The organism is Rhodoblastus acidophilus (assembly GCF_025961575.1).
GTDB classification, from domain to species: domain Bacteria; phylum Pseudomonadota; class Alphaproteobacteria; order Rhizobiales; family Beijerinckiaceae; genus Rhodoblastus; species Rhodoblastus acidophilus_C.
Genome location: NZ_JAOQNX010000004.1, coordinates 1 through 55,044, shown reverse-complemented (window position 1 = coordinate 55,044; position 55,044 = coordinate 1). Strand labels below are relative to the sequence as shown.

Genomic DNA, 55,044 nt, shown 5'->3' with positions numbered 1-55,044 from the left:
CGAAACAGAGGCAACGCGGCCTCATGGTCGCCGCGCTCGCGGGCGATCAGGCCGAGCGCGCGATTGACATGGGCGAGCTCCGGATCGAGGGCGGCGGCGGCGCGATAGGCCGCTTCCGCGTCATCGACCCGACCCTGCTCGCGCAATTCCGCGGCGAGATGGAAGTGCGACCAGGGATTTTGCGGCTCCAGCCGCGCCACGGCGGCCAGGCTCTCGCGCAGCGCAACGCGATCGCCCTGCGCGCGGGCCACCGGAATGCGCGCGCGCCAGCCGGGCGCGAAATCCGGGGCGCGCGCGACCAGAGCGCGGCAGGCCGCCGAGGCCTCGTCCAGAAGGCCGAGATCGTTCAGCAGCACGGCCGCGTCATAGGCGCTCCAAAGATCCTTGGCGTCGCACTCGGCCGCGCGGCGAAAGGAGTCGAGCGCCGCCTCGCGGTCGCCGCGCGTCCGCGCGACCAGCGCAAGCCCCCGCCAGGCCGGGGCGAAACCGGCGTCGAGCGCCAAAACCTGGCGGAAGGCGGCGGCGGCTTCGTCGAACCGTCCGAGCTCGCGGAACTCCGTGGCGGCGTCCTGCGCCGTCCAGATGTCGGAGGGGTTGAAGATGGCGGCGACGCGAAAACACTCGAGGGCCTCAGCGCGGTCGCCGCGCAGGCGGGCGATTTGCGCCAGCCCGCGCCAAGCGTGAAACGCTTTGGGATCGCGGCCGAGCATTTTTTTATACGCGTCCGCCGCCTCGTCCAGCCGCCCCAATTCGCGCAAGTCGCTCGCCAGATCGAACCACAGCCAGATGTTTTCCGGGGTGCGCGCCGCCGCCTCGCGGAAACGCTCCACCGCCGCCGCGCGGTCGCCGCGCTGGCGCGCGATCAGCCCGAGCCCGCGTAACCCCTGCGCCAAGGCGGGGTCCTTGCTCACCGCCTCAAGATAGACCGCCTCGGCCTCGTCGAGGCGCTCGAGCCGCCGCAACTGATCGGCGACATCGAGCAGAATCCAGGGCCTGTCGGGCGCGGCGGCGGCGGCCTGCCGAAACAGCGCCAGCGCGCCGGAATGATCGTCGCGGTCGCGCGCGCAAACAGCTTCGCTGCGCAGAAGCGTCCAGTCCGGGGTCGGATGGCCTGGCTGTTCAGACGCGTCCATTCCGCGCGATCACCCCCGTTAAAATGATTTGAAAACGCCATGATTGACAACAGGCTTGACCAACAGCTGAGCAAGACCAGCCGAAGCCAAACCAGAACGCCACTATAGGTGGCCAGGACCGGACCATCAATCGGGGACGCCTTTGAATCTGTCGGCATCCGGAAAAGGATATCGCGCGCAACGCAGGGGAAGCGGCGCTTGAATTTCGCCGCCGACATAGGCACAGTCTTTCCCAGCATTTCGAGCAGCAAGAAGACACAGATGGGAATGATTAAGGTCGACGCCATTCACCCCAATTGGCGGGGGCGACTGCTTGTTTCCTACGAAGATGGAACGGTAGTGCATGAAGCGCATGGCAGCCGAGGCCGATTGAGCCAATCGGGAAACAGGCTGACGGTGCATTGGGACAAATATCCCGAGGAGGTTTTCATCGTCACCGCATCCGGGACGCTCATCCACGAATCCATTCAGCCTCTGCACATCACCACGCTGCAACAACTGACCTCCAAGGGCCTCACCTTCCCGATCCGGCGGATGACGCTCGCCGTGTTCGACGGCGCGCATGAGGTCATCGTGCGTCCCGCATCCATGGATGTTTCGACCTTCGAGCAGATTTTCGTCAATCGGGACTATGACAGCGCCAACCTCCCGGACGAGGCCACAACGATCATCGATCTCGGCGCCAATGTCGGCTACGCCACCGTCGACTTCGCCCACAGGTACAGCCGCGCGAAAATTGTCGCGGTGGAGCCGGACGCCGGCAATTTCGAGCTGTTGCAGGAAAATGTGCGCGCGCTCGACAGCCGCGTCGTCGCCTTGCAAGGCGCCGTGTGGACGCATGACGGCGAAATCAACCTGTGCGCGACGACCGAGAGCGGCGCGGCTCTCGGCTCGGACGCCTTCCGGGTGTCCTCGCAGCAGAATCCGGGCGGCAAGCCGGTTCCCTGCTGGAAACTCTCGACCCTTGTTGAAAAGGCCGGCTTCGATCACATCGACATTTTGAAGATCGACATCGAGGGCGCGGAACTCGAATTGTTTTCCGAAAATCCGGAACCGTGGCTGTCCAAAACCGGATTGCTGATCATCGAAACGCACGAACGCTTCCGCCCGGGATCGGACCAGGCGGTGCGGCAGGCTTTGGCCGCGCATTTCGAGGAATTGCCGGCGAAGGGCGAAAACCTGTTCTTCCGCAACACCGCCCTCGCATGACGAACAAATGCGTTAAAACAGAGAACTAGTCTTCTCCGACCGTTGCGGTCGGACGGGGCCGGTCAAAGCGGGCGCCAGGCGTGGACGCGCTTGAGGAATTCGCCGGCCGGCTCCCAGCGCAGCAACTTGTCGCAGTAGAGCTGCGGCCAGAGCGCGCGGATGTCGGCGTTGACGCCGTTCTCGGCGAGGAGCGCATTGACGTAAGCCTGGAAGCGCGCCGTTTCGGCCTGTTGCTGAGCGATCGTTCGCTCCCGGATCGCCCAGGGGTCCAGGCGTCGCGCGATGAGGTCGCCACAGGCGCGCGCGACATCCGCCGGATCGGGCGGGACCGACAACCAATAATCGGCATGCATGAACTGATCGCGCCCGCCCCGGTTATGGGTCGACACCACCGGGAGCCCTGCGAGCAGATATTCGATGCTGGCGTACATGGCGCCCTCGGCTTCGGACAGGCAGAGCCCGACGCGCGAGCGATTGAGCAGAGCGCGGATGGTCGAGCGCGGAAGATTGCCGCCCGGCGGATTGGCGAGCTCATGATTGGCGAAATAGGTGTGCGGCGCGTCCTGAAGCAGGCCCTGCCGATAGGCTTCCTGCTCGGGGCTGTAGGAATGATAGAGGAGCGCGACGGAGGGAATCTCCCGCGCCAGTCCATGGCGCTTCCACGGCGTCAACTGGGCGTTGTAGACGGCGTCGAATTGCTTTTCCGCCTCAGGGTCCGGGCTGATGATGTTGGGATCGACAAAGATGTTGTGATTGAACCACTCGGCCCGGCAGCCGCAGGCGCGCAAGGCGTCGACCTCGGCCTGCGTGTTGCACATGTGGATGATCTTGTGCCGGGGATGGCGGGCCTCGTAGTCGGAAATCCACCGGATGAACTGGTTGTCCGGTTTGACCCCCTCAAGCGTCCAGGCGACCTGGGTGAGCAGGATGGCGTCCCGATCGTGGCACAAGTCGCAAGCGCTGTTGATGAACGACGCCCGCGCCGTCATCTGGCTGGTATAGAAGATCAGCGGATCCCCCCAGATGATCTGTCCCTGGACGGGCCGGGACAGATCAACCCCCTCTGCGGGAGATGATTCGATGGGCTTCATGCGTTCGTTCCGTGATTTCCGTCTTGCGCGCCTTGTGACGACGTTTCGTCACCCACTCGTCCCGTCGCTTATTCCGCCGCTTTGGGAGTCAGATAGGCCGCGGCCAGCCAATTGGGGCCGTGATGACTCGCCATGAACGGGGCGGCGTCCCAGACGGCGAGGACGCAGTCTTTCCACTGCGCGAAGGTCGGCCGGCTGGCGTGTTCCCGCCAGAAGAATTCGATGACCTTGAGCAGGAAAAGGTTGCGCTCCGGCGTCTCGCGCGGCACGGCGATGAACTCGAAGGCGATGTTCTTGTCTTTCCAGGTATCGCGGTTGAGCGACCGGCCATGCAGGTCATAGACGTCGTAGGACACTTCGTCGAAGAAATTGAAGTAATCCTCCGAGGTATAGCCTCGGCACTGCGCGGTCCAATCGCGGCCGTTCTCGAAAATGATCGGCGGCCGATCTCTCAGGATCAGCTGTTTTCCGCCCCGAATGGCGAGAAAGTCGTTGCCTTCGAGATCGAGCTTGATGAACGAGATCTTCCTCGGCCCGATGACCTGATCCAGCGTCACGCAATCGACGGTGATGAAGCGTTGGCGTTCGCCAACCTTGTCATAGGGATGGGTGATGTGGCTCATGGCGAGATTGTTCTCGTCAACCAGGAATTTCGCCTGTCCCGCGACGTCGCTCAAAGCGAGCCGGCGCAGTTCGACCGAACGCCCCGCGGTGTTTTTCTGCAGACCTTCAAAAACCTCCGGAATCGGCTCGAAGGCGATCAACAGGCCGTCCGGCCCGGCGAGCTTGGCGAGGGGCACGGCGTGCAAGCCGGAATTGGCGCCGCCGTCGACGACGGTGTCGCCGGGCTTCACGATCTGGTTGTAGAGAACTGCGACAAGAAGTTCGAACTGAGGCCCATAATCGGTGCGGGCGGCTTGCATGTCAGCAAATGATGTAGCCGGATTGGACATAATATAACCCTTGCAATGCCTTTCAGGCAGCCGCTGCCCGCGACCTTTGTTCGCTTATCGCGCCTCGGAATAAAAATGTCACCCCCAAAGTTCCGCGGCCGCGCCTAGCGACTCCACGGATTTGGCGGTCAGCAATCGCCACAGCGCCGTCCAGCCGGCGTCGTTGGCGAACCGCACCTTGGATTGGCGCGCACTGGCGCCGCGCAACGCCTGAAGGGCGTCGGGGTCCTGGGCGCATGTGGCGACCGCGGTGAACAGCCGCGCCAGGCTGGTCGGACGCAAGGGCGTCTCGAAACCGCGCCAGGCGTAGGCGAGCGCGCCGCGCTGGAACGACAGAACGGGAACGTCGGACCGCAGCGCCGCCTCGCCGATCACCAGGGCGAGCGCATCCTGTTCCGTCATGTCGACCACCAGGCTCGCCTCGCGCAGGCCCGCCAGCGCGTCGTTGGGGCCGCCCCGCAGCAGCGCCGGGCGAATCGCCGGGTCGGAGACATCGACCAGCCGCGCCGGAAACGAGAGCTTTTCCGCCAGCGCCGCGAGCTCCAGCGCCACGGGGTCGTCGCCGCGCGCGAAAATGACGAGCTTGGCGGCCGTTGCGGGCTTGTCGCGATGCCGAAACGCCTCGAACGCGCCGCTGCGGCGGAACGGCGCCTCGACCACCGCCAGCACGCCCTTTTGTCCCTGCCAGTGCTGGAGCCCCCAGGGCGCGGCGCCGGCGACGATCACATCGGCTTCGCCGCGCAGCAGCTCGACCAGCGCCGCCGGGTCGCCGCCGGACAGTTCGATGGCGTCGCAGCGCACCACCGCCCGGCGCAAGGCGCCGATCGCGCCGGCGGCCTCGTCGAACGCAGGCTGCTCCACGCGAAGCTGGGCGCTGGCGTCGGCGAGGAAATAGGCGCGCCGATAGGCCCGCGTCTCCAGCAGCGCCGGCAGTGGAATCGGCGTCCAGAAATCCGGCGCGTCATCGCCGAGCGCCGCCACCAGGGCGGGGTCGGCAAAAATCTGCCGGCGCAGTTCGAATCGCGCGAGAAAGTCGAATTTCATCCCCTTGACCGGCGCGCCGGAGACATGAAGCGCGATGGGCGCGATGAAGCGCAGATAATCCAGCGCCTCCAGCAGATGGTCATGCAGCAGGCAAGCGGGATTGAGCGCCTCGGCGGGCGCGACGACGCAAATGGTCTCCGCGGTCTTGGCGACCAGACGCGCGCGGGTCGCTTCGACCGAGGCCAGCACGGAGGCCTGAATGGTCGCGCAGACCGTGCGCGAGCGCGCCGCCAGCTTTTTCAGCGGCGCGGGATCGAAGGCGAGTTTCACCAGCTCGATCGCCATTTCCTCGAAATCGTGGAGCTGGTGCAGCGGCTCGCGGGTCGGATAGCCCTCCATGGCGTGGGCATGGGCGAGCAGCGGCGCGCCCGAGGCCAGCGCCTCCGAAACCTTGATCTTCAAGCCGGTGCTGAATTTCATCGGCGCGAGCACGACATCGACGGCGCGATAGAAATCGGCGACGTCGGGGACGCGGCCGACCACTTCGAGATTGGGATGGCGCCAATCCAAAAAGTCCGCCGAACAGCCGCCGGCGATGACGATCTTGACCGGCGCCATGTAGCGCTCGATCGCCGGCAGCGCCAGATTGAGGAATTCCTCGAGATTGCGGCGATTGACATTGTTGCGCGCGCCGATGACGCCGGCGCGCAGCCAGCCGTCGGTCGAGGGGGGAGCGCTCCACCAGCCGCGCTCCGGCTCGGCGTGCAGCATGGTCAGGCAATTGGGCAGGCCGAGGTCCCGCTCGAAATAGTCCTGTTCCCCCTTCTTGATCGCCCAGACCAGATCGGCGCGCGCCAGGCCCCTGGCCTCCTCATCGCGGGTGGTGTGGAAGAATTCGGGGGCGATGCCATGGGCCTGCAGCAGGCGGCGGCGGTCGGCGAACACGTCATGGGTGTCGCAGACCTTGAACACGCTCGCCGGAATGGCGTCCAGGCAGAAGCTCAGCCAGGTGTAATTGACGATCACCATGTCATAGGCGCGCACGCGGCAGGCCCAGGCGAGGTAATGGGCGAGGCCGGGATCGGCCCATTCGTCGATTTCGTGGTCCTCGCCGATCGAGTCGCAATGCAGCTCGCGGCCGGGCGCGACCAGCTGGTAGCTGTCCCAGGCCGCGCGCATGTCCGCCTCATGCCGCAGCGGCCACTGGTCGCGCCAGTCGTGCTCGGCGGGATAATGGACGAAGTGGATGCGCGCGCCCTGGCGCTTCAGTTCCGCGCAGATTTCGTAGATGCGCTTGCGATTGCCGTGATCCTGCGGATGGGTCGGCGTCGGCGACACCACCAGGACATCGAAGCCGAACCAGGCCGGGACGGGATCAGTCAAGCTCCACCCCCTCGAAACCGGCGAGCAGCAGCGTCGTCATCATATAGACGGCGCCGGTCTGCCAATGGAACAGGTCGGGATCGTCGGTCGGGTGGAGGAGGCCGCGAATGGTGCGCTCATGCGGCGGCAGGGCGTTGAAATATTTGATGAGTTCGGGCCAATGGCCGCGCGCTTCCGCCGCCTGCCCGTCCGGGTTCATCATGAAATCGGACAAGGCCTGCCAGGCCGCGCGCTTGCGGAACCAGTCGCGCCGCAGACGCCGCACATCGACCAGATGGTTGACGACCGCCCGGGGCGCGTAGATCAGCTGGCCGCCGCTCTCGCGGATGCGCTCGACCAGCTTGATCTCCTCATTGCTGAGCAGGGCCGAGCCCGAACCGATCCGCCCCAGATTGAGGGGAAAGCCGCCATTGTCGCGGATGGCGGAGGTGCGGAAGCTGATATTGGTGCCGGCGACCCATTCGTCGGGTCCGGCGACCCGGGCCTCGCCGCCCCAATTGACGATCGACAGGCTGCCGAGCATGGATTCGTGCACCCAATCCGGGCGCGGCGACGCCCAGATCGGATCGACGCGGCCGCCGACGATCATCGCGCCCTCCCCGAACGATTCGTAAGCGCGCAACAATTCGGCCGCCCATTCGGGATCGGCGAGGGCGTCGTCGTCCATGAAGGCGATCACCGGGGCCCGCGCCTGGGACGCCGCGACATTGCGGGCGTTGGACAGGCCCGGCGTCTTCTCGTGGATGTAGCGCAGGTTCGGCGCGGTCGCGAATTTTTCGGCGAAGGCCGCCGCCCGGTTCCGGTCGGGCGAATTGTCGATGACGAGGATTTCGTAGCGATCCGCCGGCAGGGATTGTTCGACGGCGCTGCGGATGGCGCCGGGCAGCAGATCGTAGCGGTTGTAGGTGCAGATGCACAGCGCGATGTCGGGCGTGCTCATCGCGCCTGCCCCTTGAACGAGATTTCCTGGAATGCGTTGTCCTGGAATGCGGCGACGGGCTGCGCCGCGGGCGCGGCGCGCTCAGGCGCCGAGCGTTCCGGAGCGACCGGCGCCGCAACCTGCGCCGCAGCCGGACGCGGCGCGACCGCGTCGGAGGGGCCGGCGGCCGGCGCGAGCGCCGGCTGCTCGGGCATGGACTCGACGGTCAGACGCCGGAACAGCAGGCCGAGCATCCGCGCATCATTGTGGCCCTGCGAGGCCGGCGAGGCCATTTGCGGACAGACGAAGCTGAGGACGGAGCCGCCGGCGTCGCGGCGCGGCGGCAGCACGCCGACCGCCTCGAAACAGGTCGTCGCCGCCTGAAGTTTCACCGGCGCCGGTTCGCCGTCGACGAAACACAGCAGGCCGAGGGGCGAGCCCCCGGAGAACAGCGGCCCGAAGCGGAGCACGAACCGCGCCGGCGTCGTGCGGTTGATGAAGAATTCGAAGGAAAATCTGGGGTCCGGCCCCGTCCAGCGAAACGGCTGCCCCTCCGGGTCGTGCTCGAGTTCGTAGAACCCCATCGAACCGTTGAACGATTGCGCGGCGTCGATCACCACGCGCGAGGGATGCGAGGCCCCGCGCGCATCCGATTCCGCGGCGACGATCCGGTCTGCGGCGGCCTGAAGCGAAGCGAACACTTCCATCTTCACGGCGAATTCGGCCTGCGCGCGCCGCAGATTGACGATCTCCCGGGCGATGGACTTGAGCAAAGCCTCCGGCGAGCTGCGGTCGAACCGGCGCAGCACCGCGGATTCATCAAGGTCGAAGTTCAGCTTGTCCATCTGTCGTCCATCCGGCTCGCACGCCTATTCGCCCCCGCCGGCGAATGGGCGCTGTCCCCAAAGATCTCGCGGGATTTTCGCCGAAAACGGCGTCGGCGCTGCGAAACGCCTGGGCTCGGCGCCCCGGGCGCCAGGTTTTTAGAGCGCGCAGAGAAACGGCCGCCAGCCATAAGCGCGCCCCTCCTCGGCGAGATATGCGCCGACGATCTTCGCGCCCCGGGTTTCGATCCGGTCGTAACCCTCGATGGATTCGCCCCTGTGAAGTCCCGAGCACACGCACATCGTCAACGAACTCGTCTTGTCGCAATGCGAAGACGTTAACGACTGTTCATGGAGAGTTCAAGCCACGGACAAGCTTTCGCCCCGCGCCTGGGCGCGGTCGTTACGTTAATATGAACATAGATGGTTAATTCGCGACGGCTTTCCTTACGTCGCTCAATTCGGGTGAGCGGCGCGCCATTGCCGCACGGCGGCGAGGGTTTTCTCCACATGCGGCCCGGCCGACATGTCCTGATAGGCCAGGAGGATCTTGCCGTCCGGCGCGATGACGTAAGAAATGCGCGCCGCCGTCGCCATGTCGCCAAGCGTGATGAGCTGCGCCTTGAAAGCCTTGATCACCTTGCCGTCGGGATCGGCGCCGACCGGAAACTTGTCCCGGCATTCCTTGGAGGAAAATTCTTTTTGCGTGTCGATGGTGTCCGCGGACATGCCGATCACGCTCGCGCCGGCCTTGGCGAAATTGTCGATGTTTTCGGCGAAATCATGCGCCTCCGCCGTACAGCCGGGCGTAAAACTCTTGGGATAGAAATACAGCACCACCGGCCCCTTCTTCAGGGCGTCGGCGAGGCTGAAGTTAAAAACCTTGCCGCCCACGGCGGCTTGCGTGGAAAAATCCGGCGCCGTTTCGCCGGGCTGCATGGCCGCCCGCGCCGCGCCGTTCAAAAAGATCACGCCGGCGATGATCGCGGCGCCGCCGATGCCGGCGATCATGGCTTTCCAAAGTCGCATCGTTCCGCTCCCTGTTTTTCGGGAGTATAACGCACGAGCGCGGCTTTGGGATCGCCTGAACAGGGCGCCGCCTTGCTCCCCTTGCGCACGGCTGTCCGGGGAAACAATCTTGGTTGGTTTCCCAGCGCGATTTCAACCCAAGAACGTCTTGCCCGGGCTTGTCCCGGGCACCCACGCCGGCCCGCCGGGGAAAACCTCCGGCAGTTCGCATTGCGGCGCCGCGTGGATGGCCGGGACGACGCCCGGCCATGACGACATAAAGTTGCATCGTAACGCGGACATTCGCGTATCTGTAGAACCGACAATTTCCCCGGACAGCCGTGCCGCTTGCGGGAGAAGGTCGATCGGCGGCCTCAGGCCGCCGAGACGGATGAGGGGCAGCCCCAATCCAGTTACCCGTTGGCGAAGCGCTGGCCGTGGCCGCGCCGCCGCGCGCCGCCAAAGACCTGGTGACAGGCGGGGCTCAAATGCGACTTCTGTCGCGCCAGGCAGGCGGTGATCTGGCCGGAATCCGGAATGAACTGGCTGCACAGGCGAAAAACGTCCGGCGTGCAGGCCTGCTGCGCCTCGGCGGTTCCACGATAGTCAGCAAAGGCGGGCGTCGTCAGCGCAAGCGCGGCCGACGTCCAAGCCGCAAGGGCCAGGGCTTTCATCTTTCCTCCGACGAATCATTCATTTATGGGATTCCGAGGCCAAGGATGGCGGCATTCCCCCCGCCAGGCAATCGCCCGCAAGCGCGCCTCCTTCGATATCCCCGTCCTGTTGCGCGCGCGCCGCAGTCCCGAAGCGTCACATACAGCGCGGCTATTTTGCCGGCGTTGACGATTTTCCCTTTTTGTCGCGCCCGCCCGCCCCTATGTTGACGGCGTGAAGCAACCTGCGCCTTTTCCCAGCCGAGACGAGATTCTCGCCTTCATCGCCCGCGAACACGCCGCCGCCGAGGGCGGGCCGCGAAAAATCGAAAAGCGCGAGATCGCGCGCGCCTTCGGCATCAAGGGCGGCGAAGCGAAGATCAAGCTGAAAGCGCTGCTGAAGGAGCTGGAAATCGAGGGCGCGGTGACGAAATCCCGCGCCGGCCTTTCGAAAAAGGGCGAACTGCCCGCCGTCGTCCTGTGCGACATCCTTTCGCGAGACCGCGACGGCGAGCTGATCGCCACGCCCGCCGAATGGGACGAAGAACTGGGCGTCGCGCCCAAAATTCTGGTCACCCTGCCCCGCCGCTCGACCAAAAACCCTGCCCCCGCCCCGGGCGTCGGCGACCGGGCGCTGGTGAAAGTGGCCCCGCATCGCGAGACCGGCGGCCCCGCCTATATCGGACGCGTCATAAAACTGCTGTCGCGCGCGCAAAAACGCATTTTGGGCGTCTTCCGCGAGGACCCGCGCTCCCGCGGCGGCCGCATCGTCCCGGTGGACAAGAAGCAGCGCGACCGCGAATTGTTCGTCACCGAAGCCGACCGCGGCGAGGCCCGCGACGGCGACCTGGTCTCCGTCGAGACGCTTTCGCGCGCGCGCCTGGGTCTGCCGCAGGCGCGGGTGCGCGAGCGCCTGGGCTCGATGAACAGCGAAAAGGCGATCAGCCTGATCGCCATCAACACCCACGGCATCCCAGATCTGTTTCGCCCGGAGACGCTGGAAGCCGCAGAACAAGCAAAACCCGCCCGCATGCAGGCCGAAGGTTTTGCCCGAGAAGACTGGCGCTCGCTGCCGCTCCTCACCATCGATCCGCCCGACGCCAAGGACCACGACGACGCGGTGTTCGCGCAACCCGACGACGCCCCCGACAACCCAGAAGGTTTTGTCGTCACGGTCGCCATCGCGGATGTGAGTTATTACGTGCGCCCCGGCGCTCCGCTCGACCGCGAGGCGCTCGATCGCGGCAACAGCGTCTATTTCCCCGACCGCGTCGTGCCGATGCTGCCGGAGCGAATCTCCAACGACCTGTGCAGCCTGCGCCAGGGCGAGGACCGGCCGGCGCTCGCCTGCCGCATGCGCCTCGGCAAGGACGGCCACAAGCTCGACCACACCTTTCATCGCGTGATGATGCGTTCGGCGGCCAAACTGTCGTACCAACAGGCGCAAGACGCCATAGACGGGCGCCCCGACGACGCCACCCGCCCGCTGCTCGAAAGCGCACTGAAACCGCTCTGGCGCGCCTATGCCGCGGCAAAATTGTCGCGGGAAAAACGCTCGCCGCTCGATCTCGACCTGCCCGAGCGCAAAATCCTGCTCAACCCCGACGGAACGGTGGACCGCGTCTTCGTGCCGCCCCGCCTCGACGCGCACAAGCTGATCGAGGAATTCATGATCCTCGCCAATGTCGCCGCCGCCGAGACGCTGGAAGCGCAAAAATCCCACCTGATCTACCGCGCCCATGACGAGCCCTCGGTCGAAAAACTGAGCGCTTTGTCAGAATTCCTGGCGACGATCGGCATCAAGCTCGCCAAGGGTCAGGTGCTCAAACCCAAACAGTTCAACGACATTCTTTCGCGGGTGCGCGGCACAGAGCACGAGAACGTCGTCAACGAAATCGTGCTGCGCACCCAGGCGCAAGCCGAATATGTCGCGGAAAACTACGGGCATTTCGGCCTGCACCTGCGCCGCTACGCCCATTTCACCTCGCCGATCCGCCGCTACGCCGACCTGATCGTCCATCGCGCCCTGGTGCGCGCCCTCGACCTCGGACCGGGCGGCCTGCCGGAAATGGGCCGCGAACATCTGGCGGAAATCGCCGCCAAAATCTCGGCGAGCGAACGCCGCGCCATGGCGGCGGAACGCGAAACCACCGACCGCCTGATCGCCACCTATCTGGCCGAGCAGATCGGCGCGAGTTTTGCCGGCCGAATCGCCGGCGTCACGCGCGCCGGCCTTTTTGTGAAGCTGGACGACACCGGCGCCGACGGTTTTGTGCCCGCCGCCACGCTCGGCAATGACTATTTCCATTTCGAGGAGGCGGCCCACGCGCTGGTGGGCTCGCGCACCGGCGAAACGTTTCAATTGGGCGATGCGGTCGAAGTCAAACTGGTCGAAGCCGCGCCCTTCGCCGGCGCCTTGCGCTTCGAAATGCTCAGCCACGGCAAGGGCCAGAAAGGCCGCGCCCTCTCGGTGAAAAAGGGCAAGCGGCCACCAGCGCCCAAAAGCCGGCGACGCAAATAGTTAGGTTTTGTCGCAACCCGCAGGCGTGCTGTCCTTCTCCCCTTGCGGGAGAAGGTGGCGCGCGCAAGCGCGCCGGATGAGGGGTTCGTTCCGCCTTACGTGACCGAAAACACAAGCTCGACCTGGGCGACCGACAGCACGGACCATTCGCCGGGGGCCAAATCCGCCGGCAAGCTCAACCCGCCGATTCGCAGGCGACACAAACCCTCGACGTGATTGCCGACCGCCGCGAACATGCGGCGCACCTGATGGTAGCGCCCTTCGACAATGGTGACCAAAACCTCGCGCGGCCCCAAAACCTCGAGCTTCGCCGGCAGCAGCGGCTTGTCCTCGCTCTCCAGCATCAAGGCGCCCGATTCGAAAATCGTCGCCTCGTCGCCGCGCAGGTCGCGGGCGAGCGTGACGCGATAGGTTTTGGCGATCTCCGCCTTCGGCGAGATGATTTTGTGCAGCAGCGCGCCATTATCGGTCAGTAGCAGCAGCCCCGACGTTTCCTTGTCGAGCCGGCCGACGGTCGAAACCGCGGGGTCGCGGCGCCGCCAGCGCTCCGGCAGCAGCGAGAACACCAGCGGCCCCGCCTCCTTGTGCGAACAGGTGACGCCGACCGGCTTGTGCATCATCACGACAAAACCGGGCAGCGGGTCGATGGGTTCGCGGTCGACCAACAGCGCGGTGGCCTCCTCCAGGCCGATCTTGGCGTCCGCTTCGCGCAAAATTTTGTCGCCAAGCCGGATTCGGCCCTGGCGCGCGAGAATCGCGATCTCGCGCCGCGAGCCATAGCCGAGATTGCCCAGGAAGCGGTCGAGCCGGACCGGCTTCACTTCACCGCCTCGATCACCTTGAACCCGGAGGCTTCGGCGACCGGCGCGATCGAGCGGAATTTTTCCTCCAGCGCCGCCTCATAGGGCAGATGCCGGTTGGCGACCAGCCAGCACACGCCGCCCGGCCGCAAGAATTCGGCGGCGCGCTGGATGAAGGCGATGCCGAGCCCCTTGTTTTCGCGGCCCGCGTCATGGAACGGCGGATTCATGACGACAAAATCGAGCGGCTCCGGTTTGGGCGCCCGCCGCACATCCTCCCACACCAGTTTCACCCGCGAATCCGAAACATTGCGGGCGCACAGATCGACGGCGCGCCGGTCGACATCGACCATCAGCAGCGATTTCACCCGCGCCGAGCCCAGGATTCGATGCGCCAGCATGCCGAGCCCGCAGCCCAAATCCGCGCCGCGCCCGGAAAAATCCGGCAGATGTTCGGCCAGCAGCGCCGTTCCGGGATCGATTCGGTCCCAGGAAAAAACGCCGGGTTGGGTCCACAACCCCAAAGATTCGGACAGGCGCGGCGCCCCCGCTTGAATCGCGGCCTCGATCGCCTGCGGATCGCCGCCCCCCTGCGTGAGACAGATTCGGTGATGGCGCTTGGCGGATTCGGAACAGGCGCAGCCGAGATCGGACAAATCCTTGGCCAGCCGTCCGCCGCCCTTGTCCTTGGGCGCGAGCGCCAGCAGCGGCGCGCCGGGTTTCAGCGCTCGCAAGGCGAGCGCAAGCGCGGCGCGGCGCTCGATGGCGCCGGGCGGCGCGAGCATGGCGAGATTGTCGAGGCCCGACGCCTCTTCCAACCGCCCAGCGCCGGGCGAGAGCGGCGAGAACTGTCGAGCATTGTCGGAGAGGGGCGCGAGTTCCGGCGGCGGCGCGCCGAAAACATTTTCGAAGGTCATGGAATTCCCTGAACGGACGCCCAGAAATTAGCAAGATGCGCGCCATCGCGGGGCGGCGTCGGATCGATCTATTGTGTGAAGGTGGCTCCCTGAGCAGGACTCGAACCTGCGACCCAGCGATTAACAGTCGCTTGCTCTACCGGCTGAGCTATCAGGGATCACGTTGCGCGGTGAGGGGCGTATAGCAGCGCGATATCGGATTGAAAACCCCCAAAACAAATTTTTGACGACCGGGAGGAGAAAGTTTTGCGAATGCGCGACGCCTCTTGCGGCCGGGGTGGGAGTGCTGTTATAGGCGTTGCAACGTCCGGCGCGAACGCGCCCGGCGGCCTCGTGGCGGAGTGGCTACGCAGAGGACTGCAAATCCTTGTACGGGGGTTCGATTCCCTCCGAGGCCTCCATCTTTCAACGGCTTAGCCTCGTTGAAACGACGAAAAATCCTTTCCAGCGATGTCGTGACGACATTAGCGCCTTAAACCAGCGCACATCAACGCAACCGCTTGGTCATCGCAGTTCAAGAGCGCAGCGCAGGGTTGGCGGATCGCCGCATGTTGAACGCAAGGCCCCGCCAGCCGACGCATTGGCCCGTGTCAGGGTTGCGGTAGCCTGGGCCGCCTTTGCAGCCGCATCCCCGGCATTCCGGCGAGCTCGCGTTCGGTGAACTCCCGTTCACCGAACACGATCTAACGCTTCGGTTTGACGCATTTTCTTCACACGAACCGGCATCCACTTCGCTCGAAAATGCTCTGGACCTTCGGCGCGGCTTCCCTGACACACCTTGTCTCGGGAGGATCGCCGCACACACGCGCCATATTGGCGAAGCCGACGCACCGCCCGTCCGGCCCGCGATATCCGGGACCGCCTCGGCAGCCGCAACCGGAACAGGCGAGCGCCGCCGTGGCGAAAAGGCACAAAAAGACGGACACGAATCGAAGGGGCGATGAAACCGGCGCCATGGCCTTCCCCCATGACCAAAGGACAGCCCATTGTGCCGAAGCTTTGCCTGTCCTGCAATTCAACGGTTGTGACGGCGCCGGCGTCACGGCCGGCCTCCGCACGGGTTAACGCCCGTACACTTTTCAAGGGCCCAAAAGACTGGCGCGTCTAAAAAATTCCAGTTGACGACTCCAAAAAACGTGGCAGTATTCATGTATTGCAGCATCGATTGAAAGACGTGCGAAGCCGCTTTCAAGACGAAGCCACCGCCCAGGGCTACGAACCCGCGAGGCGCGCAATAAACTGATCTTTTCCCTGCAAGTATAGGTTCCAGGCTCACACCGCCACAAAACCTTACAGAATACACGCCTTCTGACCCAAAACTCTGGGCCGCAGCGAGCGCCCGGAAAATACGGACGAGGAGCATGACTCCACCGCAGCAGTGACGACTTCCGCCGACGTGCGCAAATCTTCCGCGCGTCTTGGATGTGCCGCTAACCGAAGGAGAAGCAGATCAGTTATCCCATCTCCGTCAAATCGCGGGTGCATACCGCATGACATTCTGATTTTTATCGGAAAGCGCCAAAGTGCGACTTTTGAGGCCCCGATCGCCCCAGGCGACGGGGCCATAACATTTGTGGACCCCTGCCATCCCGGCCCCTCCGGGCGCCGCGTGAAAAATTCCGCGCGTTGACAGGGGCTGCTCTCCCCCTTAGCCTTGGCGCATGATCACGATCCGCGAAACGCTGCGACTTATCTGACCGGTCTCTACGGAGGCCGGTGCGCAGCCATTTCTTTTCGCGATCGGAAACCCCATGACTTCTGAAGTTGCAGACGCGCACGACCGCGCGATCCAGGACCAATTCACCCGCCAGGCCACCGGATTCGCTCGGGCCCAGGAACTCCACGCCGACGACGTGGTCGCCCTCGTGGTCGAGGCCGCCCGCCCCCAACCCGGCGACCGCGCCATCGACCTCGCCTGCGGCCCCGGCTCCGTGGCCTGCGCCCTGGCCAAGCGCGCGCGTCACGTCACCGGGCTCGACGCCACCGCGGCCATGCTGGAGAAGGCGCGCGACCTCGCCGCCCGCGAAGGCCTCGCCAATGTGGACTGGCGCGCCGGCGACATCTATCGGACCCCGTTCGCCGACAATTGCTTCGATGTGGTGACCTGCCGGTTCGCCTTCCACCATCTGGAGACGCCGGCCGCCGCCTTCGCCGAAATGGTCCGGATCGCCGCGCCCGGCGCCCGCATCGTCCTGTGCGACGCCTTCGCCTCCGACGATCCGCAAAAGGCCGCGGCGCTGAACGCCATGGATCGCATCCGCGATCCCTCGACCGTCGGCTACTGGACTCTGCCCTATCTGCGCGGCCTGTTCGAAGCCTCCGGCCTCGGCGCGCCCCTGGTGCAGCGTTTCGACGTCTCCTATCTGGCGACGGATTTCGTCGCCAAATCCTTCCCGCTCAATGACGATCGCGCGGGGCTGCTGGCGATCATCGAAGCCAGCGTCGACGGCGACACGATGGACAGCGGCGCCCATTGGACGCCCGAAGGCGTCCGGTTCTCGTTCCGCTCGGCGGCGCTCAGCGCCGTAAAGCCCGGATAACCGGACGCGCGGCCGGCGCTTTAACGCTCTTCAGAGGTCAAAAGCTTGTGGAGGGCGCCGAGCGCCCGGCCGAGGCAGAACGAGCCGAACACCGCCCCGAGGATCTGTTGGGGCGGCAACGAGGTGGCCTGATCGACGATCAGGCTCAGAGATTGAAAATCGGGCATGGGCTCTCGCAGGCGCTGACGCAGCGCGGTTCGGATCGGTGAACCCGGCTTCACGTAATCGTGAACCCGGGCAAAACCAAGGCGTTAGCCATCGCCGCCGCCGACGCCAAACCGCCGCCCGACCCCGGCGCGCCGGCAAAAACTTGCGCCTGCGAAAACTTTGTCCTAACCCCTGCGCCAGACTCCGCCGGAACCATCATGAACATTTTCGCCGATTTTCACGCCCGCATCTCCGATCTGCTCAAGAGCATGGGCGAGCAGGGCCGCCTGCCGCAGAACCTGGACTTCAGCCGTTTTGTCGTCGAACCGCCCCGCGACGCCAGCATGGGCGACCTCGCCTGCAATGTCGCCATGGTGTTCGCCAAGGACGTCAAGGCGTTCTTCCCCAATCCGCGCCAATTCGCGGTCGAACTCGCCGCCGCTTTGGTCGATGATTTCGACGATGTCGAACAGGCGGAAACCGCCGGCCCCGGATTTTTGAACATCCGCCTCGCCCCCGGCGTCTACGCTGACGTGCTCGCCGCCATCCTCACGCAGGGTCAGGATTTTGGTCGCGGCGCCGCCGGGCGGGCGCAGGCGCGCAACGTCAATGTCGAATATGTCTCCGCCAATCCCACGGGACCCATGCATGTCGGCCACGGACGCGGCGCCGTGTTCGGCGACGCCCTGGCGAGCCTGATCGATTTCGCGGGATCCCGGGTGACGCGCGAATATTACATCAACGACGCCGGCGCCCAGGTCGACGTGCTCGCCCGCTCCGCCTTCCTGCGCTACCGCGAGGCGCTCGGCGAAACCGTGACGATTCCCGAAGGCCTTTACCCCGGCGATTACCTCAAGCCGGTCGGCGCGGCGCTGGCCGCGCAGCACGGCGGCGCGCTCAAAAACAAGCCGGAGGCCGAATGGCTGCCGCTGGTGCGCAACGCCGCCATCGACGCGATGATGGACATGATCCGCGACGACCTCGCCGCGCTCAACATCACCCACGAAATCTTCTTCTCCGAGCGCAGCCTGCACGAGAAGCGCAACGGCGTGTCCGATGTTGAAGCCTCACTTGAGGAACTGCGCGCCAAGGGCTTGATCTACGAGGGAAGACTTCCTCCGCCAAAGGGGCAGCTTCCCGAGGATTGGGAGGATCGCGAACAGACCCTGTTCCGCTCCACCCAGTTCGGCGACGACGTCGATCGCGCGCTGAAAAAGTCCGACGGAACCTTTACCTATTTCGCCTCGGACATCGCCTATCATCGCAAAAAGATCGAGGCGGGCTATGACGTGCTCGTCGACGTCTGGGGCGCCGACCATGGCGGCTATGTCAAGCGCATGAGCGCGGCGGTCAATGCTTTGTCCGACGGCAAATGCGCGCTCGACGTCAAGCTCTGCCAGATGGTCAAGCTGATGCGCGACGGCGAGCCCGTCAAAATGTCGAAGCGCTCGGGCGATTTCGTCACGCTGCGTGAGGTCGTCGACGAAGTCGGCGTCGACGCCGTGCGCTTCATCATGCTGATGCGCAAGAATGACGCCCCGCTCGACTTCGACCTCGCCAAGGTGATCGAGCAGAGCAAGGACAATCCGGTCTTCTATGTGCAATATGCGCATGCCCGCGCCCATTCGGTACAGCGTCAGGCGCTGGTCGCCTTCCCCGATCTCGACCTGTCGCCCGGCGCTCTCGCAAAGGCCGACCTCGCCTTGCTGGAGGACGAGGGCGAGCGCGCGCTGATCAAACTATTGGCGCAATATCCTCGCGTTATCGAAGCCGCCGCCAACGCCCACGAGCCCCATCGACTCGCGTTTTACCTTCACGACGTCGCGTCATTGTTCCATTCCCATTGGAATCGCGGCAAAGATCAGCCACAATTACGCTTTGTTAATCAAGATCGCCGAGAGTTGAGCTGCGCCAGGCTTGCTCTTGTGACAGGGTTAATGAAGGTTCTGGCGTCTGGATTGTCTATTCTCGGTGTGAACGCGCCGGACGAGATGCGCTGAGCGCAACGTCCCGTGCGCCTGCCGCGAGTTTCGCGAGGGTTGGTCATGGGTGAGTCCGCCGCCAAATATCGTCCTGAACTCAATCTCGACGAGTTCGAACGCCGCCTGCGCGCCGCCGCGCCGGCCCAGCCGCGTCAGGCCGCAAGCGCGCCGGACCCGCTGGCCGAACTGGCGCGTCTGGTCGGCGGCGCCGACGGCCGTCCGGACCCGTTCGAGGCCTTGTTCCGCGCGCAAAAAGCCGTCGCCCAGGGACAGGCGCAACGCGAGGAGCCCGGCCAATTCCCGCCGCCGCCGCCCTTCCCCACGCAGCGCCAGCAGGTTCCGCCGCTGCCCTCGCCGCGCGATCCTTTCTTCGAAAGCCAGCCGCCGCATCACGGCAATCCGCATTATGCCGCCGAAACCGACCCGCATTGGGTGGAGGAGCCGGCGCGCGTCGACGCCCCCTGGGCCGGACAAGCCCCTGAATTCGCGCCGGAGCCCCAGGCTTTCGCGCCGCAGGCCGAGCGCAGCGGCGGCCGCCGCAAGGTGGTCTACGCCATGGCGGCGGTGCTGTTCGGCGGCATCGGCCTGTTCGTCGGCGGCCTCGCCCTGAAGAAGGGCGGCGGCGGCGACGCCCCGCTGATCCTGGCCGACAAGGAGCCGGCGAAAATCAAGCCGACCACCCAGGATGGCGCCGCGACCGGCGTCGGCCAGGCTTTGTTCGACCGCAAGGACGACAATGCCCCGGCCAAGGCGGTGAGCAAGGCCGAGCAGCCCGCCGATCTCGTGGTCGCCGCCAAGCAGGCGGCCGCCTCGGTGGCGACGCCGACCCCGCCCGAACCGACCTCCGACGCCGCCGCCAAGCCGGCCGCGCAGAACGGCGACGGCCTGATGGCGCCGCGCAAGGTCAAGACGGTCTCGATCCGCGCCGACGGCAGCCTGCTCAACGCGCCCGACGCCGCCAAGCCGAAGAGCGCTCTGCCGACCATGGCCGCCGGCATGCCCGGCGTGACGCCGCTTGCGCCCACCGCCCGCCCGGCCCCGCCGCGCGCGCCTTCCACGACCGAAGCGGCGCTGCAAGCGCCGAAGCCCAAGGCCAAGCCGGAAGCGACGCCCGCCGCCGCCGAGCCGGCCCCGACCGGAGACTGGGCGGTCCAGCTCGCCGGCGAGCCGACCGAAGCCGAGGCCCGCGCCGCCGTGACCAAATTCGCCGACAAATACGGCGCCGCGCTGCAGGGCCATCGTCCGAGCTTCGTCTCGGCCGAGAAGGACGGCAAGGCGATCTACCGCGTCCGCGTCGGACGCCTCAGCAAGGACGCCGCCAACAGCATGTGCACCGCGATCAAGGGCAAGGGCGGAAACTGCTTCGTCGTCAAGAACTGAGTCTTTCAGCCCTCACCCTGAGCCAAAGGCCGGGGTGAGGGCGGATCACGGGATCGCCATGCATAAAGCCTTCATCGCCGGCTGCGCCGGTCTGGCCCTTTCCGATGAGGAAAGGGCTTTTTTCGCGGATCAGCGGCCCTGGGGCCTCATCCTGTTCCGCCGCAATGTCGACAGCCCCGCACAAGTGGCGGCGCTGACCGAATCCTTTCGTGCGATTGTCGGCGCCGACGCGGCGGTGCTGGTCGACCAGGAAGGCGGCCGGGTCCAGCGCCTGCGCGAACCGCATTGGCCCGCCTATCCCGCCGCCGCCCGTTTTCTTTCGGCGCCGGACGGCGAACATTTGGCGGCGCTCACCGCCCGTCTCATCGCCGAAGACCTTTTGGCTCTGGGCATTGACGTCGATTGCCTGCCGGTGCTCGACACGCCGGTCGAGGGCGCCCATGACGTCATCGGCGACCGCGCCTATGCCCGCGACCCCGAAAATGTCGCGCGCCTCGGCGCGGCGGCGGCGCTGGGCCTGATGCGCGGCGGGGTGATGCCGGTGATGAAGCACATTCCCGGCCACGGCCGCGCTTTCGCCGATTCGCATCTGGAGCTGCCGGTGGTTTCGGCCGACAGGGCCGAGCTGGAGCGCGATTTCGCGCCGTTCAAGGCCAATGTCGATCTGCCCGCGGCGATGACGGCGCATGTGGTCTATGAAGCGCTCGATCCCTCGGCGCCGGCGACGCAGTCGGCAAAGGTGATCGCGGAAATCGTGCGCGGAAAAATCGGGTTTGACGGCCTGCTGATGAGCGACGATTTGTCGATGAAGGCCCTCGCCGGTTCGTTCTCGGAGCGCGCGCAAAAATGTTTCGACGCCGGGCTGGATCTGGCGCTGCATTGCAACGGCGACCTGTCGGAAGCCCGCGCCGTGGCCGAGGCCGCGCCGGAACTGGCGGGTAAGGCTCTCGAGCGGGTGCGCCGCGCGCGCGAAAAAATCGCGCTGGAGCGGGCGCGCGGTCTCCAGCATTTTGACCAAGCGGAGGCCCGCCGCCGCCTCGCCGCGCTGGCGTGACGAAAAACCTATTTCGTCGCGCGGCGCATCAGCTCCTGCAGCCAGTCGGCGTTGAGCGTCACCGGCTGCATCCAGAGCTTCAGCAGCGAATCCGGCGTGAACGTGTCGAGCGACTCGATCATGCGCCGCTCCATTTCCGCCAGCGCCCGCTGCTGCATCGGCTCAAAGTCCGGCAGGCCCATGAACGCCCTCGCCTCGGCCGGCGTGCATTCGATCTCGATATTGATCTTCATCACGCCCACTCCCGAAACGCACACAGTATTTTACGCATAACACGCAAACCCGGCGCCATCCAAAAGCTAAAATGCGCCGGGATCGAAGGCGTTGATCGCCTCGTGTCCCTGCGTAATGGCGCGCGCCAGCCCCTCGACCTGCGGCAGGACATGAGCGGTGAAATAGCCTGAGATCGCGATCTTGCCGTTGAGGAAGACCGCGTCGCCGCCCGCGAGCTGCGCCTTGGCCGCCCGCGCCTGCTTTTCCAGCAGGCAGCCGCCGATGACGATGCCCGCCAGGTTGAGCGCGGCCACGGCGCCCGCCGCCGTCCGCTCCGGATTTTTCGCATGCGTGTCGGCGATCCAGCCGACCACATCGCCGAAGGTTTTGAGCGCCGCGCTGAGCGCGGCATCGTCGCCGACATCGGCCTGGAGATCGGCGATCAGGGTTTTGGCCGCCGCGCCGCCGTCGCGCGCGATTTTCCGGCCAACGAAATCATTGGCCTGGATGCCGGTCGTGCCCTCATAGATCGGAGTGATGCGGGCGTCGCGGAAATATTGCGCCGCGCCGGTTTCCTCGACATAGCCCATGCCGCCATGGACCTGTACGCCGGTCGAGGCGATCCAGACCGAACTTTCCGTCGAGACCCCTTTGACCACGGGCACCAGCAGATCGACCAGGGCCTGCGCCTTCTTCGCCGCCGCGGCGTCGGGGGATTTTTGCGCGACATCCATGCGTCCCGCGGTGAAATAGGCGGTGGCGCGCAAGGCTTCGACTCGGGCCTTCATGTCCAGCAGCATGCGCTTGACGTCGGGATGATAGGCGATCGGCTTGCCGGCCTCGCAGCCGATCGGGCGCCCCTGCACGCGCTCCAGGGCGTAGGAAAAAGCCTGCTGCATCGCGCGTTCGGCGACGCCGACGCCCTGCATGCCGACGCCGAACCGGGCGTGGTTCATCATGGTGAACATATATTCGAGGCCGCGATTGGCCTCGCCGACCAGAAAGCCGATCGCCCCGCCCTTGTCGCCGAACGACATCACGGCGGTGGCGCTGGCGTGAATGCCGAGCTTGTGCTCCAGCGAGGCGCAGACGACATCGTTGCGCGCGCCCAGCGTTCCGTCGGGATTGACCAGGAATTTCGGCACGACGAACAGCGAAATGCCTTTGACGCCGGCGGGCGCGTCGGGCAGGCGCGCCAGCACCAGATGAATGATGTTTTCGGCGCAGTCGTGCTCGCCCCAGGTGATGAAAATCTTGGAGCCGCTGATGCGGTAATGGTCGCCGTCCGGAACCGCCTTAGTGCGCACCGCAGCGAGATCGGAGCCGGCTTGCGGCTCCGTCAGATTCATCGTGCCGGTCCACTGGCCCGAGGTCATTTTCGCCAGATAGAGCTCCTTTTGCGCATCGGAGCCATGATGTTCGATGGCCGAGATCGCGCCCGTGGTCAGCATCTGACACAGGGAAAAGGCGAGATTCGACGCGGTCCACATCTCGGTGACCGGCGCGCTGACCAGTTGCGGCAGCCCCTGCCCGCCCCAGGCGCTGGACGCCGGCATGGCGTGCCAGCCGTTTTCGCAAAAGGCCTCGAAGGCCGCCTTGAAGCCGGGGGGCGTGGTGACGACGCCATCCTTGACGACGCAGCCGGCCTTGTCGCCGGACTGGTTGAGCGGCGCGAGCACGTCGCCGGCGAATTTGGCGGCTTCCTCGAAAATCGCCTCGATCAGGTCGTCGGAAACCTCCTCATTGCCCGGCAGGGCGGCGACTTCAGCCAGGCCGCCGACGGCGCGCATGGAGAAAATCATGTCGCGGACGGGCGCGCGATAAGCGGTCATTTCAACCTCTGGTGTTGCCGCCCTCGCCCTTCGAGACGCCCGCTGACGCCGGCGCCTCAGGGTGAGGGCTATTGATCGTGGAAACGAAAATTACTTGATGGCTTCGGCGGATTTGGCCTTTTCGCGCAGCACGAATTTCTGGATCTTGCCGGTCGAGGTTTTCGGCAGCGCCCCGAACACGAACAATTTGGGCACCTTGAACCGGGCGAGATGGGTGCGGCAATGCTCCAGCAAGTCCTCCTGGGTCGGCTCCGCGCCCTCGCGCAATTCGATGAAGGCGCAGGGCACTTCGCCCCATTTGTCGTCGGGCGTCGCCACCACGGCGGCGGCCAGAACGTCCCGGTGGCGATAGAGCACGTCTTCCACCTCCAGCGACGAAATGTTTTCGCCGCCTGAAATGATGATGTCCTTGGAGCGGTCCTTGATCTTCACGTAACCGTCGGGCTCGATCACCGCGAGATCGCCGGTGCGGAACCAGCCGCCGGCAAAGCACTCCTGAGTCGCCCGCAGGTTTTTCAGATAGCCCTTCATGGTGATGTTGCCGCGGAAAACGATCTCGCCCATGGTCTTGCCGTCATGCGGCACCGGCTTGAACTCGACGAGATCGACCACGTCGATGTCCTCTTGCAGCAGCGTGGTCACGCCCTGGCGGCCGTTCAGTTCGGCGCGGCGAGCCAAATCCTCGGAGTCCCACTCCGCCTGCTTCGCGCAAACCGAGGCCGGGCCATAGGTTTCGGTCAAGCCATAGACATGGGTGATGCCGATGCCGATTTTTTCGGCCCCCTCGATGATCGCCGCCGGCGGGGCCGCACCCGCAATCAAACCTTCGACCTTGTGGTCGATGCCGACATGGTTCTTGGGGTCGTCGTTGATCAGCATGCCGTAAACGATCGGCGCGCCGCACATATGGGTGACTTTTTCGTTGCGGATCAGGTCGAACACTACTTTCGGGTCGACGCGGCGCAGACACACGTTGACGCCCGCGTTGGCCGCCATGGTCCAGGGGAAACACCAGCCGTTGCAATGGAACATCGGCAGGGTCCAGAGATAGACCGCGTGCGGCGGCATGCCCCAGGAGACAATATTGTTGACGCCGTTCAGATAGGCGCCGCGATGGTGATAGACCACGCCCTTGGGATTGCCCGTCGTGCCCGACGTATAGTTGAGCGAAATGGCGTCCCACTCGTCGGTGAGTTTTTCGGGTTTGAAATTGGGGTCGCCCTCGGCAAGAAAATCTTCGTATTCGAGGGAGCCGAGGTTTTCGCCGCCGGAAAAGGTGGAATCGTCGACGTCGATCACCAGCGGTTTTGGGCCGGTCATCAGCCCGAGCGCCTTGCCGATGACTTTTGAGAATTCGCGGTCGGTCAACAAAACCTTGGCTTCCGCATGGTCGAGCATGAAGGCGATGGCTTCGGCGTCCAGGCGGGTGTTGAGCGTGTTGACCACGGCGCCGGCCATGGCGGGGCCGAAATGCGATTCGAACAAAGCGGGCACGTTGGGCAGCATCACCGACACGGTGTCGTTCTTGCCGATTCCGCGCTTGCGCAGGGCCGAGGCGAAGCGGCGGCAGCGCTCCGCCGTCTCCTTCCAGGTGAAGCGGCGGTCGCCATAAACGACGGAGGGTTTTTGCGGGAAGACGAAAGCGGCGCGGTTGAGGAAACTGATCGGCGTCAGCGCGGCAAAGTTGGCGTCGTTGCGGTCAAGTCCGGTGGAAAACGCGTCGCTCATGAAAACAGTCCCCCCTTCGCCGCAAAAAATTTCGGCGTTCGATGATTGGAGAGGACTTTAATGCGGCCACTTCCGCGCGCAAGCGAAACAGGCGTTCGTCTTTTGGCGATGGGGTGAGCGCACCGCTCGCGAAAGCCTGACAAATCCGCGCTTGCGGCAAATGTTCGGAATGGCTGTGCAGGATTTCAGGGATGATGAAGGCAAGTTAGGGCCAGCCCATCCAGGCTCCGAGCAACCTGATGTCGTCACAGCCGGGCGTCCGGCCACCCACGCCGCGGCGCGAAATGATCGACCTTGTTCCTTGCGGGTCGGCGTGGATGCCCGGCACAAGGCCGGGCATGACGTCCGTGAAACAGGGACGGCGCCGGAGCGCCGCCGCCAGGGAGAACGCCCTATTCCGCCAGTTTCTCGGCTTCGGGCGCGCCCTTGCCCTTCTTCTGGGCCTTCTTCGCCTCGATCTCCTTGTCGGGGCGCGGCAGAACCGGGCCGTCGGGATAGACGAAGGCCAGTTCCGCATCGACTCCCTCGCCGGAGACCACGACCCGCACGGTGCCGCCGTGCTTCAGCCGGCCGAACAACACCTCGTCGGCGAGCGGCGTCTTGATGTGGGTCTGGATGACGCGCGCCATCGGGCGGGCGCCCATGGCTTCGTCATAGCCGCGCTCCACCAGCCACGACCGCGCATCGTCGGAGAGTTCGATCTGCACATGGCGGTCGGCGAGTTGCGCCTCCAGTTGCATCACGAACTTGTCGACGACCTTGGCGATGACCTCGTTCGGCAGGCGGCCGAACGGAACCACCGCGTCGAGACGGTTGCGGAATTCCGGCGCGAACATGCGGTTGATCGCATCCACGTCTTCGCCCTCGCGCTTGGAGCGGGTGAAGCCGAAGGCGGCTTTCGCCATTTCCGCCGCGCCGGCGTTCGTCGTCATGATCAGGATCACGTTTCTAAAACTGATCGACTTGCCGTTGTGGTCGGTGAGCTTGCCGTGGTCCATCACCTGCAACAGGATGTTGTAGAGATCCGGATGGGCCTTTTCGATTTCGTCGAGCAGCAGCACGCTGTGAGGATGCTGGTCGATGGCGTCGGTGAGCAAGCCGCCCTGTTCGAAGCCGACATAGCCGGGAGGCGCTCCGAGCAGGCGCGAAACCGTGTGCCGCTCCATATATTCCGACATGTCGAAGCGGACCATTTCGACGCCCAAAGCCTTGGCGAGTTGATTCGCCACTTCCGTCTTGCCGACGCCGGTCGGGCCGGAGAACAGATAGGAGCCGATCGGCTTTTCGCCGTCGCGCAGGCCGGCGCGGGCCAGTTTGATCGCCGAAGTGAGCGCCTTGATCGCGGCGTCCTGGCCATAGACGACGCGGGAAAGGGTCTGCTCCAAATTCTGCAGAACCTCGGCGTCGTCCTTCGACACGGTTTTCGGCGGAATCCTCGCCATGGTGGCGACGGTGGCCTCGATCTCCTTGACGCCGATGATGCGCTTGCGCTTGGGCTCGGCGATCAGCATTTGCGAGGCCCCGGTCTCATCGATCACGTCGATCGCCTTGTCCGGCAGTTTTCTGTCATGGATGTAGCGGGCCGACAGCTCCACCGCCGCCTTGATGGCGTCATTGGTGTAGCGCAGCTTGTGGAATTCCTCGAAGTAAGGCTTGAGCCCCTTCAGAATCTCGATCGTGTCGGGCACGGTCGGCTCGTTCACGTCGATCTTCTGGAAGCGGCGGACCAAAGCCCGGTCCTTCTCGAAATATTGGCGGAATTCCTTGTAGGTGGTCGAGCCGATGCAGCGCAGGCCGCCCTGAGCCAGCGCAGGCTTCAGCAGGTTGGACGCGTCCATCGAGCCGCCGGAGGTGGCGCCGGCGCCGATCACCGTATGGATTTCGTCGATGAACAGAATCGCCTTCTTGTGCTGCTCGATTTCCTTCATCACCTGCTTCAGGCGTTCCTCGAAATCGCCGCGATAGCGGGTGCCGGCGAGCAGCGCGCCCATGTCGAGCGCATAGACGGTCGCGCCATGCAGCACTTCAGGCGTCTCGCCCTTGACGATTTTGCGCGCCAAACCCTCGGCGATGGCGGTCTTGCCGACGCCGGGATCGCCCACGAGCAGCGGGTTGTTCTTGTGCCGGCGGCACAGAACCTGGATGGCGCGCAAAACCTCGGATTCACGGCCGATCAGCGGATCAATGCGGCCGTCGCGCGCCTTGGCGTTGAGGTTGATGCAATAGGCCTCGAGCGCGGTTTCCTTCTTCTTGTCGTGGTCCTTGGAGGAGGACTCGCTGGCGCGCTCGGCCTTTTCCTCTTCCTCGACGCCGCGCGGCGTCTTCGACGTGTCGTTCATGCCCGGCCGCTTGGCGATGCCGTGGCTGATGTAATTGACGGCGTCGTAGCGGGTCATGTCCTGCTCTTGCAGGAAATAGGCGGCGTGGCTCTCGCGCTCGGCGAAGATCGCGACCAGCACATTGGCGCCCGTGACTTCCTCCCGCCCGGAGGATTGCACATGGATGACGGCGCGCTGGATCACCCGCTGGAAGCCGGAGGTCGGCTTGGGGTCTTCATGCAGTTCGGTGGCGAGATTCGCCAGTTCGTGCTCGATATAGGCCACCAGGCTCTTGCGCAGCACGTCGAGATCGACCGAGCAGGCGCGCATCACCGCCGCCGCGTCGGAATCGTCGAGCAGGCTCAGCAGCAAATGTTCGAGGGTCGCATATTCGTGCCGGCGCTCGGAAGCGGCCGCCAGGGCGCGATGAAGAGTCTGTTCGAGATTGCGCGAGAAGGACGGCATTAGATGGACCTCACTTCTTTTCCATGACGCATTGCAGCGGATGCTGGTGTTTGCGCGCGTGATCCATCACCTGCGTCACCTTGGTGTCGGCGACCTCATAGGTATAGATTCCGCATTCCCCAACGCCATTTGTATGGACTTGCCACATGATCCTCTCGGCGTCTTCGAGGGTCTTGTGGAAGAAAGTGCAGAGCACGCCGACAACGAATTCCATCGGCGTGTAGTCGTCGTTCAGAAGCAGAACCCGATACATCGAGGGTCGTTGCGTCTGGGTCTTGGTTCGGGTGATGACCGCCGTCCCGGAGCCGGGGCCGTCGCCCGCATTCTTCTTGCCGCCCTTGCCTGCGGTTGGACCAAACCGGCCTGCGGTTGGCCCAAACCGGCCGCCTGCGCCCATGAGCGCGTCAGGCCTTGAACGGGTCGTCAGAACAGTCACGGGATCCTCTCTCCAACACTCGGCGCCGGCATTTCGTTTCCTGACCAGCGCCGTCAGACCCTTGCGAGGATAACGGCGCGAGCGGCGCTGCCGTTTCACCCCTCAAGTTCAATTTATGCGCCGCTTCCCGTCCCCGCCAGAGGGCCGAGACAATTTTGGCGAAACCCGCTTCCCCCTTTCAAATCACCCGTCCAACCATCCTGTAGCCTATGTCTTGCTCGAAGCAGGTGGCAACGCCGATCATTGGGCGGGCGTGAAGCAAAACGCGGGCGTTTGCTCAAAATCTGGGCGCCATCAGGCTAGAGCGCGTTCGGTGAACCCCGTTCACCGAGCGCGCTCTCGTTCTTTGGTTTGACGCATTTTCTTCACGCGAACCGGCATCCACTTCGCTCGAAAATGCTGTAAGCGGCGAAAGGGGCGAAACACGGACCGGCCCCGGCAAACAGCGCCAAGCAAAAACGCAAAACGCCTAGGGCAAACCGCCAAAGGCAAAACGCAAACGCCCGGCTCGGCGTCGGGCCGAACCGGGCGTTCACAGATCAGACCGCCCGGACGGGCGGATGAAACTTACGCGGCGACGGAGGACTGAACCTTGGACCAGGCGGCTTCGACCGGCTTCCAGGCTTCCTTGGCGACGTTGGAATAGAGCTCGCCGAGCTTGGTGGTCTGGGCGACGAAGCCTTCATAGGAGGCCTTGGCGTATTCCTGCTGCAGGGCGACGGCGTCTTCGAACTTGGTCACGCCGAGCAGCTTCTCGACAAAGGCGGAGCCGTGCTCGAGGGACTTCTTGGCGTAGTCGGTGCTTTCCGCGGCGATGGCCTGGAGCTGCTTGGAAACTTCCACAGCGGAAGCCTGGATCGCGTCGATCTGTTCCTTGCTGACCTTCTGGTAGTCTTCGAAGTTGATAGCCATTGTAGCACCTATGATTTTGCCGCTGGGCGGCTTGAGGAATTCCGTGAGAACGTTTTCTCCGGTTCTCAGGCATTACCTTTATATGCAGCGCACAAAATTGTCAATGATTCGTTGTGCGGTGCACCATAAACTTTCGTTAACCCTCTGTTCAGCAACCCGCTTAACGGGGGAGTAACCGCATTGGGTCTAATTTGAACAAAGTTTCGTCGGCGCCACAGCAGACGAATGTGTCAGTTCACCCTTCGGGATTGGTGTATGTTCCAGAGCTTCCTCGGCGGTCCGCGTCGACTCCGCGCGACCCTCTCCGGCTTCGTCATCGCCCTCGTCGCCGCCGCCTCCCTCACCTCCCCCGCTGAAGCCCGCCGCCATCATCATCACGGCGCTCATCGCGTCCACGCCAATCTGCATGGCCATCACGCCCGCCACGCGCGGCCCGCCATGGCCGGGACCGCGACCGCCGCGATCGCGGTCGACGGCGCCACCGGCCATGTGATCTGGGGCATGAACGAACATGCGCCGCGCCATCCCGCCTCCGTCACCAAGGTGATGACGCTTTACCTGCTGTTCGAGCAATTGCAGGCCGGCAAGATGTCGCTCGACGACGAGATTCCGATTTCCGCCCATGCGGCGGCGCAGGCGCCGTCGAAGCTCGGCCTGCCCCCCGGCAAGACCATCCGGGTCGAAGACGCCATCAAGGTGATCGTCACCAAATCGGCCAATGACATCGCCGTCGCCGTCGCCGAGGCGGTCGGCGGCACCGAGTCGGATTTCGCCGAGATGATGACGCGCAAGGCGCATTCACTGGGCATGACCCGCACGCTCTACCGCAACGCCTCGGGCCTGCCCAACAACGAGCAGATCACCACCGCCTATGATCTCGCCATTCTCGGCCGCGACATCCAGGCGCGCTTTCCCCGCTACTACCGCTATTTCTCGCTGCACGAAGTCTCCTGGCGTGGCCAGCGCATCCACAACCACAACCATCTGATGGATCGCGTCGAGGGCATGGACGGCATCAAGACCGGCTATACCGCCGCCTCCGGCTTCAACCTGCTCAGCTCGGTCAAGCGCGACGGCCATTATCTGATTTCCGTGGTGATGGGCGGCAAGAGCGCCCCCTCCCGCGACGCCTATATGGAGCGCCTGATCGAGGCGCATATCGACGACGCCGGCGGACGCGGCGCCGTCCAGACCGCCAGCGCCGATTCGGATGACGATTCCGCGCAGGCGCAACCCGCGCCCGAGCCCCGCCGCGTCGCCGAGCCCAAGCCGGAGCCGAAACCCGAACCCAAAGCGGAGCCCAAGCCGGAGCCCAAGCCTATCGCCGCCGAGCCGCCGCGGCTGCAACTCGCCGCCGTGATCCCGGACCCGCGTCCCCGCCCCGCCTATGTCGCGGCGACGCCGCAGCCGCCGCAGCGCCCCGAGGAGCGCCCCGCCGCCCGTCCCGCGCAGGACGGCTCGACGCGAAAAGCCCAGGACGGCGCCGGCGCCGCCACCCCCGGCGGCATGCGCTGGATCACCGGCGCGGCCCCCAAGCCCAAGCTGGAGACCCGCGTCGAGATCAAGCCGACCCCCAAGCCGCCGGAAAAGGACGAGGGCGTCAGCGACAAGGGCAAGGACAAGATCGCCTCCGCCAAACCCGCCGTCTCCGGCTGGATCCTGCAGATCGGCGCGACCGACGACGCCGACAAGGCGGAAGCCCTGATCAAGAGCGCCCGGGAAAAGCGCGCCGCGCTGCTCGGCGGCGCCAAGGGCTATACCGAGGCGGTCCACAAGGGTCGCGAGACCCTCTACCGCGCCCGCTTCGCCGGGCTGGAGGAATCGCGCGCCGAGGCAGCGTGCAAGGCGTTGAAAAGTTCGGGTTTTTCCTGCTTCGCGACGCGCAACTGAGGCGCGCCGGAGCAGTTAAAGGTTGGTTCGAGTTGTCGCGTAGATGAGTGGGAGGGTCGTCACCCGTGACGCCGCAAGAGTCTGTCCTTGGCCTGATTGAGCCTGGCCGCGTCATCCGTCGTCCCCCCGTGGTCGGGATGACGTTCCTTCATGAGCGTCCGGTGCGCGCGCACGATCTCGTCCGCGCTCGCCCCCCATCGAAGTCCGAGCGTCTCATACGCTTCCTGCTCGCTCATTTCGCCGGCGCGGCGGAGGCCGCCTCCCCGCCCCGCGTCCGCGTCGTCCTGCGCTGTCACGCGCCATCCGGGAAAGCGGCGGTCGAAATAAGCCTCTAGCGCCATCAGCGCCGCGGGACTTTCGCCGCGACACTGGGCGTAGAGCGCGAGGCATTGCGCCTTCGACAGTTCCGACAGTTTCGAGCCGGCGAAGGGCCCGGAGCGCACCGCGCCGTCGCGCACGCCGAAATCGTCGAACTCCATGTCGACGGCGGGGCCGCGCTTGCCGGCGAAGATCGAGGAAAAGTTCCGGCCCAGGGCGGCCAGCGCCACGCCGGCCAGCGCCAGCGCCGCGGCGAGCTGGCCGCGCGCCAGCATCAGCGCCGCGGCGAACAAAGCGATGCCCGCCACGCCCTGGCGCATCATCGCGGCGACGCGCGCCGGCGGCGCCCGGCCGAGTTCACGCAAACCGAGCACGATCAGAATCAGGACGAGCAGTCCAAGCAGAAAGAAAATCGTCGCCTCCCCACATTCCAGGCGCAACCGCAGGTATTGGAGCGAAACATAGGCGGTCTTCCCCAGAGGCGCCAGGGTTGGCATTTCGGGATAGGCGCGAGGCGCGCGAGAGCATTTTCGAGCGAAGTGGATGCCGGTTCGCGTGAAGAAAATGCGTCAAAACTAAGAACTGGAGTGAGTTCGGTGAACAGGAGTTCACCGAACGCGCTCCAAAGGCTAGAACGCGCTCATGCCCCTGCACCTGCTCAAACTCTGCGTCGGAATCGAGTCGGTCGACGAACTGCGCCGCTGGACGCTGTTGCGCGCCCAAAAAAGTCCGGGCGCCGTCCACGCCCATGTCACGCGCATGCGCCCGAGCCGGGACAAGGAGGTTTTGGATGGCGGCTCGCTCTATTGGGTGATCAAGGGCCAGATCTCCGTCCGGCAAAAGCTGATCGGCCTTGAGGATTTCGTCGATTCCGCCGGCGTGCGCCGCTGCGCCCTGCAATTGGACGATGAGATCGTCGCGGTCGCTCCCCGGCCCTGCCGCGCTTTTCAGGGCTGGCGCTATCTGAAAGCCGAGGACGCCCCGCCCGATTTGACGAGTGCGGGCGCGGACATGCCGGAGGCATTGCGGCGCGAATTGAGCGCCCTGGGGCTGCTGTAGGTCCGGGCGCGGGCGCGTCTTTATACTTTCCTTATGCCCGGCGACCGCCTTCCGCATCGACGTCTTACGCCGGCCGGCGCCAAGGTCCGCGCGAACGAGAGCCCAAGGCCTCGCCAGGATTTTCCATGTCGCAAGACGCCGCGCAGCCTTCCGCCCCCCTTCCCCAGACCGAGGCCCACCCCGCCCCAGAGCAGCAAAAATTCTGGACGATGATGCTGGGCTCGATGGGCGTGGTCTATGGCGACATCGGCACCAGCCCTCTTTATGCGCTCAAAACCGCGCTCGACCATATGAAGGCCGATGGCGTCGTCGAATCCGAGGTGATCGGCGTCGTCTCGCTGCTGATCTGGGCTTTGTTCATCACCGTCACGCTCAAATATGTGTTCTTCCTGATGTGGGCGGACAACAAGGGCGAGGGCGGCACGCTGTCGCTGATGGCGCTGGCGCGCAAATCCTTCGGCGGACATTCAAAAATCATTTTTCTGCTCGGCGTCGCCGGCGCCGCCTTGTTCGCCGGCGATGCGGTGATCACCCCGGCCATATCGGTTTTGTCGGCGGTCGAGGGGTTGAATACGGCCTCTCCCGCCTTCCAGCCCTATGTGCTGCCGATTTCCGTCGTCATCCTGGTCTCGCTGTTTGTGGTGCAGAGCGGCGGCACGGCGCGGGTCGCCGCCTTTTTCGGCCCGGTCATGGTGGTGTTCTTTTCCCTGCTCGCCGCCATGGGCGTCGCGCATATCGCCGACGCGCCGCGCATCCTGACCGCCTTCGATCCGCGCCTGGGCTTAAGCTTCCTATTCGGCCACGGCGCCGCCGGCTTCGTCACGCTGGGCCTGGTGTTTCTGGCCGTCACCGGCGCGGAGGCGCTATACGCCGATATGGGCCATTTCGGCAGAAAACCGATCCAGATCGCCTGGCTGGTGTTCGTGCTGCCGGCGCTGATCTGCAATTATCTGGGCCAGGGCGCGCTGGTGCTCAGGGACCCCGAGGCGGTGAAGGACCCGTTCTACCTGATGGCGCCGGAATGGTCGTTGATCCCCTTCGTCGTGCTGGCCACCGTCGCCACCATCATCGCCTCCCAGGCGGTGATCACCGGCGCTTTCTCTCTGTCGCGGCAGGCGATCCAGCTCGGGCTGCTGCCGCGTCTGGAGATCCAGCACACATCCGCCAGCACCGAGGGGCAGATCTATGTGCCGCGCGTGAACAAGACGCTGCTGATTGGCGTGCTGATGCTGGTCTTTATGTTCCGCACCTCCGACAATCTCGCCAACGCCTATGGCATCGCCGTGACCGGCACGATGATGGTCACCACCAGCCTCGCCTTTTTCGTGGTGTGGAAATTGTGGCGCTGGCCGCTCTGGCTCGCCCTTCCGGTGATCGGCTTCTTTCTCACCGTCGACCTCGCCTTTATGGCGGCCAATCTGATCAAGGTTTTGGAGGGCGGCTGGGTGCCGCTGAGCATGGGCGCGCTGGCCATGGTGGTGATGTGGACCTGGGTGCGCGGCACGGACCTGCTGGCGAAAAAGATGCAGCGCGACTCCATTCCGACCGCCGACCTGATCCGCATGCTGGAAAAATCCAGGCCGCAGCGGGTGGCGGGAACGGCGGTGTTCCTGACCGGCGATCCCAATGTCGCCCCCTCCGCGCTGATGCACAATCTCAAGCACAATAAGGTGGTGCATGAGCGGGTGGTGGTGATGAACATCGTCACCGAGCCCATGCCGCGCGTGCCCGAAGCCAATCGCTTCGAGATCGAACGGCTATCGGACGACTTTTTGCGGGTGACGCTGCATTTCGGCTTCATGGAGAGCCCGCGCGTCCCCGCCGCCATGGCGCTGATGCGCAAGGCCGGCTTCAAGTTCGACATCATGACGACGTCGTTCTTCCTGGGGAAACGCACGCTCAAGACCTCGCCGGTCTCGGGCATGCCGCAGTGGCAGGACAGGCTTTTTGTGACCCTGTCGAAACAATCGGCCAATGCGACCGACTTTTTCTCGATTCCCTCGGATCGGGTGGTGGAGCTGGGCGCCCAGGTGACGATTTGAAGCGGCGGCGGCGCAGGCGCCGCTCCCTCGCACCGCTTGCGGCACGGCTGTCCGGGGAAACAATCTTGGTTGGTTTCCCAGCGCGATTTCAACCCAAGAACGTCATGCCCGGGCTTGTCCCGGGCATCCACGCCGGCCCGCGGGGGAAAACCTCCGGCAGTTCGCATTGCGGCGCCGCGTGGATGGCCGGGACGACGCCCGGCCATGACGACATAGAGTTGCATCTCAATGCGGACATTCGCGTATCTGTGGAACCGACAATTTCCCCGGACTGCCGTGCGCTTATGGCTTTAGGCGGCAGCCACGGAAAATTCCTCACCGCCGCCGATAAATCGTCTCGGCGATGCCTCCAAAGGCCTCGTTGACGTTTTCGCCCGATTTGGCGCTGGTGACCATGATCTGCTCCTCCGGCAATCCGAGACGGTCGACGCCACAGAGGTTCGGCCGAACGATGTCCGCCTTGTTCACCAATCCCAGAACCGGCCGCCCCGGTATGGCCTCGCTGAACCCGGCCGCCAAAGTGAACATTTTTTCGATCGTGGCCGGGCGCGAGGCGTCGGCGACCACCAGCGCGCCCGAGGCGCCGGCGAGATAGACCGACTTGAAAATGTGCTGGCCGAAATCGCCGTCGGTGTCCCACAACAGCAGCTTGGCCCAGATGTCCTCGGGCCGGCCCACGAGTTTCAGTTCGTGGGTGAGAATGTCGACCCCGATCGTCGTCTTGTAATCGCCGTCGAATTTTCCGAACACCAGCCGCCGCGCCAGCGAGGTTTTACCCACCCCGATGTCGCCGAGCAGCATGACTTTTGCCGAAAAATTCATCGCGGCGCGCCTTCAAGCAGCTCGAAGGCGACGCGGCGGTTGCCGACGCGCTCGGCGCCGCCGTCATCCAGGAGCGGATGCTGGTCGCCGCGCCCCACCGCCACAAGCTTGGCCGGCGACACGCCGGCCTCGACCAGCAGTTTGACCACCGCCGTCGCGCGCGCCAGCGACAAGGCGTGGTTCTTGGCGGCGATTCCGGTCGAATCGGTGTAGCCGACCACGCGCAGCCCGAGCCCCGAGGTTTTCAACGCTTCGGCCAGCGCCGCCAAAGTCTGCCGCGCCTTGTCCGGCTCCTTCAACGTGACCTCGTCGGTGAAGTTAATTGCACTCGACGCCGCCAGACGCGCCAACACCGCCGCCGGCGCGGCGTCGCGGGCCTCGCGCTCGGCCCGCCAGCTCTTCAGCTCGGCGAGCCCGGCCTCAAGCGCGGCGATTTGCGCATCCAGCCTGGCGAACCGCGGTTCTGAAGAGACCACGGGCGGGGGCGGCGCGGGCGCGTCGAGCCGGACCACGCCCATCTCGACGGCGTAAGGCGCGGCCGCCGGCGCCAAAACCCGCGCCAGCGCGTCAAGATCGGTGTCCGCCGGCGCCAGCCCGCGCAAAACAACCCTTTTGGCGCCGTGGTCGACAGTGAGCGTCACCGGCCATGACGCGAGTTTTTGCGCGGCTTGCGCCTGGACAAAAGCGGCGTCGATGCGGCGCTCGCGGATCGCGTCGCGCGCTGGGACATAAAGCGCGCCAAAAAACGCCGCCGCGAAAAACCCCGCCAGGACCCAGCGCGAGGCGCGCGAGCGCTTCGCTTGCGGCTTTTGCGAAAAAGATTGCGCCACGCGCGCGAGCGCGCTTTCGTCGAGCGGCGCGCCGCCGTCGATCAGGTCGAACAGCGCGGCATCCATGCGCCGCTTGTCGGCGCCGTCGGGCGCGCCGGAAAATTCAGCCGCGACCACCATGCGGGCGGAGGCCCGCAGCAGCACATGGCTCGCCCCCATGTCGAGTTCGCGCAGCTCGCCATGCTCCCGAGCAAAGGCCTGGGCGGAAAACTGGCTGATGGCGGCGATCAGCCCGCTGACCAGCGCCACCGATTCATCCGCCTGCCCGTCGGCGCGCCAGCTCCCCAGGAACTGGCCGGTGTCGCGCTCCAGCGCCAGCAGCCGGATCAGGCGCGGCCGACCCGCGGCCTCCAGCACCACCTCGCTGAGCGGGCGGCGCGTGAGCAAGGCGCGAATCCGCAGCCGCCACAGCTCGGTGGACAGCAGCGCGTCGATGCGCTGCTCCAGGCTTTCCGCCAGATCGCGAAACGCATTGGCGACGGCGGCTGTGACCAGCCGGCCGGTGATCGGATAGAGCGCGTCGACCATCATGTCGCGCGAATTGATGATCTCGCTGCGAATGGCCGCCACCACCAGCGGCGCGATCGCCGCCGACAGCTCGCGATGGCCTGAGACCTCGGCCTTGCGCAAGGCGCCGGCGATCACCTGCGCGGTCGAGGCCTCGAAACGCGCGTCGTCGCCGATCTTCTGCGCGAAGGCGTCGCACTGGCTTTGCAGCGCCTCGATCTTCACCTGTTCCGGCTTGAACAGCAGCTGTTTCAGCCGGCCGAGATCGGCGCCCGACCCAAGAGGGGCGTTCAAGTCAGCGCGACCTCGACACGGTCGAGAAATTGCGCAGCGAATAGCCGATCGCCGCGCCAATGCCCTGCCCGCGCTTCAGCTTTTCCACCTCGGCGCTCAGACGGTCCATCCGTTCGAACTCCTTGGCCAAAGCCTCGACCCGGCCCTCGGCGGCGCGCGCCTCCGCACCCACGGCCGCAAACCGCGCTTCGGCATATCCCTTGTCGGCGACGATTTCCGCGCGGGCGTCGTCGAGCAGGTCTTCGAGTTTCTTGAACCTGACATCCGTGGCGCGCTTTTCCTGAAGCACGGCGCTCAAGCCCTGCCCCACCCGCGTGTCCAGCTGGTCCATCCATTTCTCGAACTGGGCGAACTGATTGTCGACCTGGGCGAATCGGCCGTCCACCTGGGCGACCCGGCTGAAGCGCGCATCGAGCTCCGCCTGCCGGGCGTTGAGCTCGGCCTGGCGCGCATCGAGCTCGGCCTGGCGCGCGTCGAGCTGCGCGTGGCGCTGGTCGAGCTGCGCATGTTTGGCGTCGAGTTTGGCCAGGCTGGCGTCGAGCTTGGCGAGTTTTTCGTCGAGACGATCCAGTCTGGCGTCCATATGCTGGATTTTCTCGTCGGAAGCGCGTTTGTCCGCGCCGAACAGCATTTCCCGCACGTCGTCAATCGTTTCGGGTGTAACGGCCGGCGCCGCGTTCGTATTCACGTCCGTCATGGTTCAATTCCCGGGCAATGCGCGAACAAGATCGCGCGCGAGGCCCCATTTAGGCCGGCTTCGCCTTGCGTCGCAAGTTTTGGGCGCGGCCGTTTCGAAGTCGCGCCCATTTATTTTCCGCAAGCCAACATTCAGCGCGGGAAGAAATGATCCTTGTGCGTGGCCGTGGTCGCGCCGGTCTCATCCTTCACCGTGAACAGCACATCGACGGACTTATCCGGGACCGACCCCGCCGGCGCCATGACGGAGACGCGCAATTCCAGCGTCTGGTCCGGCCCGACCGTCGCGGTCCGGCCGGCCTTGTCGTCGATGATCTGCAGCTGCAGGTTCGGGCTGCCCTCCACCGACAGCTCGACCTTGCGGTCGTTGGGCTGCTTGTTGAGCACGCGCACCGTATAGCCGTTGCGCACCGCGCCGTCGGACATGGTGACCGCGAGCGGGTTGCGATCATGGAGCACGTTGACGAACAGGTCGGAGCGGGTGCCGAGCTTGAGCGCCATCACGCCGGCCACCAGCAGGATGATCACCGGATAAACCAGCGTGCGCGCGCGGATCAATTTGTAGACGGGCGGCAGCCCCTCGTCGCGGCGGGCGATGTTGATGTCGGTGTCATAGGCGACGAGATTGCCGGGCCGGCCGATTTCCTTCATCACGATGTTGCAGGCGTCGATGCACAGGCCGCACTGGATGCAGCCGAGCTGCGAGCCGTTGCGGATGTCGACGCCGGTCGGACAGACCGCGACGCATTGGTGGCAATCGATGCAATCGCCGGCCTTTTCGCCGCGCTCATGCGCGGCCTGCGCCTTTTTCACCGACATGCGCGGCTCGCCGCGGGTGCGCTCATAGGAGACGTTGAGCGCCCATTCGTCGGTCATCGCCGCCTGGATGCGCGGCCACGGGCACATGAACACGCAGACCTGCTCGCGCATATGGCCGGCGAAGACATAAGTGGTGAAGGTGAGAATGCCGATCCAGATATAGGCGACGCCCGGCGCCGCGCCGGTGACCAGCTCTTTCAGCAGGGTCGGCGCGTCGGCGAAATAGAGGACGAAGGCGCCGCCGGTGAACAAAGCGATCAGCAGCCACAGCACGTGTTTGGTGACAAGCTCGCGCACGCGCGAAAACGTCAGCCCCTTCTTGTCCTTCATGATGCGTTCGCGGCGGTCGCCCTCCACAAAACGCTCCACGGCGAAGAACAGGTCGGTCCACACCGTCTGCCAGCACAGATAGCCGCACCAGACGCGCCCCGCGAGCGCGTTCAGCAGGAACAGGGTCATGGCCGCGATGACGAGCAGGCCGGTGAAATAATAGACCTCTTGGGGCCAGATCTCGATGAAGAAGAAGTAGAAGCGCCGCGCCGGCATGTCGATGAGCACGGCCTGATCAGGCAGGTTCGGCCCGCGGTCCCAGCGCAGGAACGGCATCAGGTAATAGACCGCCAGGGTGAAGGCCATCAGCCTCCATTTGATGCGGCGAAACGTCCCGTGGGTCGCCTGCGGATAGACCTTTTTGTGGACCTCGTAGAGCGGGCCCGTGATGATGGTGTCGTCGTCCATCGCAATGTCCTGACGTTTCGACGCGCGAAGTCAGCGCGGGATAGCGCGGAAGTCCGCATCCGTTCATTGATCCCGCGCAGGGTTTACGCCCTTTCGGATCATTCATCAAGGAATTCGAATATAATACCATTGACGCGCCGCCCGAGGCGAAGCTGCAAAACAAAAGGGCGGCCCACTGGGCCGCCCTGAAGACATCGGGTCGAAAAACGCCTTATTCGGCGGCTTCGGCGACCTGACCGGAGTCCTTGCCCTTGGCGGTGACGTCGCGATCGACGAATTCGATGATGGCCATGGCGGCGTTATCGCCGTAGCGGAAGCCCGCCTTCAGCACGCGGGTATAACCGCCGTTGCGGTCCTTATAGCGCGGGCCGAGCACGGAGAACAACTTGCCGACGAGCTCCACGTCCTTGATCTGGGCGATGGCCTGACGGCGGGCGTGCAGATCGCCGCGCTTGGCGAGGGTGACGAGCTTTTCCACGACCGGACGCAGGTCCTTGGCCTTGGGCAGGGTGGTGGTGATCTGCTCGTGCTTGATCAGCGCCTGCGACAGGTTGGCGAACATCGCCTTGCGATGCTCGGCGGTGCGGTTGAAACGACGCTTGGAACGACCATGATACATATCGGCTCTCCATGTTGATTAGGGCCGCCGTGCCAAGGAACGGCCCTTCCGTGCTTTGCCCCTGCGGGCGGGTTATCCTTCTCCCCTTGCGGGAGAAGGTGGATCGGCGCGGAGCGCCGAGACGGATGAGGGGGAAAAGAACCCCTCATCCGGCGCTTCGCGCCACCTTCTCCCGCAAGGGGAGAAGGGGAAAAACTCAATAGTGTTCTTCGAACCGCTTGGCGAGTTCGTCGATGTTCTCCGGCGGCCAGCCGGAGACTTCCATGCCGAGGTGCAGGCCCATCTGCGCCAGCACTTCCTTGATTTCGTTGAGCGACTTGCGGCCGAAATTCGGCGTGCGCAGCATCTCGGCTTCGGTCTTCTGGATGAGGTCGCCGATATAGACGATGTTGTCGTTCTTGAGGCAGTTGGCCGAACGCACCGACAGTTCGAGCTCGTCGACCTTCTTGAGCAGCGCCGGGTTGAAGGCGAGCTCCGGAATGGCCGGGGACGCCTCTTCGCGCTTGGGCTCTTCGAAATTGACGAACACGTTGAGCTGGTCCTGGAGGATGCGCGCGGCAAAGGCCAGGGCGTCCTCGGGGGTCAGCGAGCCGTTGGTCTCGATCTGCAGGGTGAGCTTGTCGTAGTCGAGAACCTGGCCCTCGCGGGTCGGCTCGACCTTGTAGGACACTTTCTTCACCGGCGAATAGATCGAATCGACCGGGATCAGGCCGATCGGGGCGTCCTCGGCGCGGTTGCGGTCCGCGGGAACATAGCCCTTGCCCGTGTTGACGGTGAATTCCATGCGGATTTCAGCGCCCTCGTCGAGGGTGCAGAGCGCGAGCTGCGGGTTGAGCACGGCGATATCGCCGGTCACGCCGATGTCGCCGGCATAGACCACGCCCGGACCCTGCTTTTTCAGGGTCATGCGCTTCGGGCCTTCGCCCTGCATCTTGATGGCGACGTCCTTGATGTTGAGGACGATGTCGGTCACGTCCTCGCGAACGCCGGGAATGGAGGAGAATTCGTGCAGCACGCCGTCGATATGGACGGAGGTGATGGCGGCGCCTTGCAGCGAGGACAGCAGGATGCGGCGCAGCGCATTGCCGAGAGTCAGGCCAAAACCGCGCTCAAGCGGCTCGGCGACGACAGTCGCGACGCGCTTGGGGTCTTCGCCGGGGGACACATTGAGCTTGTTCGGCTTGATCAGCTCTTGCCAATTCTTCTGGATCATTTCAGCCTCTTCCTCGGACCGCGGCATATCGGTTCGTCAACCATGGCCTTTGGTCCGCTACCGGAATTGTCCGCCGAGCCCCGTCGGTCCCAGGCGGATACAAATCGATCGCGGCGAAGCCGCGATCGCAAGACCGCGCGAGGCGGCCAAACCCATATATAATCAGACGCGACGGCGCTTGCGAGGGCGGCAGCCGTTGTGCGGGATCGGGGTCACGTCACGGATCGAGGTGACGGTGAAGCCGGCGGCCTGCAAAGCGCGCAGCGCCGACTCACGACCCGAACCGGGACCGGAGACTTCGACTTCCACGGTGCGCATGCCGTGCTCGGCGGCCTTGCGGGCGGCGTCTTCAGCGGCCATCTGCGCGGCATAGGGGGTCGACTTGCGCGAACCCTTGAAACCCATGGTGCCGGCGGACGACCAGGAAATGGTGTTGCCCTGAGCGTCGGCGATGGTGATCATCGTGTTGTTGAACGAGGAATGCACATGGGCCACGCCGGAGGCGATGTTCTTGCGTTCCCTGCGGCGAACGCGGGTGTTGTCCTTAGCCATTTTTCTCTTTTCCCTTCAGGCGCGCCCGTAGTTCCAGGCGCTGGGGTTAGCGGGCGCCTCGAACGAAGCGCCCTATGATCTCGCGGCGAAAACCGCGACGGTGAAACACAAAAATTCGAGACCAAATGGGTTGGGCCGCGGCGAAAACGGTGATTCGCGAGCACCGAAGCGGAGCGCACATCAGTGCGTGAGCATCGGAGCGCAGAGAAGCGCCTTTTGCAGCCCGGCCCAGACCGTTTGGGCCGGATTTTACTTCTTCTTGCCGGCGATCGGCTTCGCCTTGCCCTTGCGGGTGCGGGCGTTGGTGTGGGTGCGCTGGCCGCGAACCGGCAGCTGGCGACGATGACGAAGGCCGCGATAGCAGCCGAGGTCCATCAGGCGCTTGATATTCATCGCCACTTCGCGGCGCAGATCGCCTTCCACCATATAGTCGCGGTCGATGGTTTCGCGGATCTGCAGCACTTCGGCGTCCGAAAGCTGGTTGACGCGGCGTTCGGCGGTGATGCCGACCTTGTCGCAGATTTCCTGGGCGTTCTTCGGGCCGATGCCGTGGATGTACTGCAGCGCGATGACGACGCGCTTGTTGGTCGGGATGTTAACGCCAGCTATACGAGCCATTTCTCACTCCATGTGAAGGGGCTTTCGCCCGGTGTTCCCGCGTCCGGTGGAGGCCGGCCCCTGCGGGGATTGAAACCTGGGATATAAAAACAACGCTCCTGCTTTCCAGCAGGAGCGCCGTAGAGGGTTCGCTTAGAACGATTCCGCCGCGCCGTCAATGCGCGTATGAAAAATTCCCGCCGCTTGACGGGCCCACCTTCTCCCCTTGCGGGAGAAGGTGGCTCGACGCCGACAGGCGTCGAGACGGATGAGGGGTTTTGCGCCCACGACGAGGGGACGAACCCCTCATCCGGCCGCTTCGCGGCCACCTTCTCCCGCAAGGGGAGAAGGATGCGCGCCGAATGTCGCTGCCTTACTTGGCCAGCACCGCGTCGAGCTGCTTGGTCACTTCGTCAATCGGCGCCATGCCGTCGACCGTGCGCAGCTCGCCGATGGACTTGTAATAGCCCGACACCGGCGCGGTCTGCTCGTGATACTGGGCCAGGCGCTTCTTAAAGGCTTCCGGATTGTCGTCGGCGCGAACCGTTCCGCCCGCCGCCACCGTCTCACGGGCGCGATTCTCGATGCGCGACAGCAAAATGCCGTCGTCGACCAAAAGCTCGATCACCGCATCGAGGTCCCTGCCCTTCTGCTTGAGCAGCTTGGTCAGAGCCTCGGCCTGGGCGACCGTGCGCGGAAAACCGTCGAGAATGAAACCCTTGGCGCAATCGGCTTCGTCGATCCGGTCGGCGATGATGCCGATGACGATCTCGTCGGAAACGAGGCCGCCCGATTCCATCACCGCCTTGGCCTTCTGGCCGATGGGGGTGCCCGCCTTCACCGCCGCGCGCAGCATGTCGCCGGTGGAGAGCTGCGGAATGCCGTACTTCTGTTCCAGGCGCGCCGATTGGGTGCCTTTGCCGGCCCCGGGCGGTCCGAGCAGAATGAGCCTCATTTCTTTTTCCCCCTGAGCTTGGCCTTTTTCACCAGTCCCTCATATTGCTGCGCCTGGAGATGGCCATGAATCTGCGCAACCGTGTCCATGGTCACGGAGACCACGATCAACAGGGACGTCCCGCCGAAATAGAACGGCAGCGCAAATTGGGAAATCAGCATTTCGGGTAGCAGGCAGATGATGGCGAGATAGCCGGCGCCGAGCACGGTCACGCGGGTGAGCACGTGGTCGATATATTGCGCGGTGCGCTCGCCCGGGCGGATGCCCGGAATGAAGCCGCCATGCTTTTTCAGATTTTCCGCCGTGTCCTGCGGATTGAACACGATCGCCGTATAGAAGAAGGCGAAGAACACGATCATGCCGACATAGAACAGGATGTAGAGCGGCCGGCCGTGACCGAAATAGGTCGCCAGGAAGCCGAGCACGCCGCCCGCCCCGCCGTCGCCGGCGAGATTGGAGAAGGTGATCGGCAGCAGCAGCAGCGACGAGGCGAAGATCGGGGGAATCACGCCCGCGGTGTTGAGCTTCAGCGGCAGGAACGAGGTCTGCCCCTCATAGACGCGATTGCCCTGCTGGCGCTTGGGATAAGTGATCAGCAGCCGGCGCTGGGCGCGCTCCATATAGACGATGAAGGCGATCACCGCGAAGGACATCACGGACACGCCGACGATGACCGACGCCGGGATCGCGCCCTGGCGCGACAGCTCCAGGGTCGAGGCCACCGCCGAGGGGAATGCCGCAACGATACCCGCAAAGATGATCAGCGAAGAGCCGTTGCCGATGCCCCGCGAGGTGATCTGCTCGCCGAGCCACATCAGGAACAGCACGCCGCCGGTGAGGGTGATCACGGTGGAGGCGCGGAAAAACCAGCCGGGCTCCGTCACCACGCCGGTCTGCCCCTCGAGACCGATGGCGATGCCATAGGCCTGGAACACCGCGAGCGCGACGGTGAGATAGCGGGTGTACTGGTTGATGACCTTGCGGCCCTGCTCGCCTTCCTTCTTCAGCGTTTCCAGCGCGGGAATCACCGAGGTCATCAGCTGCACGATGATCGAGGCGGAGATGTAGGGCATGATGTTCAGGGCGAAGATCGCCATGCGCTGCACGGCGCCGCCGGCGAACATGTTGAACAGCTCGAGCACGCCCTGCTGCTTGCCATGAAAGCTCTGCTCGAACACCACGGGGTCGATGCCGGGGAGCGGGATGTAGGTGCCGAGGCGATAAATGACCAGGGCGCCAAGGGTGAACCAGATACGCTTCTTGAGCTCTTCGGCCTTGCCGAGCGAAGCGAAGTTGAGATTAGCCGCAAGCTGTTCAGCTGCCGAAGCCATGAAAACTGCTCCAAATGCGCGACGCGCGCATGAGTGATGCGAAAACGGGGCGCAACTCGTTCGAGTTCCGCCCCGTCAATAACCGTTCATCCCGGCAAAATCACGCGCAATCGCGACTCTGCCTGAGAAAAATCACGCTTCGGCAGCCGTGAGCAGCTTCACCGAACCGCCAACTTTTTCGATGGCGGCGACAGCGGACTTGGAGGCGGCGGCGACTTCGAAGGCGAGCTTCGAAGTGAGTTCGCCATTGCCGAGGATCTTGACGCCGTCGCGGACCTTGGTGATCACGCCGGCGGCGACCAGCGCCTCCAGGGTCACGGGCGCGGAAGCGTCGAGCTTGCCGGCTTCCACCGCCTGCTGGATACGGCCGAGGTTGACCTCGTTGTAATCCACCGAGAAGGGATTCCAGAAGCCGCGCTTGGGCAGACGGCGGTGCAGAGGCATCTGGCCGCCTTCAAAACCCTTGATGGCGACGCCGGTGCGGGCCTTTTGACCCTTGACGCCGCGTCCAGCGGTCTTGCCCTTGCCGGAGCCGATACCGCGACCGACGCGCATGCGGTTCTTGGAGGAACCGGGATTGTCGGAGATGTCGTTGAGTTTCACCATGGTCGCGACCCTCAATCTTCGACGCGCACGAGGTGCGCGACCTTGGCGATCTGACCACGAATCGAGGGGGTGTCCTTCAACACCGCCTTGCGGCCGATCTTGTTAAGTTTCAGGCCGACGAGAGTCGCGCGCTGGTCGGCGGGACGGCCGATCGGGCTCTTGGTCTGAACGACCGTGACAGTCTTGTCCGTCATGATCTTCCTCCTCAGCCTTCCGCCGTGCCGTCTTCACCGCCGGGGCGGCGCGACTGCAGGACCGACACCTTCAGGCCGCGACGGGCCGCCACCGAACGGGGCGAGTCCTCGGCCTTCAGCGCGTCGAACGTGGCGCGAATCATGTTGTAGGGGTTGGACGAGCCCTGCGACTTCGCGACGACGTCATGGACGCCGAGCGATTCGAACACGGCGCGCATCGGGCCGCCGGCGATGATGCCGGTACCGGCCGGCGCAGCGCGCAGCACGACGCGGCCCGCGCCGTGGCGGCCGTTCACGTCATGATGCAGGGTGCGGCCTTCGCGCAGCGGCACGCGGATCAGCGCGCGCTTGGCGGATTCCGTGGCCTTGCGGATGGCTTCCGGCACTTCGCGCGCCTTGCCATGGCCAAAGCCAACGCGACCCTTCTGGTCGCCGACGACGACGAGAGCGGCGAAACCGAAGCGGCGGCCACCCTTCACAACCTTGGCGACGCGGTTGATGTGGACCAGACGATCCACGAATTCGCTGTCGCGCTCTTCTTCCTTGCGATCGCGACCGCGACCGCCCTGTTCTTCACGAGCCATTTGTTTTTCCGTCACTTGCGCGGACAGCCCGGTTCGGCCGCCGCTCGCTGAGGGTTTCGACGGCTGTTTAGGGCCGTCATGGCCGGGCTTGTCCCGGCCATCCACGCCGTCATGGAGATCGTTGTGCTTCCAGAAGAAGCCGCAACTTTTGTCCCATCCCGCGCCATGGAACAAATGTCCCGGCGTGGATGCCCGGGACAAGCCCGGGCATGACGGTGTTTAACGAACCAGCGCTTATGCGCCGATCAGAACTTCAGGCCGCCTTCGCGGGCGCCGTCGGCCAGCGCCTTGACGCGGCCGTGGTACATGTACGAGCCGCGATCGAACACGACTTCGGTAACGCCAGCCGCAAGGGCGCGCTCGGCGACCAGCTTGCCGATGGCCTTGGCGGCCTCGACGTCAGCGCCGGTCTTGAGCGCTTCGCGCTGGGTCTTCTCGATCGACGAAGCCGCGGCGAGAGTCGCGCCCTGCTCGTCATCGATGATCTGCGCGTAGATCTGCTTGGAAGAGCGGAACACGGACAGACGGGGCTTGCCGTAAGCGCGGGCGCGAAGCGTGCGGCGGACGCGCGCCTTACGGCGATCAGTGGTATCCTTGGCCATGATACGCGGTCCTTACTTCTTCTTGCCTTCCTTGCGGAAGATGAATTCGCCTTCGTACTTGACGCCCTTGCCCTTGTAGGGTTCGGGGCCGCGATACTCGCGGATCTCCGCAGCGATCTGGCCGATCTGCTGCTTGTTGATCCCGGCGATGGTGATTTCCGTCGGCTTCGGGCAGGCGATGGTGACGCCGGCCGGAATCGGATAGTTGATGTCGTGGCTGTAGCCGAGCGACAGCTGGAGATTCTTGCCAGCGACAGCGGCCTTGTAGCCGACGCCGGTGATCTCAAGCTTCTTCTCGAAACCCTTGGTCACGCCGACAACCAGATTGTTGATCTGGGCGCGGGCGGTGCCCCACAAAGCGCGGGCGCGCTTGGTTTCGTGACGCGGATCGACCTTGATGCCTTCCGGCTTCATTTCGACATGCACGTCGTCGTGGACCACGAAGGACAGTTCGCCCTTGGCGCCCTTGACGGACACGGTCTGGCCCTCGACCTTGGCGGTGACGCCGGCCGGAACGACAACCGGCTTCTTACCGATACGAGACATTTGATTCTCCTCTCGGCTCAGAACACGGTGGCGAGCACTTCGCCGCCGACATTGGCTTCACGCGCGGCATGATCCGCGAGGACGCCCTTCGGGGTCGAAATGATGGCGATGCCCAGGCCGTTGGCGACGCGGGGCAGCTTGTCGACGGCGGCATAGACGCGGCGGCCCGGCTTGGAGACGCGGGTGATGTCGCGAATGACCGGCTGACCGTCGAAATACTTCAGTTCGATTTCGAAATCGGTGCGGCCGTTGCCATATTCGGTCACGGAATAACCGCGGATATAGCCTTCGTCCTTGAGCACGTCGAGGACGTGGGCGCGCAGGCGCGAGCCCGGCGTCGAGACGGAGGTTTTGCGGCGCATCTGCGCATTGCGGATGCGGGTGAGCAGATCGCCCACAGGATCGTTGATCGCCATGACGGTCTCCTTACCAGCTCGACTTGACCAGGCCCGGGATCAGACCCTTGGAGCCCAATTCGCGCAGAGCGATACGCGACATTTTCAGCTTGCGGTTATAGGCGCGCGGACGCCCCGTCACTTCGCAGCGGTTACGCACACGATTGACGCAGGAGTTGCGCGGAACTTCCGCGAGCTTGAGCGTCGCTTCGAAACGCTCTTCGACGGTCAAGGAACGATCCCTGGCGATCGCCCGGAGACGCGCGCGCTTGCCGGCCTTATCGGCGGCGAGCTTGGCGCGCTTCTTGTTGTTGTTGATAGCGCTTTTCTTAGCCATGAGTTACCTCTGGTCTCCGCGTCTGAGCCTTGCGGCTCACTGCCGGAACGGGAAGTTGAAGGCGCGCAGGAGAGCGCGGGCTTCGTCGTCGGTCTTGGCCGTGGTGCAAACGATCACGTCCATGCCCAGAACCGTATCGACCTTGTCGTAGTCGATTTCAGGGAACACGATGTGCTCCTTGATGCCGAGCGCATAATTGCCGCGGCCGTCGAACGACTTGGGGTTCAGACCGCGGAAATCTCGAACGCGCGGCAGCGCGACCGTGATGAAGCGATCCAGAAATTCGTACATGCGGGTCTTGCGCAGGGTGACCTTGGCGCCGATCGGCATGTTCTCGCGAACCTTGAAGGTCGAGATCGCTTTTCGGGCCCGAGTAATCACAGGCTTTTGGCCCGCAATGAGCGCCAGGTCGGCGGCGGCCAACGTCACCTTCTTGGTGTCGTTGACGGCGTCGCCCACGCCCATGTTCAGCACGATCTTCTCGATGACCGGCACTTCGTTCGGGTTCTTGTAACCGAACTCTTCGATCATCTTGGCGCGCACCACTTCGTCATAGTGCTTGCGCAGACGCGCGACATAGCCCTCGGGGATCGCGGCGACCGCGCCGGCGGCGGCGACGTTCTCAGAGCCCTTGGACTTCTTCTCGGCGGCCTTGTCGGCGCCCTTTTTGGGGGATTTGGCCTCAGCCATCGATCAGTTCTCCCGAACGCTTGGCGAAACGAACCTTGCGGCCGTCCTCAAGAATTTTAAAACCGACGCGGGTCGGGGCGCCGTCCTTGGGATCGGCGATCGCGATGTTCGACAGCTGGATCGGGGCTTCCTTGGTGATGATGCCGCCTTCCTGGGCCTGCGTCTGCTTCTGGTGACGCTTCACCGTGTTGACGCCCGACACCACAGCGCGGCCTTCCTTCGGAAGCACCAGCGTGACCTCGCCCTTGCGGCCCTTGTCGCGGCCGGCGATCACGACGACCTTGTCGCCTTTCTTGATCTTGGCGGCCATTACAGCACCTCAGGAGCGAGAGAGATGATCTTCATGTGGTTCTTGGCGCGCAGCTCGCGCGGCACCGGTCCGAAGATACGGGTGCCCACCGGCTCCTTCTGATTGTTGATCAGAACGGCCGCATTGGTGTCGAAGCGAATCACGGAGCCGTCGGGACGCTTGATGTCCTTGGCCGTGCGCACCACGACCGCCTTCATCACGTCGCCCTTTTTCACGCGGCCGCGCGGAATAGCCTCTTTAACCGAAACAACGATAATATCGCCAACGCCTGCATACTTGCGCTTGGAGCCCCCAAGCACCTTGATGCACATCACACGACGCGCGCCCGAATTGTCGGCCACGTCGAGGGCGGTCTGCATCTGAATCATGGCTACGAGCCTTTCTGTCAGATCGGTTTCCGACGCGGATCATTCCGGCCGGACTTCGCCTGGATACCGCTTTCGCGGCGGGTCTTCCCCAGAACTGGGGTGTTCGACGAAATCAATGCGCCGGTGCGTCACAGCCGTTTTCCCATTAAGGGGCGACCGTGACCCGGCGCAGACTTCGATTGAGGAAGCAGGAGCGCTTCCTCGTTCATTTTTCCGAAGAAATCAAGCCTTGTTTTCGTTCGGCAGAACGATCCAGCGCTTGAGCTTCGAAATCGGCCGGGTCTCCTCGATGGAGACGGCGTCGCCGACCTTGAAAGCGCCCGCTTCATCATGCGCGTGATAGTGCTTGGTGCGGCGGACGGTCTTTTTCAGCAGCGGATGGGTGAAGCGGCGCTCCACCTTCACCACCACGGTCTTTTCCTGCTTGTCGGAGACGACAACGCCTTGGAGAATGCGCTTCGGCATATTGATTTCGCCCTTATGACTTGGCCTCACCGCGCTTCTGCGCGGCGAGGGTTTTCACGCGGGCGACGTCGCGGCGGACGACGCGGACGCGCGACGTGTTCTCGAGCTGATTCGTCGCCTTCTGGAAGCGCAGGTTGAACTGCTCCTTCTTCAGCTTCAGCAATTCGTCAGCCAGTTGATCCTCGGTCATCGCCTTGAGGTCGGACAGGCGCTGTTTGTCGGACATCCTGCCCTCCTTATTCGGCGATGCGTTCGATGAAGCGGGTCTTGATCGGCAGCTTGGCCGCGGCCAGCGCGAAAGCTTCGCGGGCCAGCGGCGCGGGAACGCCGTCGATCTCGAACATGATGCGTCCGGGCGCCACGCGGGCGCACCAGAATTCAGGAGCGCCCTTACCTTTACCCATACGGACTTCGGTGGGCTTGCTGGACACGGGCAGATCCGGGAACACGCGGATCCAGACGCGGCCGGCGCGCTTCATGTGGCGGGTCATGGCGCGACGGGCCGCTTCGATCTGGCGGGCCGTGACGCGTTCGGGTTCGAGCGCCTTGAGGCCGAACTGGCCGAAAGCCAGCTCAAAACCGCCCTTGGAGACGCCCTTGATGCGGCCTTTGAAGGCCTTGCGGAATTTTGTGCGCTTGGGTTGCAGCATGGGTCCAACTCACAAGGTTTAGGCGCGAGGTTCGCGCGGGGCGCGCGGCTCGCGGGGGCCGCGACGCTCGCCGTCGCGATCGCGACGTTCGCGGCGCTCGCCGTGATGATCGTGGCTGGCGGCTTCGGCGCTGCGCTCGGTGGCCATCGGATCGTGCTCGAGGATTTCGCCCTTGAAGATCCAGACCTTGATGCCGCAGGTGCCGTAAGCCGTATGCGCCGTCGCCGTGCCGTAATCGACATTGGCGCGCAGCGTGTGCAGCGGCACGCGACCTTCGCGGTACCATTCCAGGCGGGCGATTTCCGCGCCGCCGAGACGGCCCGAGCAGTTGATGCGGATGCCTTCGGCGCCCAGACGCATGGCCGACTGCACGGCGCGCTTCATGGCGCGACGGAAGGCGACGCGGCGCTCGAGCTGCTGCGCGATCGAATCGGCCACCAGGGTGGCGTCAACTTCCGGCTTGCGGACTTCGACGATGTTGATCGCGACTTCCGACGAGGTCAGCTTGGCGACGAGCTTGCGGATCTTGTCGATATCCGCGCCCTTCTTGCCGATCACCACGCCCGGGCGGGCGGAATGAACGGTGACGCGGCACTTCTTGTGCGGACGCTCGATGACGATCTTCGAGACCGCCGCCTGCTTCAGCGCCTTCATCAGGGCTTCGCGGATCGCAAAATCTTCGTGGAGCAGCTTGCCGTATTCACCCTTGTTGGCGAACCAGCGGCTGTCCCAGGTGCGGTTGATGCCGAGGCGAAGGCCGATCGGATTGACTTTCTGTCCCATCGTTCTCTCCTCAGGCCGACGCTTGGACTTCGCGAACGACGATCGTCAGGTTCGCGAACGGCTTTTCGATACGGCCGGCGCGGCCACGGGCGCGAGCGTGAAAACGCTTCATCACGATCGCCTTGCCGACATAGGCTTCGGCGACGACGAGATCATCCACGTCGAGGTCGTGGTTGTTCTCGGCATTGGCGATGGCGCTTTCCAGCGTCTTCTTCACGTCGGCGGCGATGCGCTTCTCGGAGAAGGTCAGGTCGGCGAGAGCGCGATCGACCTTCTTGCCGCGAATGAGCTGGGCCACAAGGTTGAGCTTCTGGGGCGACACGCGAATCATGCGCGTCACCGCCTTGGCCTCATTCTCCTTGAGGGCGCGCGGATTTTTTTCCTGCGACATCTCAGCCCCTCTTCGACTTCTTGTCCGCGGCGTGGCCGTGGAAGGTGCGGGTCGGCGAGAACTCGCCGAACTTGTGACCGATCATGTCCTCGGTGACGTTCACGGGCACATGCTTGTGGCCGTTGTAGACGCCGAAGGTGAGGCCGACGAACTGCGGCAGGATGGTCGAGCGGCGGCTCCAGGTCTTGATGACCTCGGAGCGCTTGGCTTGAGAGGCCACTTCGGCCTTTTTCAGGAGGTATCCGTCGACGAACGGACCTTTCCAGATCGAGCGAGACATCAGGGTCAGCCCTTCTTCTTCTTCGCCTTGTGACGCGAGGTCACAATGAACTTGGTGGTGAACTTGTTGGAGCGGGTCTTCTTGCCCTTGGTCGGCTTGCCCCACGGAGTAACCGGGTGACGGCCGCCCGAAGTGCGGCCTTCACCGCCGCCGTGCGGGTGATCGACGGGGTTCATGACGACGCCGCGGTTGTGCGGGCGACGGCCGAGCCAACGTTGACGACCGGCCTTGCCGATCGAGGTGTTCATATGGTCGGGGTTCGACACCGCGCCCACGGTCGCATAGCACTGGCCATGGACCAGACGCTGCTCGCCGGAGTTCAGGCGAACGATGACATAGCCCTGGTCGCGGCCCACGATCTGAGCGTAGGAGCCGGCGGAGCGGGCGATGGCGCCGCCCTTGCCGATCTTCAGCTCGACATTGTGGACGATCGTGCCGACCGGGATCGCCGCCAACGGCATGGCGTTGCCCGGCTTCACGTCGACCTGCGCGCCCGCCACCACCGTGTCGCCGGCGGAGAGACGCTGCGGCGCGATGATATAGGCCTGCTCGCCGTCCTCGTAGGAGATGAGGGCGATGAACGAGGTGCGGTTCGGATCATATTCGATCCGCTCGACCTTGGCCGCGCCTTCCTTGCGACGCTTGAAATCGACGATGCGATAGGCCTGCTTGTGGCCGCCGCCGCGGAAGCGGACGGTGATGCGGCCATTGTTGTTGCGGCCGCCAGCGGACGATTGTCCTTCGGTCAGCTTCTTAACGGGCTTGCCCTTGTAGAGCTCGCTCCGGTCGACGATCACGAGCTGGCGCAGACCAGGCGTGATCGGCTTGAATGTCTTGAGAGCCATCTGCCTTTACCTCAATCCAGCTCAGAGCCCGGTGGTCACGTCGATCTTCTGGCCCTTGGCCAGCGTGACGACCGCGTTCTTGACGTCGGAACGCACACCGCGCGTTCCCTTGAAGATTTTCTTCTTGCCCTTGCGGAGCAAAGTGTTCACCGCCTCGACCTTGACGTCGAACAGGCGTTCGACGGCGGCCTTGATCTGGTGCTTGGTCGCGTCGATGCGCACCTTGAACACCACCTTGTCCTGTTCGGACGCGATGGTCGCCTTTTCGGTGATCACCGGGGCGACGATGACGTCATAATGACGGGGATCGATAGCGCCTTGGCTCATTTGAATCGCGCCTCCAGCGCATCGATCGCCGCCTTGGTCAGCACCAGCTTCTCGCGGCGGAGAATGTCGTAAACATTGATGCCCTGGATCGGCAGCACGTCGATCTGGGGAATGTTGCGCGCGGCCAGAGCGAAATTGGCGTTCAGCTCGGCGCCGTCGATGATCAGCGCGTTGGTGAGGCCGATCTTGGCGAAATTGGCCTTGAGCGCGGCGGTCTTCGGCGCGTCGGCGTTGGCCGCCTCGAGCACGATGATCGAACCGTCCTTGGCCTTGGCCGAGAGCGCATGCTTCAGCGCCAGCGCCCGGACCTTCTTCGGCAGGTCATGGGCGTGCGAACGCACGACCGGACCGAAAGCGCGACCGCCGCCACGGAACTGCGGCACGCGGGCGGAGCCGTGACGGGCCGAACCCGTGCCCTTCTGCTTGTACATCTTCTTGCCGGTGCGGGCGATGTCCGCGCGGTTCTTCACCGCATGGGTGCCGGCGCGGCGCTTGGCGAGCTGATAGCGCACCATGCGGGCGATCAGGTCTTCGCGCGGCTCCAGGCCGAAGATGGCGTCGTTGAGGTCGAGCGCGCCGTTCGCGGCGCCTTCGAGAGTGGTGATGTCAATCTTCACGGCTTAGCCCTCCGAAGCCGGGGTTTCGGGAGCGGCGTTGCTTTCCGGGATACGGAACTTGCCGGGCTTCGGAGCCTCGGCGGGCAGCGCTTTCTTCACGGCGTCGCGGATAAAAATCCAGTTGCCGGCGTGGCCGGGAACCGAACCTTCGACCAGCACCAGGCCGCGCTCGACGTCGAGCGACACGACGCGAAGATTCTGCGTCGTCACCCGGTCCGTGCCCATATGGCCGGCCATTTTCTTGTTTTTAAAAGTCTTGCCGGGGTCCTGACGGCCGCCGGTCGAACCATGCGAGCGGTGCGACACCGACACGCCGTGGGTGGCGCGCAGACCGCCGAAGTTCCAGCGCTTCATCGGGCCGGCGAAACCTTTACCCGTGGTGGTGCCGGTGACGTCGACGAACTGGCCGACGACGAAATGGTCGGCGGTGATTTCGGCGCCGACGGGCAGCAGGGCGTCCTCGGCCACGCGGAACTCGGCGAGCTTCAGCTTCGGCTCAACATTGGCCTGGGCGAAGCGGCCGCGTTCGGCCTTGGAGACGTTTTTGACCTTGGCGCGGCCGATGCCGAGCTGGAGAGCGGTATAGCCGTTCTTCTCCAAGGTGCGCTGGGCGACGACCTGAACGCCGTCGAGTTTCAAGACCGTGACCGGAACATGTTCCCCGCTGTCCGTGAAGACGCGGGTCATGCCGACCTTCTGTGCGATGACGCCTGACCGCATGTTTCTCTTTCCTTTAGGGCGCGTACGAGGGTCCCTATCCAGGGAGCCTGCAGAGGCGCCGAGAGACGTCACAAAGACGTCTCAGACTTAAGTTACGGCTCTGATTGAGAGCTTTTATCAAAGTTCACGCTTGAGGCGTGAACTCAGAGCTTGATCTCGACGTCCACGCCGGCGGCGAGGTCGAGTTTCATCAGCGCATCGACCGTTTGGGGGGTCGGATCGACAATGTCAAGCACCCGCTTGTGCGTGCGGATCTCGAATTGCTCGCGCGACTTCTTGTCGACGTGGGGCGAGCGGTTCACGGTGAACTTCTCGATCCGGGTCGGAAGGGGGATCGGGCCACGCACCTGAGCGCCGGTGCGCTTGGCGGTGGAGACGATTTCCTTCGTCGAAGTGTCCAGAATCCGATGATCGAACGCCTTGAGGCGGATCCGGATGTTTTGTCCGTTCATTTTCTGATCCTCTGAGCGAATCAGTGCGGGCTGACGGGCAGCCCGCACCAACGCTAATCCGCCGAAAAATTACTCGATGATCGAAGCGACGACGCCCGCGCCAACGGTGCGGCCGCCTTCGCGGATGGCGAAGCGCAGCTTCTCTTCCATCGCGATCGGAACGATCAGCGACACGTCCATCGAAATGTTGTCGCCCGG

At 64.5% G+C, this 55,044-nt stretch carries 59 protein-coding genes, 2 tRNA genes and 1 pseudogene (1 of these 62 only partly in view); 10 read left to right on the top strand and 52 right to left on the bottom strand.

From position 1 onward, the window contains the following. Positions 1–1,133 carry the 5' portion of a tetratricopeptide repeat protein gene (locus tag M2320_RS03785; protein WP_264596130.1) on the bottom strand. It extends 2,281 nt beyond the left edge of the window, so only the first 1,133 of its 3,414 coding nucleotides appear in the window; its start codon is at positions 1,131–1,133; the stop codon falls past the left edge of the window. Between the two features lie 369 nt (positions 1,134–1,502). Here M2320_RS03785 and M2320_RS03780 point away from each other — a divergent pair, with 369 nt between their 5' ends. Next, positions 1,503–2,342, top strand: coding sequence for an FkbM family methyltransferase (locus M2320_RS03780; RefSeq protein WP_264596129.1), 840 nt, complete (start codon positions 1,503–1,505; stop codon positions 2,340–2,342). A 62-nt stretch (positions 2,343–2,404) separates the two neighbouring features. Here M2320_RS03780 and M2320_RS03775 read toward each other — a convergent pair whose 3' ends face one another. From M2320_RS03775 to M2320_RS03740, 8 genes are all read right to left on the bottom strand, one after another. Continuing rightward, positions 2,405–3,433 (bottom strand): hypothetical protein, encoded by a 1,029-nt coding sequence (locus tag M2320_RS03775; RefSeq protein WP_264596128.1) that lies wholly within the window; start codon positions 3,431–3,433, stop codon positions 2,405–2,407. A gap of 68 nt (positions 3,434–3,501) precedes the next feature. Next, entirely contained in the window at positions 3,502–4,386 is an 885-nt protein-coding gene (locus M2320_RS03770) for an FkbM family methyltransferase (RefSeq protein WP_264596127.1), read from the bottom strand. Positions 4,387–4,464: 78 nt separating this feature from the next. Further along, positions 4,465–6,753, bottom strand: coding sequence for a glycosyltransferase (locus M2320_RS03765; protein ID WP_264596126.1), 2,289 nt, complete (start codon positions 6,751–6,753; stop codon positions 4,465–4,467). Further along, on the bottom strand, positions 6,746–7,693 hold the full coding sequence (locus M2320_RS03760; protein WP_264596125.1) for a glycosyltransferase: 948 nt from the start codon (positions 7,691–7,693) through the stop codon (positions 6,746–6,748). The genes M2320_RS03765 and M2320_RS03760 overlap by 8 nt, the downstream gene beginning before the upstream one ends. Beyond that, positions 7,690–8,517 carry a hypothetical protein gene (locus M2320_RS03755; RefSeq protein WP_264596124.1) on the bottom strand — a complete coding sequence of 276 codons (828 nt, stop codon included), beginning with the start codon at positions 8,515–8,517 and terminating at the stop codon, positions 7,690–7,692. The genes M2320_RS03760 and M2320_RS03755 overlap by 4 nt, the downstream gene beginning before the upstream one ends. A 138-nt stretch (positions 8,518–8,655) precedes the next feature. Beyond that, positions 8,656–8,799 (bottom strand): hypothetical protein, encoded by a 144-nt coding sequence (locus M2320_RS03750; RefSeq protein ID WP_264596123.1) that lies wholly within the window; start codon positions 8,797–8,799, stop codon positions 8,656–8,658. 153 nt (positions 8,800–8,952) lie between these two features. Next, entirely contained in the window at positions 8,953–9,525 is a 573-nt protein-coding gene (locus M2320_RS03745; protein ID WP_264596122.1) for a peroxiredoxin, read from the bottom strand. A gap of 392 nt (positions 9,526–9,917) precedes the next feature. Beyond that, positions 9,918–10,178 carry a cysteine rich repeat-containing protein gene (locus tag M2320_RS03740; protein WP_184427910.1) on the bottom strand — a complete coding sequence of 87 codons (261 nt, stop codon included), beginning with the start codon at positions 10,176–10,178 and terminating at the stop codon, positions 9,918–9,920. Between the two features lie 214 nt (positions 10,179–10,392). On the opposite strand from M2320_RS03740, the gene rnr reads away from it, so the two are divergent. Beyond that, positions 10,393–12,678, top strand: coding sequence for a ribonuclease R (rnr, locus tag M2320_RS03735; RefSeq protein WP_264596121.1), 2,286 nt, complete (start codon positions 10,393–10,395; stop codon positions 12,676–12,678). A 95-nt stretch (positions 12,679–12,773) separates the two neighbouring features. On the opposite strand, the gene M2320_RS03730 is transcribed toward rnr, so the two are convergent. The 3 genes from M2320_RS03730 to M2320_RS03720 all read right to left on the bottom strand — a co-directional run bounded on the left by M2320_RS03730 (position 12,774) and on the right by M2320_RS03720 (position 14,553). Continuing rightward, positions 12,774–13,499 carry a pseudouridine synthase gene (locus M2320_RS03730; RefSeq protein ID WP_264596120.1) on the bottom strand — a complete coding sequence of 242 codons (726 nt, stop codon included), beginning with the start codon at positions 13,497–13,499 and terminating at the stop codon, positions 12,774–12,776. Beyond that, positions 13,496–14,395 (bottom strand): class I SAM-dependent methyltransferase, encoded by a 900-nt coding sequence (locus tag M2320_RS03725; RefSeq protein WP_264596119.1) that lies wholly within the window; start codon positions 14,393–14,395, stop codon positions 13,496–13,498. The genes M2320_RS03730 and M2320_RS03725 overlap by 4 nt, the downstream gene beginning before the upstream one ends. A gap of 82 nt (positions 14,396–14,477) precedes the next feature. Next, a tRNA-Asn gene (locus M2320_RS03720) sits at positions 14,478–14,553 on the bottom strand. Between the two features lie 169 nt (positions 14,554–14,722). Here M2320_RS03720 and M2320_RS03715 point away from each other — a divergent pair. Together M2320_RS03715 and M2320_RS03710 are read left to right on the top strand one after the other, a co-directional pair. Continuing rightward, positions 14,723–14,796, top strand: a tRNA-Cys gene (locus M2320_RS03715). A gap of 1,350 nt (positions 14,797–16,146) precedes the next feature. Then, complete coding sequence (locus M2320_RS03710) at positions 16,147–16,935, top strand: class I SAM-dependent methyltransferase (protein WP_264596118.1); 789 nt, start codon at positions 16,147–16,149, stop codon at positions 16,933–16,935. A 20-nt stretch (positions 16,936–16,955) separates the two neighbouring features. Here M2320_RS03710 and M2320_RS03705 read toward each other — a convergent pair whose 3' ends face one another. Continuing rightward, positions 16,956–17,102 carry a hypothetical protein gene (locus M2320_RS03705; protein WP_184427905.1) on the bottom strand — a complete coding sequence of 49 codons (147 nt, stop codon included), beginning with the start codon at positions 17,100–17,102 and terminating at the stop codon, positions 16,956–16,958. Positions 17,103–17,300: 198 nt separating this feature from the next. On the opposite strand from M2320_RS03705, the gene argS reads away from it, so the two are divergent. Genes argS through nagZ form a run of 3 tightly spaced genes read left to right on the top strand, consistent with a single transcriptional unit; the run spans position 17,301 to position 21,498 of the window. Then, a complete protein-coding gene (argS, locus tag M2320_RS03700) occupies positions 17,301–19,082 on the top strand; it encodes an arginine--tRNA ligase (RefSeq protein WP_264596248.1) in 1,782 nt (593 codons plus the stop codon). A gap of 45 nt (positions 19,083–19,127) precedes the next feature. Continuing rightward, positions 19,128–20,444, top strand: a complete 1,317-nt coding sequence (locus M2320_RS03695; protein ID WP_264596117.1) for an SPOR domain-containing protein — start codon at positions 19,128–19,130, stop codon at positions 20,442–20,444. A gap of 58 nt (positions 20,445–20,502) precedes the next feature. Then, positions 20,503–21,498, top strand: a complete 996-nt coding sequence (gene nagZ, locus M2320_RS03690; RefSeq protein WP_264596116.1) for a beta-N-acetylhexosaminidase — start codon at positions 20,503–20,505, stop codon at positions 21,496–21,498. A gap of 8 nt (positions 21,499–21,506) precedes the next feature. Here the strand turns inward: nagZ and M2320_RS03685 are convergent, their stop codons facing one another. The 6 genes from M2320_RS03685 to M2320_RS03660 all read right to left on the bottom strand — a co-directional run bounded on the left by M2320_RS03685 (position 21,507) and on the right by M2320_RS03660 (position 29,402). Next, positions 21,507–21,731, bottom strand: a complete 225-nt coding sequence (locus tag M2320_RS03685) for a DUF6489 family protein (RefSeq protein ID WP_264596247.1) — start codon at positions 21,729–21,731, stop codon at positions 21,507–21,509. A gap of 66 nt (positions 21,732–21,797) precedes the next feature. Further along, entirely contained in the window at positions 21,798–23,543 is a 1,746-nt protein-coding gene (locus tag M2320_RS03680; RefSeq protein WP_264596115.1) for an acyl-CoA dehydrogenase, read from the bottom strand. Positions 23,544–23,633: 90 nt separating this feature from the next. After that, the gene (locus M2320_RS03675) at positions 23,634–25,271 is read right to left on the bottom strand and encodes an acyl-CoA synthetase (RefSeq protein ID WP_264596114.1); all 1,638 of its coding nucleotides are present in this window, start codon (positions 25,269–25,271) and stop codon (positions 23,634–23,636) included. 392 nt (positions 25,272–25,663) lie between these two features. Continuing rightward, positions 25,664–28,054 (bottom strand): ATP-dependent Clp protease ATP-binding subunit ClpA, encoded by a 2,391-nt coding sequence (gene clpA / locus M2320_RS03670; protein ID WP_184427898.1) that lies wholly within the window; start codon positions 28,052–28,054, stop codon positions 25,664–25,666. 10 nt (positions 28,055–28,064) lie between these two features. Next, the gene (gene clpS, locus M2320_RS03665; protein WP_184428036.1) at positions 28,065–28,451 is read right to left on the bottom strand and encodes an ATP-dependent Clp protease adapter ClpS; all 387 of its coding nucleotides are present in this window, start codon (positions 28,449–28,451) and stop codon (positions 28,065–28,067) included. A 606-nt stretch (positions 28,452–29,057) separates the two neighbouring features. Further along, positions 29,058–29,402 carry a phasin family protein gene (locus M2320_RS03660; protein ID WP_184427897.1) on the bottom strand — a complete coding sequence of 115 codons (345 nt, stop codon included), beginning with the start codon at positions 29,400–29,402 and terminating at the stop codon, positions 29,058–29,060. Positions 29,403–29,657: 255 nt separating this feature from the next. On the opposite strand from M2320_RS03660, the gene M2320_RS03655 reads away from it, so the two are divergent. Further along, entirely contained in the window at positions 29,658–31,292 is a 1,635-nt protein-coding gene (locus tag M2320_RS03655; protein ID WP_264596112.1) for a serine hydrolase, read from the top strand. Between the two features lie 59 nt (positions 31,293–31,351). Here the strand turns inward: M2320_RS03655 and M2320_RS03650 are convergent, their stop codons facing one another. Beyond that, positions 31,352–32,107: a molecular chaperone DnaJ gene (locus tag M2320_RS03650; protein ID WP_264596111.1), complete on the bottom strand. Its 756-nt coding sequence runs from the start codon at positions 32,105–32,107 to the stop codon at positions 31,352–31,354. Positions 32,108–32,252: 145 nt separating this feature from the next. Between M2320_RS03650 and M2320_RS03645 the strand changes: the two genes are divergently transcribed. Together M2320_RS03645 and M2320_RS03640 are read left to right on the top strand one after the other, a co-directional pair. Continuing rightward, positions 32,253–32,669 (top strand): DUF1489 family protein, encoded by a 417-nt coding sequence (locus M2320_RS03645; RefSeq protein WP_264596110.1) that lies wholly within the window; start codon positions 32,253–32,255, stop codon positions 32,667–32,669. A 125-nt stretch (positions 32,670–32,794) separates the two neighbouring features. Continuing rightward, positions 32,795–34,711, top strand: coding sequence for a potassium transporter Kup (locus tag M2320_RS03640; protein ID WP_264596109.1), 1,917 nt, complete (start codon positions 32,795–32,797; stop codon positions 34,709–34,711). Between the two features lie 315 nt (positions 34,712–35,026). Here M2320_RS03640 and M2320_RS03635 read toward each other — a convergent pair whose 3' ends face one another. The 32 genes and pseudogenes from M2320_RS03635 to tuf all read right to left on the bottom strand — a co-directional run. Beyond that, positions 35,027–35,533 (bottom strand): Rab family GTPase, encoded by a 507-nt coding sequence (locus M2320_RS03635; protein ID WP_264596108.1) that lies wholly within the window; start codon positions 35,531–35,533, stop codon positions 35,027–35,029. After that, positions 35,530–37,164, bottom strand: coding sequence for an OmpA family protein (locus M2320_RS03630; protein ID WP_264596107.1), 1,635 nt, complete (start codon positions 37,162–37,164; stop codon positions 35,530–35,532). The genes M2320_RS03635 and M2320_RS03630 overlap by 4 nt, the downstream gene beginning before the upstream one ends. 1 nt (position 37,165) lies before the next feature. Further along, on the bottom strand, positions 37,166–37,861 hold the full coding sequence (locus tag M2320_RS03625) for a hypothetical protein (protein ID WP_264596106.1): 696 nt from the start codon (positions 37,859–37,861) through the stop codon (positions 37,166–37,168). Between the two features lie 131 nt (positions 37,862–37,992). Further along, a complete protein-coding gene (gene ccoG, locus M2320_RS03620) occupies positions 37,993–39,417 on the bottom strand; it encodes a cytochrome c oxidase accessory protein CcoG (RefSeq protein ID WP_264596105.1) in 1,425 nt (474 codons plus the stop codon). A gap of 211 nt (positions 39,418–39,628) precedes the next feature. Next, the gene (gene rplQ, locus M2320_RS03615) at positions 39,629–40,036 is read right to left on the bottom strand and encodes a 50S ribosomal protein L17 (protein WP_184429254.1); all 408 of its coding nucleotides are present in this window, start codon (positions 40,034–40,036) and stop codon (positions 39,629–39,631) included. 196 nt (positions 40,037–40,232) lie between these two features. Further along, positions 40,233–41,276: a DNA-directed RNA polymerase subunit alpha gene (locus M2320_RS03610; RefSeq protein ID WP_425540650.1), complete on the bottom strand. Its 1,044-nt coding sequence runs from the start codon at positions 41,274–41,276 to the stop codon at positions 40,233–40,235. 135 nt (positions 41,277–41,411) lie between these two features. Next, positions 41,412–41,801: a 30S ribosomal protein S11 gene (gene rpsK / locus M2320_RS03605; RefSeq protein ID WP_184429257.1), complete on the bottom strand. Its 390-nt coding sequence runs from the start codon at positions 41,799–41,801 to the stop codon at positions 41,412–41,414. 249 nt (positions 41,802–42,050) lie between these two features. Next, a complete protein-coding gene (gene rpsM / locus M2320_RS03600; protein ID WP_184429259.1) occupies positions 42,051–42,419 on the bottom strand; it encodes a 30S ribosomal protein S13 in 369 nt (122 codons plus the stop codon). Between the two features lie 352 nt (positions 42,420–42,771). Next, positions 42,772–43,353, bottom strand: coding sequence for an adenylate kinase (locus M2320_RS03595; RefSeq protein ID WP_184429260.1), 582 nt, complete (start codon positions 43,351–43,353; stop codon positions 42,772–42,774). Next, positions 43,350–44,684, bottom strand: a complete 1,335-nt coding sequence (gene secY / locus M2320_RS03590; protein ID WP_184429261.1) for a preprotein translocase subunit SecY — start codon at positions 44,682–44,684, stop codon at positions 43,350–43,352. The genes M2320_RS03595 and secY overlap by 4 nt, the downstream gene beginning before the upstream one ends. A gap of 132 nt (positions 44,685–44,816) precedes the next feature. Next, positions 44,817–45,287: a 50S ribosomal protein L15 gene (rplO, locus tag M2320_RS03585; protein ID WP_184429289.1), complete on the bottom strand. Its 471-nt coding sequence runs from the start codon at positions 45,285–45,287 to the stop codon at positions 44,817–44,819. Positions 45,288–45,301: 14 nt separating this feature from the next. Beyond that, positions 45,302–45,484, bottom strand: a complete 183-nt coding sequence (gene rpmD, locus M2320_RS03580; protein WP_088520746.1) for a 50S ribosomal protein L30 — start codon at positions 45,482–45,484, stop codon at positions 45,302–45,304. A gap of 11 nt (positions 45,485–45,495) precedes the next feature. After that, the gene (gene rpsE, locus M2320_RS03575; RefSeq protein WP_184429262.1) at positions 45,496–46,068 is read right to left on the bottom strand and encodes a 30S ribosomal protein S5; all 573 of its coding nucleotides are present in this window, start codon (positions 46,066–46,068) and stop codon (positions 45,496–45,498) included. Positions 46,069–46,313: 245 nt separating this feature from the next. Then, on the bottom strand, positions 46,314–46,670 hold the full coding sequence (gene rplR, locus M2320_RS03570) for a 50S ribosomal protein L18 (RefSeq protein ID WP_184429263.1): 357 nt from the start codon (positions 46,668–46,670) through the stop codon (positions 46,314–46,316). 12 nt (positions 46,671–46,682) lie between these two features. Further along, positions 46,683–47,216, bottom strand: a complete 534-nt coding sequence (gene rplF / locus M2320_RS03565) for a 50S ribosomal protein L6 (protein WP_184429264.1) — start codon at positions 47,214–47,216, stop codon at positions 46,683–46,685. A 17-nt stretch (positions 47,217–47,233) separates the two neighbouring features. Next, complete coding sequence (rpsH, locus tag M2320_RS03560; RefSeq protein WP_155447596.1) at positions 47,234–47,632, bottom strand: 30S ribosomal protein S8; 399 nt, start codon at positions 47,630–47,632, stop codon at positions 47,234–47,236. Positions 47,633–47,642: 10 nt separating this feature from the next. Next, complete coding sequence (rpsN, locus tag M2320_RS03555) at positions 47,643–47,948, bottom strand: 30S ribosomal protein S14 (protein ID WP_184429266.1); 306 nt, start codon at positions 47,946–47,948, stop codon at positions 47,643–47,645. A gap of 36 nt (positions 47,949–47,984) precedes the next feature. After that, positions 47,985–48,638, bottom strand: coding sequence for a 50S ribosomal protein L5 (gene rplE, locus M2320_RS03550; protein ID WP_264596104.1), 654 nt, complete (start codon positions 48,636–48,638; stop codon positions 47,985–47,987). Continuing rightward, a complete protein-coding gene (gene rplX / locus M2320_RS03545; protein WP_184429267.1) occupies positions 48,631–48,948 on the bottom strand; it encodes a 50S ribosomal protein L24 in 318 nt (105 codons plus the stop codon). The genes rplE and rplX overlap by 8 nt, the downstream gene beginning before the upstream one ends. After that, positions 48,948–49,316 carry a 50S ribosomal protein L14 gene (gene rplN / locus M2320_RS03540; protein ID WP_155447600.1) on the bottom strand — a complete coding sequence of 123 codons (369 nt, stop codon included), beginning with the start codon at positions 49,314–49,316 and terminating at the stop codon, positions 48,948–48,950. The genes rplX and rplN overlap by 1 nt, the downstream gene beginning before the upstream one ends. A gap of 222 nt (positions 49,317–49,538) precedes the next feature. Then, complete coding sequence (rpsQ, locus tag M2320_RS03535) at positions 49,539–49,781, bottom strand: 30S ribosomal protein S17 (RefSeq protein ID WP_184429269.1); 243 nt, start codon at positions 49,779–49,781, stop codon at positions 49,539–49,541. 13 nt (positions 49,782–49,794) lie between these two features. After that, positions 49,795–50,007 carry a 50S ribosomal protein L29 gene (rpmC, locus tag M2320_RS03530; RefSeq protein WP_184429270.1) on the bottom strand — a complete coding sequence of 71 codons (213 nt, stop codon included), beginning with the start codon at positions 50,005–50,007 and terminating at the stop codon, positions 49,795–49,797. Between the two features lie 10 nt (positions 50,008–50,017). Then, positions 50,018–50,431, bottom strand: a complete 414-nt coding sequence (rplP, locus tag M2320_RS03525; RefSeq protein WP_184429271.1) for a 50S ribosomal protein L16 — start codon at positions 50,429–50,431, stop codon at positions 50,018–50,020. A gap of 18 nt (positions 50,432–50,449) precedes the next feature. Next, complete coding sequence (gene rpsC, locus M2320_RS03520; protein ID WP_184429273.1) at positions 50,450–51,214, bottom strand: 30S ribosomal protein S3; 765 nt, start codon at positions 51,212–51,214, stop codon at positions 50,450–50,452. A 10-nt stretch (positions 51,215–51,224) separates the two neighbouring features. Continuing rightward, a complete protein-coding gene (rplV, locus tag M2320_RS03515) occupies positions 51,225–51,605 on the bottom strand; it encodes a 50S ribosomal protein L22 (protein WP_184429275.1) in 381 nt (126 codons plus the stop codon). A 1-nt stretch (position 51,606) separates the two neighbouring features. After that, positions 51,607–51,885, bottom strand: a complete 279-nt coding sequence (rpsS, locus tag M2320_RS03510; protein WP_155447606.1) for a 30S ribosomal protein S19 — start codon at positions 51,883–51,885, stop codon at positions 51,607–51,609. A gap of 5 nt (positions 51,886–51,890) precedes the next feature. Continuing rightward, positions 51,891–52,730 carry a 50S ribosomal protein L2 gene (rplB, locus tag M2320_RS03505; protein ID WP_184429277.1) on the bottom strand — a complete coding sequence of 280 codons (840 nt, stop codon included), beginning with the start codon at positions 52,728–52,730 and terminating at the stop codon, positions 51,891–51,893. A gap of 21 nt (positions 52,731–52,751) precedes the next feature. Then, the gene (locus M2320_RS03500; protein ID WP_184429279.1) at positions 52,752–53,057 is read right to left on the bottom strand and encodes a 50S ribosomal protein L23; all 306 of its coding nucleotides are present in this window, start codon (positions 53,055–53,057) and stop codon (positions 52,752–52,754) included. Next, on the bottom strand, positions 53,054–53,674 hold the full coding sequence (gene rplD / locus M2320_RS03495) for a 50S ribosomal protein L4 (RefSeq protein ID WP_184429280.1): 621 nt from the start codon (positions 53,672–53,674) through the stop codon (positions 53,054–53,056). Before rplD ends, M2320_RS03500 begins: the two co-directional genes overlap by 4 nt. 3 nt (positions 53,675–53,677) lie before the next feature. After that, a complete protein-coding gene (rplC, locus tag M2320_RS03490) occupies positions 53,678–54,394 on the bottom strand; it encodes a 50S ribosomal protein L3 (RefSeq protein WP_184429281.1) in 717 nt (238 codons plus the stop codon). A 143-nt stretch (positions 54,395–54,537) separates the two neighbouring features. Next, a complete protein-coding gene (gene rpsJ / locus M2320_RS03485) occupies positions 54,538–54,846 on the bottom strand; it encodes a 30S ribosomal protein S10 (RefSeq protein ID WP_085773755.1) in 309 nt (102 codons plus the stop codon). A 69-nt stretch (positions 54,847–54,915) separates the two neighbouring features. Next, positions 54,916–55,044: pseudogene (gene tuf, locus M2320_RS03480) on the bottom strand (elongation factor Tu); the annotation flags it as partial.

Excerpts from the sequence above, each read along its gene's own strand:
- M2320_RS03775 (WP_264596128.1), bottom strand. The coding sequence starts at position 3,433 with ATGAAGCCCATCGAATCATCTCCCGCAGAGGGGGTTGATCTGTCCCGG.
- M2320_RS03770 (WP_264596127.1), bottom strand. The coding sequence starts at position 4,386 with ATGTCCAATCCGGCTACATCATTTGCTGACATGCAAGCCGCCCGCACC.
- M2320_RS03760 (WP_264596125.1), bottom strand. The coding sequence starts at position 7,693 with ATGAGCACGCCCGACATCGCGCTGTGCATCTGCACCTACAACCGCTAC.
- M2320_RS03755 (WP_264596124.1), bottom strand. The coding sequence starts at position 8,517 with ATGGACAAGCTGAACTTCGACCTTGATGAATCCGCGGTGCTGCGCCGG.
- M2320_RS03750 (WP_264596123.1), bottom strand. The coding sequence starts at position 8,799 with ATGTGCGTGTGCTCGGGACTTCACAGGGGCGAATCCATCGAGGGTTAC.
- M2320_RS03745 (WP_264596122.1), bottom strand. The coding sequence starts at position 9,525 with ATGCGACTTTGGAAAGCCATGATCGCCGGCATCGGCGGCGCCGCGATC.
- M2320_RS03740 (WP_184427910.1), bottom strand. The coding sequence starts at position 10,178 with ATGAAAGCCCTGGCCCTTGCGGCTTGGACGTCGGCCGCGCTTGCGCTG.
- M2320_RS03725 (WP_264596119.1), bottom strand. The coding sequence starts at position 14,395 with ATGACCTTCGAAAATGTTTTCGGCGCGCCGCCGCCGGAACTCGCGCCC.
- M2320_RS03710 (WP_264596118.1), top strand. The coding sequence starts at position 16,147 with ATGACTTCTGAAGTTGCAGACGCGCACGACCGCGCGATCCAGGACCAA.
- M2320_RS03705 (WP_184427905.1), bottom strand. The coding sequence starts at position 17,102 with ATGCCCGATTTTCAATCTCTGAGCCTGATCGTCGATCAGGCCACCTCG.
- argS (WP_264596248.1), top strand. The coding sequence starts at position 17,301 with ATGAACATTTTCGCCGATTTTCACGCCCGCATCTCCGATCTGCTCAAG.
- M2320_RS03695 (WP_264596117.1), top strand. The coding sequence starts at position 19,128 with ATGGGTGAGTCCGCCGCCAAATATCGTCCTGAACTCAATCTCGACGAG.
- nagZ (WP_264596116.1), top strand. The coding sequence starts at position 20,503 with ATGCATAAAGCCTTCATCGCCGGCTGCGCCGGTCTGGCCCTTTCCGAT.
- M2320_RS03685 (WP_264596247.1), bottom strand. The coding sequence starts at position 21,731 with ATGAAGATCAATATCGAGATCGAATGCACGCCGGCCGAGGCGAGGGCG.
- M2320_RS03680 (WP_264596115.1), bottom strand. The coding sequence starts at position 23,543 with ATGACCGCTTATCGCGCGCCCGTCCGCGACATGATTTTCTCCATGCGC.
- M2320_RS03675 (WP_264596114.1), bottom strand. The coding sequence starts at position 25,271 with ATGAGCGACGCGTTTTCCACCGGACTTGACCGCAACGACGCCAACTTT.
- clpA (WP_184427898.1), bottom strand. The coding sequence starts at position 28,054 with ATGCCGTCCTTCTCGCGCAATCTCGAACAGACTCTTCATCGCGCCCTG.
- clpS (WP_184428036.1), bottom strand. The coding sequence starts at position 28,451 with ATGGGCGCAGGCGGCCGGTTTGGGCCAACCGCAGGCCGGTTTGGTCCA.
- M2320_RS03660 (WP_184427897.1), bottom strand. The coding sequence starts at position 29,402 with ATGGCTATCAACTTCGAAGACTACCAGAAGGTCAGCAAGGAACAGATC.
- M2320_RS03655 (WP_264596112.1), top strand. The coding sequence starts at position 29,658 with ATGTTCCAGAGCTTCCTCGGCGGTCCGCGTCGACTCCGCGCGACCCTC.
- M2320_RS03650 (WP_264596111.1), bottom strand. The coding sequence starts at position 32,107 with ATGCCAACCCTGGCGCCTCTGGGGAAGACCGCCTATGTTTCGCTCCAA.
- M2320_RS03645 (WP_264596110.1), top strand. The coding sequence starts at position 32,253 with ATGCCCCTGCACCTGCTCAAACTCTGCGTCGGAATCGAGTCGGTCGAC.
- M2320_RS03640 (WP_264596109.1), top strand. The coding sequence starts at position 32,795 with ATGTCGCAAGACGCCGCGCAGCCTTCCGCCCCCCTTCCCCAGACCGAG.
- M2320_RS03635 (WP_264596108.1), bottom strand. The coding sequence starts at position 35,533 with ATGAATTTTTCGGCAAAAGTCATGCTGCTCGGCGACATCGGGGTGGGT.
- M2320_RS03625 (WP_264596106.1), bottom strand. The coding sequence starts at position 37,861 with ATGACGGACGTGAATACGAACGCGGCGCCGGCCGTTACACCCGAAACG.
- ccoG (WP_264596105.1), bottom strand. The coding sequence starts at position 39,417 with ATGGACGACGACACCATCATCACGGGCCCGCTCTACGAGGTCCACAAA.
- rplQ (WP_184429254.1), bottom strand. The coding sequence starts at position 40,036 with ATGTATCATGGTCGTTCCAAGCGTCGTTTCAACCGCACCGCCGAGCAT.
- M2320_RS03610 (WP_425540650.1), bottom strand. The coding sequence starts at position 41,276 with ATGCCGCGGTCCGAGGAAGAGGCTGAAATGATCCAGAAGAATTGGCAA.
- rpsK (WP_184429257.1), bottom strand. The coding sequence starts at position 41,801 with ATGGCTAAGGACAACACCCGCGTTCGCCGCAGGGAACGCAAGAACATC.
- rpsM (WP_184429259.1), bottom strand. The coding sequence starts at position 42,419 with ATGGCTCGTATAGCTGGCGTTAACATCCCGACCAACAAGCGCGTCGTC.
- M2320_RS03595 (WP_184429260.1), bottom strand. The coding sequence starts at position 43,353 with ATGAGGCTCATTCTGCTCGGACCGCCCGGGGCCGGCAAAGGCACCCAA.
- secY (WP_184429261.1), bottom strand. The coding sequence starts at position 44,684 with ATGGCTTCGGCAGCTGAACAGCTTGCGGCTAATCTCAACTTCGCTTCG.
- rpmD (WP_088520746.1), bottom strand. The coding sequence starts at position 45,484 with ATGACGGACAAGACTGTCACGGTCGTTCAGACCAAGAGCCCGATCGGC.
- rpsE (WP_184429262.1), bottom strand. The coding sequence starts at position 46,068 with ATGGCTCGTGAAGAACAGGGCGGTCGCGGTCGCGATCGCAAGGAAGAA.
- rplR (WP_184429263.1), bottom strand. The coding sequence starts at position 46,670 with ATGGCCAAGGATACCACTGATCGCCGTAAGGCGCGCGTCCGCCGCACG.
- rplF (WP_184429264.1), bottom strand. The coding sequence starts at position 47,216 with ATGTCTCGTATCGGTAAGAAGCCGGTTGTCGTTCCGGCCGGCGTCACC.
- rpsH (WP_155447596.1), bottom strand. The coding sequence starts at position 47,632 with ATGGCGATCAACGATCCTGTGGGCGATCTGCTCACCCGCATCCGCAAT.
- rpsN (WP_184429266.1), bottom strand. The coding sequence starts at position 47,948 with ATGGCTAAGAAAAGCGCTATCAACAACAACAAGAAGCGCGCCAAGCTC.
- rplE (WP_264596104.1), bottom strand. The coding sequence starts at position 48,638 with ATGGCTGAGGCCAAATCCCCCAAAAAGGGCGCCGACAAGGCCGCCGAG.
- rplX (WP_184429267.1), bottom strand. The coding sequence starts at position 48,948 with ATGGCCGCCAAGATCAAGAAAGGCGACAAGGTCGTCGTGATCGCCGGC.
- rplN (WP_155447600.1), bottom strand. The coding sequence starts at position 49,316 with ATGATTCAGATGCAGACCGCCCTCGACGTGGCCGACAATTCGGGCGCG.
- rpsQ (WP_184429269.1), bottom strand. The coding sequence starts at position 49,781 with ATGCCGAAGCGCATTCTCCAAGGCGTTGTCGTCTCCGACAAGCAGGAA.
- rpmC (WP_184429270.1), bottom strand. The coding sequence starts at position 50,007 with ATGTCCGACAAACAGCGCCTGTCCGACCTCAAGGCGATGACCGAGGAT.
- rplP (WP_184429271.1), bottom strand. The coding sequence starts at position 50,431 with ATGCTGCAACCCAAGCGCACAAAATTCCGCAAGGCCTTCAAAGGCCGC.
- rpsC (WP_184429273.1), bottom strand. The coding sequence starts at position 51,214 with ATGGGACAGAAAGTCAATCCGATCGGCCTTCGCCTCGGCATCAACCGC.
- rplV (WP_184429275.1), bottom strand. The coding sequence starts at position 51,605 with ATGTCGCAGGAAAAAAATCCGCGCGCCCTCAAGGAGAATGAGGCCAAG.
- rpsS (WP_155447606.1), bottom strand. The coding sequence starts at position 51,885 with ATGTCTCGCTCGATCTGGAAAGGTCCGTTCGTCGACGGATACCTCCTG.
- rplB (WP_184429277.1), bottom strand. The coding sequence starts at position 52,730 with ATGGCTCTCAAGACATTCAAGCCGATCACGCCTGGTCTGCGCCAGCTC.
- M2320_RS03500 (WP_184429279.1), bottom strand. The coding sequence starts at position 53,057 with ATGAGCCAAGGCGCTATCGATCCCCGTCATTATGACGTCATCGTCGCC.
- rplC (WP_184429281.1), bottom strand. The coding sequence starts at position 54,394 with ATGCGGTCAGGCGTCATCGCACAGAAGGTCGGCATGACCCGCGTCTTC.
- rpsJ (WP_085773755.1), bottom strand. The coding sequence starts at position 54,846 with ATGAACGGACAAAACATCCGGATCCGCCTCAAGGCGTTCGATCATCGG.